The sequence below is a fragment of the Bacillus sp. FSL K6-0073 genome (genome assembly GCF_038006085.1).
Lineage (GTDB): Bacteria > Bacillota > Bacilli > Bacillales > Bacillaceae_G > Bacillus_A > Bacillus_A cereus.
Genome location: NZ_JBBOUN010000001.1, coordinates 3,218,890 through 3,275,682, shown reverse-complemented (window position 1 = coordinate 3,275,682; position 56,793 = coordinate 3,218,890). Strand labels below are relative to the sequence as shown.

Sequence of the window (56,793 nt, the reverse complement as noted above, 5' to 3'; positions counted from 1 at the left end):
CAACATTAATATTACAAAATGGCCCGTTAGGTGTAGGGCATGTGACTACTATAGCAGGTGCCATTACAGCAAGCTTAAATGTAGTGAGAATTTTATAAAGAATATAAAAAACACAAGGAATGCCTTTGTAAGACACACCTTGTGTTTTTTAATATTAAATAAACATTTACTTTATCTTTTCGGTTGAAAAATATGCTGAAAGAAGTATTTGTGATGTAAGTTATCTACAACTTTATTTGCTTGATATGTGCGTTGTTTTTCAATTCGGAGTCTTTGCTCCATCATTTTTATTGCGTGATCAGATAAACGTAACATAATACATTCTCCTTTTCTATAAATATAGGTGACTATTTGATATCGATCCCATATTTATAATTAAGGAGGCAAAATGTGTAACATAGGCAAAAAGCACCTTCCTCTCCCATTACGCTTACGAGGTTAGCTGTCGGACTCGGGAAGTGAGAGTTCCCTACTTAAAAAAGATTCGCCCCAAGTAGCATAGCTACAAAAATGGTTCCCCCGCTCCAAAATTTGGACTCAGCAAAAGGTTTTATAAAGTAAAAAATAACATAAAGGAGCAAACAAGTCAAATTATTTTGTGTATTCTGTCTTTTTTAATTGTGTAAGAATCATACCGTCAGGAAGTATTGTATCTGATACTGTAATGAATCCGTGTTTTTTATATAAAGTAATAGCAGGGGTATTCGCTTTACCTGTTTGTACAATGTATGTCATTGAAGAGGGAAACATGTTAAATATATAAATTAGGAGTTTCGTTGCGATTCCTTTTTGAAAAAAATCGGGGGATACAACTAACCTGTGGATATCGATTAGTTTTTCTTCTTGTACAAAAGAAATAAAACCGACAAGTTTATTTTCAGAAAAATATCCATAGAATGTTTCAACACAACTTTGAATATCGTTTACAGTATCATATAAACGAGGTATGGCAGTACTATTTAAGTAGTCTGCTTCAACTTTATAAGCTGGAATTTGAACCTGTAAAATGGATGTTGCTACTTCAAAAGAAGTGGAATTTAACTTAAGAATCATAGATAATGAAGCCTCCTTTAAATATGGTATATAAATATAATTGCTTTATGGGTGAGTTTGACAATATTTTTCTTTTTTGCATATAATATATGTATCTCCATATGTAAAATAGTAGTAAATATATTTCTATAGTGAAATATGATTAGCAATGATAAATACATATGTTTGTATTAAATCATACAAACTATAATAGAAATGGAGGGCTAAAAATGGGATGGATTATCACATTTTTAGTTGGTGCTATTATAGGTGCAATTGCTAGTTCTATAACGGGTAAAAATTTCCCAGGTGGTATGTTCGGAAATATTATCGCAGGTTTATTAGGTGCTTCGTTAGGTGGTAGATTATTTGGATCCTTTGGGCCATCATTTGGTGGGATTCATGTCGTGCCAGCATTATTAGGTGCAATCGTGTTAATTTTTATTGTATCATTTGTAGTGAAAGCTGCAAAGAAATAGATATATAGATTATGATGAAGAGCCCTGAATAAGGGCTTTTCATCATTCGAAGAGGTGGTTTCATTGGAGAAAATAAATATAAGAAAAAGAGATAAGTTAAGAAAGTTTTTTAGAGAACAAAATTATTTGGCGGTATTACTTGGATTTGCGTTATTGTTCATTAATATTTTATTGCTAACAAAAATATCATTTGTTTTTACACCGTTTATCGTATTTTTAAAAACAATTTTCTTCCCAGTACTATTAGCAGGCGTACTATTCTATATTTTACATCCATTCGTTTCGCTTTTAGAAAAGAAAGGTGTTTCAAGAATCGTATCGATAGCTTCCATATATTTAATCGTACTAGGATTATTTGTATTTTTAGTTGTAACGGTTATCCCTATTATTAAAGATCAAATTGATGCATTAATTGATAACTTACCGTATTTTGGCCATGAGATTGAACAAGCAGCACGTAGATTCGGGGAAAGTAATTTACTCGGTAAAATTCAGGAGAATTTAAATATTAATGTTGCGAATATGGTAAAAGAATACACAGTTGATTTTACAAAGTCATTATCATCAGTAACTGGGAATGTAACTGGATTTTTGAGTACTATTACAGAGGTTGTTTTAACATTTGTAATGGTTCCATTTATATTGTTCTATCTTTTAAAAGATGGCGAACAATTGCCGAATCACTTCTTAAAGTTTATTTCAGAGCAAAGACAACCAGCAGCAATGAGAATACTAGATGATATGCACTATGCGATTAGCTCGTATATTAGAGGGCAAATTATCGTGAGCTTGTTTATCGGTATTATGTTATTAATCGGTTACCTTATTATCGGTATTAAATATGCTGTACTGCTTGCTATTTTAGCGATGATTGTAAATATCGTTCCGTACGTAGGACCAATTATCGCCATTACACCAGCGTTAATTATCGCATTTATCGACTCGCCAGCAATGGTGTTAAAAGTAATTATTGTTATGATGGTTGTACAATTAGCAGAAGGTAAATTTATTTCTCCACAAGTTATGGGGAAAAAGTTAGACATTCATCCGATTACTATCATTTTTATCATTTTAACTGCCGGAAACTTATTCGGGATTATGGGCATTATTTTAGCCATTCCAGGATATGCGATATTAAAAGTGTTAGTGACGCACGGTTATAGATTTGTTAAGTTGAATACGTGAAAAAAGAGCTAAAACAGTATTATCTGTTTTAGCTCTTTTTTATTAACAATTCATTTGCATATTGGCGCGCCCATTGATCCGCTTCTAATATAGCATCTAGTGAAGGATCTTTTACGTTATGATGAGCTTCAACTGTTTTGTAAATTGTTTTTTCAATATCGAAAAAGACAATTTCATTTTTTAAGAATAGTGCATTCGCAATTTCGTTTGCTGCATTTAATACAGCGGGAGTAGTACCACCGATTTTGCCACATTCATATGCGTATTGTAGGCAAGGGAACTTCTCTAAATCTGGTTTTTCAAAATGTAAACTACCGATTTCTAATAAATTTAATTTTTCATAGGAAGAAGGTAGCCGAGTAGGATAGTGAAACGCATATTGAATCGGCATTCTCATATCAGGAGCACCGAGCTGTGCCATAACTGATCCATCAATAAATTCTACTAAAGAATGAATGATACTTTCTTTATGAATCATTACATCAATTTTTTCATACGGAATATCAAATAGCCATCTCGCTTCCATTACTTCAAACCCTTTATTCATTAATGTGGCAGAATCAATCGTTAGTTTTGCGCCCATTAACCAGTTTGGGTGCTTTAAAGCATCTTTTGCTTGTAAAGTTTTCATTTCTTCACGTGTTTTATCACGGAATGCACCGCCAGAAGCTGTAACAATTAATTTGTCAATTTCTTTATTATTTTCTCCGTTTAAACATTGGAAAATAGCTGAATGTTCGCTATCTACTGGAATTAAGCGACATCCGTTTTGTTGCGCTAGTTCAGTTACGATATGTCCAGCTGCAACTAACGTTTCTTTATTAGCGATGGCAATATCTTTCTTCACCTTTAATGCTTCAATCGTTGGAAGTAGTCCGGAAACTCCGACAACAGAACTTAATACAAGATTTGAATCAGGGTGAGTAGCTACCGCAATTAAGCCATCAGTTCCGTATGTGATTTTTGTATTCGCTGAAATACGCGTACGAAGCGTGTCTGCTAAGTCTTTTGTCGCAACGCTTACAATGCGAGGTTGAAATGTTTTGATTTGTTGCTCAAGAAGATCGATATTATAATTTGCGGTTAAACCGACAATTTTAAAATGTTCAGGATGAGCTGAAACGACATCTAATGCAGATGTGCCGATAGATCCTGTGGAACCTAAAATGGATATATATTTTACCATGAAAAAACCTCCAAAGTTGTTTCGAATATTTCTGCAAACCTATATAACATTAGACAATAGAAGTGGAAATTCCTGCTATATAAAATAGAAAAATCGGGTTTGTTTGGAAGCGAAATGTGATAAACTGTAAAAAATAACGAAAAAGCAATGAAAGAGAAGAGTACATATTCGAAACTTTTCAGAGAGCTGATATGTGGTGAGAATCAGTAAGGGATGAATATGGAATGGGCTCTAGAGCTTCTAACTGAAATGAGTAGGTAAAGACGGTTACTTCACGTTATTGAAGTATGAAGTGAGCTAATGATAGCTAATTAAGGTGGTACCGCGGGAGTCTCTCGTCCTTTTTTTAGGATGAGGGGCTCTTTTTATTTTGAGAAAGGAGGAGTTAGTGTGAGTGAAAAAATAATGTTAACAGGAATTAAGCCGACAGGTTATCCGCATTTAGGAAATTATATTGGTGCGATTAAACCTGCATTACAAATGTCAAAGAATAATGAAGGAAAAGCATTGTACTTTATAGCTGATTATCATGCATTAAATGCTGTGCATGATTCAGAAAAGTTCAGCAGTTATACGAAAGAGGTAGCAGCTACTTGGTTATCACTTGGAATTGGAGAAGATGTTATTTTTTATCGACAAACAGAAGTGCCAGAGATTCTAGAATTAGCTTGGATTTTAGCTTGCCTAACTCCGAAAGGTCTTATGAACCGTGCTCATGCGTATAAAGCGAAGGTGGAGCAAAATAAAGAAGCAGGGTTAGAGGTCGATGCGGGAGTGAATATGGGGTTATACACGTACCCGATTTTAATGGCAGCTGACATATTATTATTTCAAGCTACTCATGTACCAGTTGGAAAAGACCAAATTCAGCATATTGAAATTGCTCGTGATATTGCGACGTATTTTAATCATACATTTGGCACGACATTTACACTTCCGGAGTATGTCATTCAAGAAGAAGGAGCTATTTTACCTGGTCTTGACGGAAGGAAGATGAGTAAAAGTTACGGAAATGTGATCCCATTATTTGCAAAGCAAGAAAAACTACGAAAATTAATATTTAAAATCAAAACAGATTCTTCACTTCCAAATGAACCGAAAGAACTAGAAACCTTATTTACAATTTATAAAGAATTTGCGACAGAAGACGAAGTACAGTCATTACGTGAAAAATATGAGACTGGAATCGGATGGGGCGATGTGAAAAAAGAGTTGTTTCGTGTTGTAGATCGTGAGTTAGCTGGACCTCGTGAGAAATACACTATGTATATGAATGAAACGAATTTATTATATGAAGCGTTGGAAAACGGTGCTGAGAAGGCACGCGCTATTGCGAAGATAAATTTAGCAGAAATTAAAAAACGGATTGGATTTGAGAGGGAACGTTAAGCGTTCCCTTATTTTTTTAGATAATCTGTAATAATCCTCTCAATAACAGAAGGGAGATTACTAGGTAACTCATCAAGCGGAAAGAAGCGTAATTCTTTCGATTCACTTTGATCGCATACAAGTTCACCATGAAATTCTCGGCAAATATAAACAACGAGTACACCGTGTACTTGATCGCCGTTTGGATAGATTTGAAAGAAGTCTGGCCCTGAGTATGTACGGAATAGTTCTGGATTTTTAATAATAAGTCCAGTTTCTTCAAACACTTCTCGTTTTAAAGCATCTTCTAACGTTTCGTTATATTCTAGGGCACCACCAATAATGCCCCAGCGGTTAAAATCTGTACGGAGCTGCAGCAATACTTCATCTTTTTCATTTAATATAATGGCGTGTGATCCTATTAGAATAAGTGGATGATTTCCTACTAGATTTCTCATATCTTCAATATAACCCATGTCATTGCTCCTTGTATTTAATAATAGTTAGGAATTTCTTTTAACATTCTTTCTGTTTTACGTGCTGTAAAGGCTAAGTTATGGTCGTCTTTCGTTCTGAAAAATAATGTGCGTAAAAAGGTTTTAATGTTGGCACATAAAATACAATACTCATTAAGCGAAAGGCGTTTTCTTATTTGAGGAAGCCTTTTTATTTTTTTATGAATAATAGAAATTAACTCGTTTTGAGGAAAATCATGATACAGCATTGCTAGTAATGGCGTAACAATGCGCTCATCTTCGTTATTATGAAAAAGGTCAGATGGAATAAAGATTTTATTTAATAAACAATGAATTAATTCTTCGTACCATTCAAAAGTTGTATACGTATTATGAACAATTTCAGTAAAGGCATCAGATACGTGAGCAAGACAATGAGCCCATCCTTTATTTTCGATATAGCCCCGAAAATCCGTTTCTAAGTTTGTGTATGTAATGAGTTTATTTTTTATTTCTTCGATATCTTCCTCTGTACAAAAGTAGTGCGAATTAGCGAATTGGAGTATTAACGCAATTAACGAAACAGTGTAAGAACGTGTGAAAACCCCATCTGTATGTGGGGAGTAAATGTCACAATATAAATACTCATCACTTAAACAAGTTTGCAGAAGTAATTTCAGCTGATCGTCCATAAGGAATTCATGATGAATGAAATGCGCAAAACATTTATATATAAGTTGGTAACGAACGTAGCTATCAGTCGTTCCGATATACTGGAGCATGTTCAAAGTTAACTCATTTACGTCTATATGCTGTAGTTGCGTATAGTCATTTTGTTGTATAAGCTCTAACTGTTGTTGCAATGCTGTAATATCCACTGGAGAACCTCCTCCGCACTTTAAAGATGCGATCTTTTCTAGTATTCTATATATTCAAGGACAATCCTGCTCATGCAAGGAGAACGATTAGAAATTCGAGTATGATATAGATGAGGGAAGAATATGACGACGATAGAACAGTTAGAAAAATATTTTAAAATAAGAAGAAATGCTTCTTCTATTATGATAAAAGAAAATAATGCAGAGATTTTTACAGAAGAGCAATTAGAGGAAATGATGCAATATTGCGTTGCTGAAGCTAAAAAAGATGGATTAGAAAAACTACATTTTGAAATCTCTTCAAAAAGTCCAAATTATGATGTGTATAAAAAATGTTTTGAAACGTATTCATTTGAATATGTTACGGAAAACATGATTGTATTTAAAGATATATATGAAGTAGAAGATGTAGAAAGTGAAATTGATTTTAAGCTTATTGAAGAAGTTGGAGAAGAGGCTTTTTATTCACTGTGGAATGAAGCGACGGGAGAAACAGTCGTTCATGATCAATTTGTGCATATGATGCTACAAGAAATTGGTGAGCAATGGAAAGAACATTGTTTAACAGCGAGTGTAGGTGAAGAGCCGATAGGAATTGTAATCCCACATATTGAAAGAGGTACGTTAGAAGAAGGGAAACTTATGTACTTCGCAGTTACTCCAAATATGCGTAATAAGGGATATGAAGCTGCATTATTTGCAGGTGCGATGTTTGTCTTAAAGGAAATAGGTGCATCTTATTATATTGGTGAGACAAATATACAAAATGAATGGATGAAGGATGTTTTTGAAAAGAATGGATGTCAGTTGCTGAGTTGTACTGAGCGGTATGTAAGGAAGTTTTAGGATATAATCTGGGACACATTTAGTGAGAACCCTTGTACAAATTTTGAACAAGTAAAAGAACTTTTCGCCTGTTTGTAAGATAAAAAGAAAAATGAGAACGACAAAGTAGATATTTGTATAATACAATAGGGTGAGATTTGATTATATGAGAAAGCGTTGGTGAAAGAATGGGACAGCAAAGAAATTGGTTACAAGCAACTGTAGAAAGAAATAAAGATAATACGTTACAAATAAAGTGGGAAAATAATATAGAAGAAGTTCGTATTTATTGGAGTACTTCACCAGATCATATTGAAGAAAATGGAGAATTACTTGCAACAGTAAATGGGGAATTATCATATACAATTGAAAACCCAAGTGAAAATGAACGTCCATATTTTAGATTAGTAGGAAGTAATGGACAAGCAGTAACAGTAGCCGAGCGTAGATTGCCATTACAAGGTGCGTTTAACTTCCGTGATATGGGAGGATATGAAACGACTGAAGGCCGTAAAGTAAAATGGGGCAAATTATACCGCTCTGAAGAATTAGCAGGGCTAACTGAATGGGATATTGCCTATTTACAAAAGTCTGGTTTAAAGTTAATTTGCGATTACCGTACAGACTTTGAAGTGAAGCATAAGCCGAATCCAGAAATTACGGGTGCTCGTCAAGTGTGCTTACCAGTTATGCAAGACTTAGCGAAAGACTTAAATATAAATGAGTTTTTCCAAGTTGGTGACCTTTCTATGTTAGGAAAACCAGGTGAGTATCTTGTGAAAATGAATCAAGATTTCGTAAGTGGTAACGAGGCATTCGTGAGCTTCTTAAACTTAGCGCAAAACCCGGAAAACTTACCGTTAGTAAACCACTGTACAGCTGGAAAAGATCGTACTGGATTTGGTTCAGCATTATTACTACTTTTACTAGGTGTACCAGAAAAAACAGTAATGGAAGACTACTTACTAAGTAACGGATTCCGTGAAAAGCTAAATGAAAAAATGATGGCCTTTTTAGGTGCGAAATTACAAAACGATGAGAGCAGAGCGATATTAGGTGCAATGTTTGAAGCACGTGCTGAATACTTGCAAGCTGCGATTGGTGAAATTCAAAAGCAATACGGATCAGTTGAAGCATACGCTGAAAAAGCTCTTGGCTTTACGAAAGAGTCGTTAGAGGAAATGAAAGAGTTATTGCTAGAAGATTAATAATGAGAAGGAGGCTGAGCGGATTAGCCTCCTTTTACTATTGTTGCTATAATTTTGTTAATGAGGATGTTGTGCACAGAGGAGAAAATGGATGAAAAGAACTTAAGAATCGGGGGATAAAATGATTCATACACGTGTAAAAGCAGAGGGGTTAAGAGAGAAGCTGGCAACAATACTAAGTCAAGAGTATAAGGAACTAGCTATTCAAGATTTAAAGGTGATTGGAACGGGAGTGCAAAATATTGTTTTTCAAGGAGATTCAGAAAAGGGGTCTTTGGCATTTCGAGTACCGTGGGAAAGAGAAGTGGAAAATATAAATGAAGACTTATTTAACAGTCGGATTTCGTTGCAAAAGGAAGCGGAGCTGTCTAAGTATTGTCATTCAAAAGGTATTCCAGTACCAAGGATACACGGATTGCATCTTTCAACCGAACTTGATTTTTTAATTTCGGATTGTGTGTATGCTGATCATATGCCAATTTCCGCATGCAAAATAGGGGAGTTAGTGAGCAATCTTCATAGTATGCCAATTGATGGTTTGTATTACAAACAAAATATTAGAGAGCCCATTAGTAAGTATATAGCAGAACGAATTGTGAAACGGATAGAAGGGTTTAATACAATCACGAACTGCAAAATTAATCTTCCGGATACAAAAACAATTGAATATATTCTTAGTACAGCAGATCATGTAAAATGTTTATTACATATGGACATTCGACCAGCCAATTTAATCGGGTATAATGGAGAAGTTAAAGCAATAGTTGATTGGGATAATGCTTTAATTGGTCATCCATTGCTGGAGCTTATGAGAATAGCTGAAACAAATGAGGTTAGTTGGGATGAATTTAAAGATGGATATAAGAATGATAGTATCTTTAATGTTACTCCTCATATTGTTAGTTTATTTTATAGACTAGATACAGCAGTCATGCTAGCAAATTTATTTATAGCACATTTGAAAATAAAAGATAAAGGTGTATTCTATAAAGAGCGGGTTAAAGCGCTTCATCGCGACATATATATAAACTTATAAGCAATGAGAACGAAGCTTTTAAAATAGGAATTGAGGAGAACATCATGAAATACAAATTTATATTATTCGACGTAGACGATACATTATTAGATTTCCCTGAAACGGAAAGACACGCATTACATAATGCGTTTGTACAGTTTGGCATGCCTACAGGGTATAATGATCATCTTGCAAGTTATAAAGAGATTAGTAATGGATTATGGAGAGATTTAGAAAATAAAATGATTACGCTAAGTGAATTAGCCGTAGAGCGATTTAGACAATTATTTGCACTTCATAATATAGCCGTAGATGCGCAGCAATTTAGTGATGTATACCTTGAAAATTTAGGGAAGGAAGTACATCTTATAGAAGGCGCAGTACAATTATGTGAAAATCTTCAAGATTGCAAGTTAGGTATTATTACGAATGGATATACGAAGGTGCAACAATCAAGAATCGGAAATTCGCCTTTATGTAATTTCTTTGATCACATTATTATTTCTGAAGAAGTTGGTCATCAAAAACCAGCGCGTGAGATTTTTGATTATGCGTTTGAAAAGTTTGGGATTACTGATAAATCAAGTGTACTAATGGTTGGAGATTCGTTAACTTCTGATATGAAAGGCGGAGAAGATTACGGCATTGATACGTGTTGGTATAATCCGAGTTTGAAAGAAAACGGGACAGATGTTAACCCGACTTATGAAGTGGAGAGTATTCTACAAATTTTAGAAATTGTAGAAGTGGCGGAAGAAAAGGTAGCTTCATTTTAATTGTGCTGATATTTGTCGAAAAATCGATATATTGAAAAAATCGTTGATATATTGTAAGTTGCGATAGATATAGTTGAAAAATCGCTCATGTAAATTCGTATACTAAGATATAGAACAAAAAATAGCGCTACTATACAAGATCATTCACGTGTTATAATACGTGAATTAAATATGCGTATATAAATAGTTTCTCAGAGTGATGCGATGTCATGTATGATTAGTGTAACAACTAGAGGTGAATAAAGGATGTTAACGTTTTTATTTGAGTTAGATAAGAGTATCCCGCAGAAGGATGAGCCACGGTATGATGCTTATTCAAAGGGTTTTATCGAAGGAGATGTAACGATTTGCGCGAGTGACAGCGTATTTTTTCAAAAATCATGTATGAAGGTTGCAGAGCTGGGTATTTATTTAGGTCAGTGGATGGAACAAGTTCAACATGGGCAGAACGTGCCTATGAAATATGAAACGGCTGACCGTGAAGAGGTAATTCTTGGTTTCTTCTATGAAGAGGATCATAATCAATGGAATGTTTCTTCCAGTTGGCAAGAATTTGAAATTCAAGAGCGTATAGCTACTACAACATTAATAGAGAGTGTTCAAAGCTATTTGTATGAGCTAAATAAAGAACTGCGCATGATAGAATATCCTGTGACGTTTGATCAGTACTTAAGAAGAGAGCGAATGATGCAGCTCTCTTACAAACGACCGTGTGATAGCAAAGCAGATACGACGCCGATAGAGGTTTATAATGGAAGTGAGCAAGTAGGCGTAGTACGAGGCTATTATAAAAATATGTTGATGAGAGTGCTGGATTTTATTCCGAAAATTGGTAGTAATATTATTTATGAAATAAAGGATAGTAAGGACAATATTCGCGTCATTGCAAAGGATGTAAGTAGACAGCGCCAAAGAAGGATTTTAGTAACGTACATCGATAATCATGATGCAGAGCATGAAATACTTGTATGTGACGGAAAGTTATTGGATGCAAATTTCTTATTTACCTTTACATATAGGGCAGAAGAATATGTTGTTCATAAAACTTCATTTGGAATGGGAAAGTTATTACGAAAAGGCTATGTAATTGCAGATTGGAATATTCGTCTTGAGGAAGATATGTATTACATTGAGATGAATGTATATGATGAAGATTACATGCAGGATCAATACTTACTATTAGGCGTATTTCATGCGATTTTATATGGATAATCAATGAGAAATACCGTCATTCTTCTTGGAAAGAATGACGGTATTTTTTTATGTGATTCTTGTGACTGGACGCCTTTAATCAATCCTCAAAAATAAAAATCTCATCAATCTTACTATGTAGTGCCTTCGCTATATCGTGAGCAAGTTGTAAGGAAGGATTGTATTTACCTTTTTCGAGATGACTAATTGTTTCACGTCGCACACCAACGCTCTTTGCTAAATCTTCTTGTGTCATGTTCAATTTGGCGCGGTATTCTTTTATCCTCGTTACGAACGCCATGGTGCATCTTCCATTTCATCAACAGGTTTATCATAAAAGAACATAGAAAAACCGAACGTAAGAATGAGTGTGCCGAAAATAAGAGCGATATCAATTTCTTGTAGCGCCGGGTTTGGAAATAACATTTCAATGAACATAATGATAGCGGTAGTTAGTAACGTAAAGATAAAAGCATTACGGCACGATTTATTAACGATTTGTTCAAACAGTTCATCGTGTTGAACCGTTCTATACGATGTGAAAAAGGAGAAGAAACAGAACATAGTAAACAATCCTTTTTCATAAAAAAATCCGAGGAAACCGAAGAAACCGAGAAATCCTAAATATTTTATCCAAGTTGTTTTCATGATAGGTCCTCCTTGTGTTGTTAGAAATAAGTCACGTTATGTTATAAATATATCACAATTGGATAGGAATGGTAATAATAGTTTTCCAGTTTGCTTCATAATAATAGTAAAAAGAGGAAATATGCTGCGAAATAAAGAGGATAATATTGTAAAATGGTTGTAAGGAGGGGGAGGAAGAAATGCTAACTTGGATCATGATCGTTGTATTACTTGTAGTGATTACTGTCATTGCGACGGTTTTAATTGGGCGGAATGGTGATGCAAATTATAGCAAAGCGACAAAGGGGAATATTAAACGCTTAACAATGATTTATATTATACTAGCTGTCGTTTTAGTTGTTGGATTAGGGGTGTATATTTATTTTAAAGGTTAAATAAACTGAAAAATGTAAAAATCTTAAAATAGAAGTATGCTATAATATCAATATAGTTATTTGGTAATTAAGGAAAGGATTGGATGGAATGATTGAAATTACGAATGTGTCAAAAAGTTATAATGGGTCTACCTATGCAGTAAAAGACTTAAGTTTATCTGTGCCTAGCGGCGAAATCTTTGGATTTTTAGGACCGAATGGTGCGGGTAAATCAACGACAATTAAGATGATTACTGGTATTCACGGGGTAGACAAAGGGACTATTACGATTAACGGAAAAAATATTATGGAAGAGCCGATGGAAGCGAAGAAGACGTTTGGTTATGTACCAGATAGTCCAGATATGTTTTTACGTTTAAAAGGAATTGAATATTTAAACTTTATGGCTGATATGTATGAAGTGCCGAAAGAAGTACGACAAGAACGAATAGAGTCTTTAGCGAAGAAGTTTGATCTTTATAATGCATTATCTGATCAAATTCAAAGTTATTCGCACGGTATGAGACAAAAAATCGTTATTATTGGTGTGCTCGTACATGAGCCAGATGTATGGATTTTAGATGAACCATTAACTGGGCTTGATCCAAAATCTGCATATATTTTAAAAGAAATGATGAGAGAGCATGCGGATAAAGGAAAGATTGTATTTTTCTCTACACACGTATTAGAAGTAGCGGAAAAAATATGTGACCGGGTTGCTATTATTAATAAGGGGAATTTGCAGTTTAAAGGAAATTTAGATGAGATGAGAGATCATTTTAAATCCAATGAATCACTTGAAAAAATGTTCTTGGAGATGACGGGAAATGAGTAAAATTTGGACGTTAACGAAGGTACTATTAAAGTTAAATTATGCAGATTTTATAACAGATAAGAAGAAGCGATGGGCGTATTTATTTTCATTTGCAGCTATTTTATTTGTTGGCTTTTTAATATTTGGTTCGATGACGCACGGAATGTATGAAGGTCTGAAACAATTAGGGCAAGGGCCGGGAATGATTATTGCAATGGGACTTGCGATTGCTAGTATATGGGTATTTTTAATGAGTATCACGAACATTTTAACTGTATTTTACTATAGTAATGACATTGAAATGTTATTGCCGTTACCATTAAAACCAGCGCAAATTATTTCGGCAAAATTTTTAACGGTATTAATTACACAATACGTAATGAGTTCATTCATTTTATTACCAATCTTCATTACGTACGGTTTAAAAAGTGGCGCATTTATTACATATTACATATATATGATTTTTATTTACTTACTCTTCCCAATCGTGCCGTTAGTATTAGCTTCGTTACTGATGACAATTATTATGAGGTATACAAATATAGCGAAAAATAAAGATCGAGGAAATATATTTATTGGAATCGTAAGTATATTATTTATTGTAGGAATTAACGTATTTATGCAGTGGAGAAATAAAAGTGCGTTTTCTGGAGACGGGGCTGCGGAATACCTTGTAAATAATCAATCTTCTCTTTTAGTACAAATGACAAATTATTTTCCAACTACATATTTTGGAGCAGTGGCATTAGTAGAAAATGCAAATTGGAAAGGTCCTTTATATGTAATAATCTTTGCAGTTATTTCATTTGTCTTCTTTGTGTTGTTTTATTACATTGCAGAGCGTACATATTTAAAAGGAGTTATTGGACTTTCAACGAGTACAGCAAAGAAACAAGTTATTTCGGCGGAAGGTTTACAGAAATCAACAGTGCAAAGTTCTCATTTAAAAGCGTATGTGAAAAAAGAATTTAAAACGTTATTCCGTACACCACAATTTTTCTTAAATTGCATTGTACAAACTTTCGTTATGCCAATTATGTTGTTCTTTATTTTATTTGTGCAAGATGGGAATTTAAAGTTTATTACAGAGTATATTAACAATCCAGAGACAACGGGATTTGCAATTGGTGTTGGCCTTTGTGCATCGTTATTTTTAATGGGTAGTAACGTCATTGCAACAACGTCATTTTCGCGAGATGGAAGCTCTTGGTTTGTGAATCGTTATTTACCAGTAAAGGCTTCGGATATCTTTTTTGCGAAAGCAATCACTGCTTGGTTAATTAATGTGATCATTTTAGCAGTATTCGGTATTACGATGGCAGTTGTAGCTGGGATTTCTCCAGTCTTTATGATACTGTGGTTTTTACTAAGTGCGAACGGGTTGTTATTAATTAATTTAATCGGAACACGCTGGGACGCACAAACTGCAGATATTCATTGGGATACAGAGCAGAAATTATTTAAAAGTCGATATACAACTTTGTGGAATTTTTTGGCTAATATTTTAATAGCTTTAATTATTGTGGGGGGAGTAAGTGTATTATACTTCTTCCTTCAAGTAGGACTTTGGATTATGTTTATCGTTTTATTTGTAATGTTTACAATTGTAAATTATATCTTTATTAAAATGTTAAAATTAGGTGCTGAACGTATACTGTCAAATATTCAATAAGAAGATAGATCCTCTGCATTCATGCAGGGGATCTGTGTATAGATGGAGGAGAAAAAGGTGAAGAAAATAGCAATTGTAACAGGGGCAACTCGTCTGAATGGAATTGGTGCAGCTGTATGCAAGGTGCTTGCTCAAAAGGGGATAGACATTTTTTTCACGTACTGGCCAAAGTATGATAAAGCGATGCCATGGGGAATGAGTGATCAAGAACCCTTTTTGCTGAAAAAGGAAATTGAAAGTTACGATGTTCGATGTGAAATGGCAAAAATCAATTTATCGCAGTCTTATTCGCCAAATCGTTTGTTTTATATGGTATCAGAACGGTTAGGTGATCCATCTATTCTAGTTAATAATGCAGTATATTCTACTCATACGAGGATTGAGGAATTAGATGTAGAGCAGTTGGATAAACATTATACAGTTAATGTTCGGGCTACTATGCTATTAAGTTCATTGTTTATAAAACATTATTCACTTAAAACGGGCGGGAGTATTATTAATCTTACTTCAGGACAGTCAGTAGGCCCAATGCCAGATGAACTAGCATATGCAGCAACGAAAGGGGCAATCGAAGCATTTACAAAGTCAGTAGCACCAGTTGCAATGGAGAAGGGGATTACAGTGAATGCTGTAGATCCAGGACCGACGAATACAGGATGGATTACAGAGGAGCTGAAGCATCATTTAGTATGGAAATTCCCGCAAGGTAAAGTAGGAGAACCGGTGGATGCTGCGCGCTTAATTTCTTTTTTAGTAAGTGAAGAAGCGAAATGGGTTACTGGGCAAGTCATTCACTCGAATGGTGGTTATTCATAAAAATATTATGTTAACAAATGTTGAGAAACAAAAAACGAAAGAAAATTTTATTTTTTTGTATAAATAAAATGTCAAGAAAGATAAAAATTTGATAGAAGAGTATATTGTCATATGAAGATAGTAATTCTTAATGTGACAATATACTCTTTTTCTTTTACTTGCGAGCAGAAAAATGAAGTAGAAGAAACTCGAATATTAAAATGAGTTTATCAGTTTTTGTACGTATTATTATGAAGATTACTGTCGGAAAGATGATAATTCGTATGAAAAGGGATTTTTTAAGGGGGAATCGAATCGTAAAGGGGAGGATAAATTATGTAAAACATAGGGGGATTTATATGAAAATGAAAAAGGTCGCTATCGCATCGATTACAATTGGTACAATGCTTACTATGGCAGCTTGTAGTCCTTCAGTAGATAAAGAAACGGAAAAGAAAGAGCAAGTAACTGCGCAAAATGATGGAGAAGCAAAAACGACAAGTGCAGATGAAGCGTCAAAAACAACGAAAGATACTGAAAAAGAAACAAATACTTCTTCAAATGAAAAAACAGATAAGGATGCAAAAAATACGAAAGAATCATCAGGAACAGAAAGTAACGGCAAAACGTCAACTCAAAACGAAAATGTAAAAACAAAAGAAAAAGAAACGACAGGAAAAACGAATGATCAAACGACTAGCGGGAAAACAGCAGATCCAAGCACAAGTACAAGCACAAACAATAACGGAAAGACAACGAAAGATCCGAAGAAAAGTGTTGCTGTGAAAACGAACGTTAAAGAAGTTGTAGCATTAATTGATAGCTTGGACAAGCAGTTAGCTGCTAATCCAAAATTGGAAACAGTGAATAAGCTTGGCAAACAAATTAATGAAAAGTGGGATGTGATTGAAAAAGAGCTAGAAGCATCACATCCGACGGATTCTAAAACAATCGGTCAAAGTATGTATCCGTTAATTGTAGGAGCGGAGAAAGAAAAAATCGATATTAATAAAATGAAATCATTAACGACGAAAACGAAAAAAGATTTAAATCAGTTATTGACGAAACTTTCATAGTTTCAAAAGCCTACTCGTGTGAGTAGGCTTTTTTTAGGTTGTTGTAATGTGCACAGTATAACTTATTTATTTTCATTTTCATTTTCAATTACGATGCGAAAGGAACTGAATGCTTGTTGACTGATATAATCTTCTTCGCTAACTTTAAAAGGAAATGGAAAAGCGACGAGTTGAAAATTACTTTCCTGATCCACTAAAGGCAATGTGAAATTAAAGATTTGTCTCGTTTCAGGTGCAAGCTTAGTATAAACAACTTTTCTATTGTTAAATATTTCAACTTGTTTCCAATCTTTAAAAGCCACGATTGCGTAAGTCATTTCATCATTTGTTTCATTACCGTTTGATAGAATTAATTGCTTGCCTTCCTTTTCAAAGAAGACAGTTTGTAAATTCTCTTCACGGTTCGTAACAAATAATGGTTCGTAAAGACCATCTTTTAAAATAGCATCTGGATCTATAAGGGAGAGTTTTATTTTTTCGCTTTCTTTCTGAAGAGGATGCATTGAATATCGCATACTTAGAATATCTTCTAAAATAGCTGCTTTATTTAAGTTATTATCTTTTAATTTGTATTCAGGTTTTTTTATTATTAAAAAGGTTAATTCACTTGCATTAGGAGAAGTGTGTAAAGAGATTTTCGTAGTAATTGAACTGTTTGGTTTCATATCAAAAAAATAGTGTAATATTTCATTAGTAGTATCTTCTATTTTAAAAGGTTTTTGTTCGTAATCTTCTAGAACAATTAATCCATATTTTCGGTTTTCATTAATAGTATGTACGAATGATAATGTTACATTAATTTTATTATCCTCACTAGTAATTGTACTACCATTGTTAATATGTTGGCCTTGATTATCCTTCAATCCGTAAGAAATAGTATTGGTTTGTTGCTCTCGTTTATTTTCTATGGAAGGTGGATGAGGTTGTATGATTGAAGTATTGAACAAAATATAAATTGTAAGTAATGAAATAAGTAAAACACCGCTAATAATATATATTTGTTTCATAAATAGCACCTCAATATATGTAAAATATTAGAGAAAAAAGATATGCAAGATGCATATCTTTTTTCTCTTTCTTACCAGAAAGCTTTTGTTTCGTGATTCACATCATTATAACCACTTAATTTATAGGTATGGTTACCGATAGCGTAATCATCTCCATAATAAATGCTTGTGTTGGCCGCTGTAGCACTTACAAAGGATGATTTTTTTGCACTATTACTTTTCGTATTTACTAATGAGCCATCGCCATTGAAAGTTCTTGCTTTTGCATAAACATAGTCTTCGGTCGTAGTTGATTTCGATTTAGCAACTGCATATGGGTTACCAAAAAAGGGAGTATATACGCTAATGTTAGAGTCATTCTTAGGTGCAGCTGCAACAGTCAAACTAGGAACACTAGATGTTTTTGTTGATTGAATTGTATCAAAGTCAACTAAAACGGGCTGCTTGTCTACAGCATCGACCTCTGAAGCACTTGCGTTATTAGTAAAACCAAAACCTAAAACCGCTAACCCTAAAGTTGTCACCGATAAAGATTTTTTCATATTCACTAATTTTCCCACCTTTTTAAATTTTTGAGTTCGAACTCAATTCATACAATATATGAAAATTTCGAAACTCTCAATGGTTTATCCCATACTTAACTTTTCTTTTACTTTCGATTCAACATGTCTTCATTTGCAAAAAAGCGAATATATCTTCTAATGCTTAGCCAGCAAGGGATACAGGTTTAACTTTATGAAATTCGTGTAAATTTAAATCTATTCATGTCAGAATCTCTGTTATTTTTAAGTTCATATGGGAACCTTATTAAGAAAAGGATGGTAACAAAAATGACAATCGATCGAATTTGTACAATTGGACCCGCAAGTAATAATAAAGAAACGTTAGCGCAGTTAATAAAGAATGGTATGAAAATTGTTCGACTGAATTTATCGCATGGCACGCATGAAAGTCATAAAGACATCATTCGTTTAGTGAAATCATTAGATGACTCTATTAAATTTTTGGGTGATGTACAAGGACCTAAAATAAGATTAGGTGAAGTGAAGGGAGGGCAAATTACACTTCAGGCAGGAGATTCTTTTATTTTACATACAGAACCAGTTACAGGGAGTAATACAGAAGCGAGTGTTGATTATGAAGGAATACCGAATGATGTGAAAGTAGGCAGTAGAATTTTAATTAATGATGGAGAAGTTGAATTAATTGTTGAAAAGATAAGTACGGACAAAATAGAAACGAAGGTAAAAACAGGTGGCAATATCTCATCTCATAAAGGAGTTAATTTACCAGATGCGGCTGTTCGTTTACCAGCTATTACAGAGAAAGATAAAAAAGATATTCAGTTTCTTTTAGAGGAGAATGTTGATTTTATCGCGTGTTCTTTCGTAAGAAAACCTAGTCATATAAAAGAAATACGAGAATTTATACAACAGTATAAAGAAACGTCACCTAATGTAATTGCAAAAATAGAAACGATGGAAGCAATCGAGAATTTTCAAGATATATGTAAAGAAGCAGATGGAATTATGATTGCAAGGGGCGATTTAGGAGTAGAGTTACCGTATCAATGCATTCCGCTTTTACAGAAAATGATGATTCAGGAATGTAATCGAACGAATACATATGTCATTACAGCAACACAAATGCTTCAATCTATGGTAGATCATTCTATTCCAACAAGGGCAGAGGTGACTGATGTGTTTCAAGCTGTACTGGACGGGACGAATGCAGTTATGCTTTCAGCTGAAAGTGCATCAGGAGAACATCCAATCGAAAGTGTGAGAACATTACGTCTCGTTTCAGAATTTGCGGAGCATGTTAAAAAAGATGGACCTTTTGCGATGAAAGATGTACTGGAGTTACTGCATAAATCACTGAATGAGTGATGAATAAAAACACGAGGGCGGATATGCATCCGCCCTCGTGTTTTTCATTCATACTATTCTTGCTCTTGCTCATCCAAAATCTTTTCAAACGCAGCAGATACTTTATCAAACTCTTCATCATTTTCAATGTATGAAAACTCATTATCTTCTTCTACTTTTAAAAAGAAAATATCAATGTCTTCCTCAGTTTCTGTTTGGATATCTTCAACAAAGGCAACTGCAATATATTCTGCACCTTCGACATCCATCGCTCCAAGTACTTCTACTTCTTGCTCTTCGTTATTCTCATCACTAAGAGTAAACACTTCGCCAACTTCAATATCAGACATATTCATTCTCCTCCTGTTCGACTCTAAAAATAGAGCACTCAAACTGTATACATACTAACATATCTTTCCATGAAAAACCAAATTCATACATAAGAAAAACGACTAATAGTTCTTTAGTATAAGTATCCAGCTATTAGGAGCATTATTTGTGTGTGCTATATTACTTAATCCATTCAACAATTGTATCCATAGTCTGTCTTGTTTTATCACGTTTTGGATCTTCTTTACGGTAACCAAAGGCAACCATAACTGATACTTCAAGATTATCGCCTTGTATAATGCCTTCTTGACGAAGTAAGGAGTCTACTTTCTCTTTATCGAATCCTTCTATCGGACAAGAATCAATGCCGATTTGAGCTGCGCTCGTCATCATATTACCTAAAGCAATATAAGTTTGTTTAGATGCCCAATCAAATACAGTACGATCGGATTGTAATAAGTTAAAATCTGTTTCCTGGAACTTTTTGAAGAATTCATATCTAATTTTTTGAGTGTCTTCAGGCAATCCAATAATATCGTTCATCATATATTTAATATACTCTGCATCATAATGCATATCTTTAATGTTTCTTGAAAGAACAATGACGAAATGGCTTGCTGTTGCAAGTTGCCCACCAGCGCCCCATGAATACGGTTGTAGTTTTTCTCTTAATTCTTTATTTTGTACGACAATAAATTTCCAAGGTTCATATCCAAAAGAAGAAGGAGATAATCTGCCTGTTTCTAAAATGAATTTAAAATCCTCTTCTGAAATTTTGTGCATAGGATCGAACTCTTTACATGCATGTCTGAAATGAAAAGCCTCCATAATTTTCTCTTTTGTAATTTCGTTTGTATTTGTCATAAAAGTTCCTCTTTTCGTTAATTTATTTTGTAAGTAAATTATATTTTTAAAGTAACATAGATACAAGTACGCACATTTATGTGGTATAGTATCAAAAAAGATACTAATGTTAAGGGAAGGGATTTATTATGGATTGTCCAAACGAAAATAATATAAATTACCCATTTTTAAATAAATATTCTTGTCCAGTTGAAGCGATGGTAGAGGTGATTGGTGGAAAATGGAAAGGTGTTATTTTGTATCATTTATTAGATGGGAAAAAGAGGTTTAATGAATTAAAAAGATTAAAACCTAATATCACACAAAGAATGTTAACACTTCAGCTGAGAGAACTTGAAGCTGATGGCATTATACATCGTGAAGTATACCGTGAAGTGCCACCTAAAGTTGAATATTCGTTAACTGAGCTTGGTGAATCACTACGTCCAGTGATTCTATTAATGATGGAATGGGCAACTCATAATATGGAGAAAGTTTTGGAGAGTAGGAACACGAAAAATAATAGTTAAGAGTTGAAATTGTTATAGAAGAAATAATTGTAGAAATAAAAGGTGTTTTCATACGTGAAAACACCTTTTATTTTTAAATTTTTTTACTTTTTAACTTCAACTGCTGAAGTTGGAAAATTATTTAAGTTTGCAATTTGACCATACCAATCAGCGTGTTTAAAAACAACACCTTTTCCATATCCGTCCGTTGAAGTACGTTCCCATAGCGTTGTTGAATAGCTAGCAGTGGGGGATGCTGTACGTACAGAAACAATTTGATTTTGCCAACTAGCAGACAAGTTTTTATAACCGCTACTTAGAGAAAAATACTCGCTACCTTGATTTGTGTGTTTATAGAAGTCTGTACTACCAGGTCCGCTTCCACCAACACCAAGGGGAGTGATTGAATTATTCAACCTTTGTTTATCTTTTTCAATAAAAGACTCTAAACTTTCTTTGCTCGAAAATCCATAAGATAACCAGTCTCCATTTTGATTTTGTTTCGGTAGAACTAATGTTATTTTTATGTCTTCCTTTGATGGAGCACTCAATTTGTTAAACGAATCAACAGTCTTTTCATCTACAGTTACATATTCGAAAGAGGAAATCGAATAATCCTTTTCGGTACTAGCTGATACTAATCCCACTCCTCCAGTTAACGACGAAACAGTTAATAATGCACCTGCTATCAACTTTTTAAGCATGGATTCATCTCCTTAAAACTTAGATTTTTTACATAACTAAAATGTATGTTAATTTGAATGTTTTATAAATATTTAGAAATTTATAAAAATTAAACAGAATATTCTTTTATTATTCTGGAGTAAGGAAAGTAATTAAAAATGAAAAAAGGTTTACTTAAAAAGTAAATCCTTTTTGCTGACCTATTTCAAAACTCTATGGATTAAAGTTTCATTTCATCCATCTATGAATCATAAAATTCTTTTGCATTCATAGAAGCAGCATCTAATAAAAGGAAAATGGCTGCTATAATATGTAGAAGAATTTCTATATAAGGAAAGAAGGCAACTAGAGTAATGATAATACCTATATAATTAGCGTACGTATTCATGGCTCCCTTTTTAGCTAATAAAAAAGTAGTGATATGTAAAGCAATCAATAGTAGTAAAGGTATCTCATATAGGTTAACAAGTCCCCGAAATAAATAATAACAAGGAAGTAATAAAAGGTGAGAGGCCCCTGTGGTCCACTTTAGTTCTTGTATGTAGACTTTCAAAATAAATCCTCTTAAAATAATTAATATCTATATATCACCAAAAATAATAGGTAATTGGATATTATATATTTTTAGTTTTAAGTAGCTTGTAATTATTTTATGTAAACTAATTATTGATTATCTATAAAATAGAAAAACCACCCAAACGAGGGTGGTTCGTATTATAAATAACTACTTAAAGAAGAAAGGGTGACATTCACCTCACTACCTTCCTTCATATTTCTTAGCATAACGGTTTCTGTACTAAGTTCTTCTTCACCAATAATAAGCACATAAGGGATATTCTCTTTATTGGCATAATTAAGGGCGCGTTTTAATTTGCGTCCTGCTAGTTCAAGTTCGACTTTTAAGGAAGTGGTGGAACGTAATTGCTGGGCAATTTGTAAGCATTGTAATTCTGTCCCGAGCGGGATGATAAATAGATCCGCTGTAGATGAGATTGTTTCTTTCTGCGATAGTGCTGTATAAATAACGTCTAAACCGAATGAAATACCGACTGTTGGATAGTTCATATTATCACCACGGAATGCTCCGATAATGTTATCGTAACGACCGCCGCTACCGATGCTGGATGTAATCGATCCATCTTTTAAAAAGATTTCATATACGGTGCCAGTATACATTGTGAGTCCTCTTGCTAAAAACGGATTGAATATCGTATTTTCATTTATTCCGAGAGCGATTAAATATTGCTGTAATTGTTGTAATTCGTTTACGCCATCGGCAACGAGTTGGTTATTGAAAGTTTCTTTAAAGTCAGCAATTGTAAGCTTTAGACAAGATAATACAGTATTACATATCGTATCAGCCATTTCTTCAGAAATTCCGCGCTCTAATACATCTTTTCGTACACCATCAATCCCAATCTTTTCAATTTTGTCTAATGATAAAATTACGTCACTTGTTAACTCAGTAGGGATGTTAATGGCCTGAAGAATACCATTTAACAATTTTCGGTTATTATATTGGATCGTTATCTCTAAGTTTAACGTTCGGAACAGCTCAAACGCCATGCTCATGAGTTCCGCTTCAGCCATGACTGATTCTACACCGACAATATCAACGTCGCATTGTATAAATTCACGAAATCTTCCTTGTTTAATTGGCCCATCTCGAAATACTTTCCCAATTTCATAACGTTTAAAAGGGAGGCGGATGTTCTGGTTCATTGCCACGACTTTTGCGAATGGAATAGTTAAATCGTATCGTAAGGCGAGCTCACGTTTTCCTTATATTTCTTTTAATATTTCATCACCACCGCCGTACTTGTAAGACATAACCTCATACATATTTAACGTCGGCGTTTCTAAAGATTTGCATCCGTATCGTTCAAACGTATCTTCACAAGCTCTTTTAATTTTATTTCGCAGCACTTGCTCCTCTGGTAAATAGTCTTTCGTTCCTTTTACATTTCTCATTTCCATTGTAATCACTCCTTTTTTAAATTAAAAAAAGCTATGCAGGTATAAAAATACCCACATAGCTTTATGAACGCTTCGTGGGTCAACAGGAAAAGCCCTGTACCCACGAAGAAAAATTTTTCTTCGGATACACGGCGTTACGTATGATGATGAAGTTGGAAAGAAGTATTAAAATTTCGCATTACAAATCTCTCCTTAACATAAGTTTTTCCAAATTATATCAGATGATTTTTGAATTATCAATATTTTTAGTTTTGAAAAATACGTGAAGTTATGTAGGAGAAATGGAAAAGGGTGTATAATAAAGGAAAACTTAATGATATGAAATAAAGTTTTAAGGAGAACGTTATGAAAAAAGATAAAACAAATGCGATGCGAATATTAGATAAAGAAAAAATTGAATATTCGATGATGTCATATGATCCAGACGATGGGAAAATTGATGGCGTATCAGTAGCCGAGAAAATTGGACGAGAAGTGAGAGAAGTATATAAAACGTTAATCGCTCAAGGGAATAGTAAAAATTATCATGTGTTTATTATTCCGGTAGATGAGGAACTAAATTTAAAAGCTGCCGCAAAAGCAGTAAGTGAAAAGAAAATTGAAATGATTCCCGTTAAAGATATTACGAAAGTGTCAGGATATATTCGCGGTGGGTGTTCGCCAGTCGGAATGAAAAAGCTATTTTCTACATGTATTGATGAAAGTGCTCAATCACTTAATACGATTATTGTAAGTGGAGGGAAAATCGGTATACAAATTGAGCTTAAAGTAGATGACTTGGCGAAAGTGACGAGAGCGCAGTTTGGTGAAATTACGAAATAATGATACATAGGAAAAGAAGTTCTAGTTTTATCCCGCTATTTGCCGGGCAGTAAGACCCTCACCTCAAAATTCAGCGGAAGCAAAGAAATTAGGTGGGGATCAACTGCCCGTAAAAGCCCGATTGGTGAGGGCTGATTAAAGTTTCACTTTATTGAATTTAGATAATAATTTATAGGATAGTTAGTCCATTATGGGGCTGATTGTCCTTTTTTATTTACAAACTGGATAAAGATTGAATGTTTAGTTTGATATAGGCATGTAATCTGAATTGTTTGTTTGGCTTTGGGAGAAGGTAAATCCTCGATGTAAGAACTTGAAATAAACAAGCAGAGTTTATTTCTTAAAGATAGACAAAAAACCGGAGAGTGTTTTAATAAGGGGTCAAGAAATATCCATAAGAAAGCACAAATTGGGGGATGCCAGTATTTTTGAAAAAACACGCTAATAGTATGCAAGATTTTATACAGTTTTTTGGCTAATCCAGTAACAAACAAGAGCACTAAAACCGCGTTAGGATAGGAATGTATAGATTCATAGAACTAAAAAAGAAGTTTCACTTGTGAAAGCAGGGTTCTCCTTTTTCATTGCTACTGATAATGAGACGTTATGTTAACTAATTTTGAATATCGTATACAGACTAAAAACAGAGAAAACTTCCTGTTGTGTAGGGTATTTTTTCTGTTTTTTTGATGATAGTTGTTAACTAATGTCTCACATTTCAAAAAAACAACTTTTTTGTTTGCTTGTCCACACCATTTCACCTCTTTGTGAATTTTATAGTGTTAAAGGAGGTGAAAAGAATGAATGAAGATATTATTTCAATTGGAGCAAATTGTATAGTGAGAATTAGAAACAGATTCTTTCTTTTAGTAGAAATTGAAGTGGAAGTTGGAAATGTAGCCATAGAGGAATTTGTTTTTATTCGAATATCTGAGCAAGAAGCTAGAACATTGTTAGCAGGGGGTATTCAACGTTGTACTATTTCCAATTGTATTCCTAGGTCTAATGATGATTTAGAAGTAGAATTCATTTGTGTTTTAATCGTAGGTGGGGAAGCATTTGCGGTTTTTGATGTAGAAGACGATGTTGATGAAGCTGTACTTGTTCCAATTTCATTAAGAGAAGCCGAGCGTTTAATCTGTAGAGGAGCAAGACGATGTACAGTTATTAATAGATAAGAGTAAGCCTTTTGGGTACTAAAGAGGTTTCATTTTGTGTGGCTTCTTGTAAGAATATGATTATGGAAATATGTATATCCTCCAGAGTACTTAACTGGAGGATGTTTTTTAGACTTCTAGATGTATTAACTACTGATAATAAGACGTTATATTAATTTGGTTTGGATATTGTATACATCGTCTTTTCTTCAACTAAGAGTGCAGATTCATACAGTAAAAATTACTTTTTTAACTATAAAATAAGAAGAAATGAACCTATATTACTACTGATAGAGCTATGTTATAATGAAAATAAGGGTTTTATCCTTATTTTCATTATATAGGAGAGTGTTTAACATGATTATCAAGTTCATTCGTTTACGTTAATTTTAAACACAATTCGTTATGCCTGACTATTTTTTTCAAAATGTGTGGGTTTATTTGGTTGTGTCTTTTTTTATTAACTAAATACGAATGAAATGAGGAGTTAATCATGACTGAACAGATTATTAAAATTAATAAAATTGATATATGTACAGAGAGCTTTGGTAATTCAGCAGATCCAGCAGTCTTACTAATTATGGGAGCCATGTGTTCAATGGTTTATTGGGATGAAGAATTTTGTCAACAATTAGCTGATACGGGCCGATATGTTATTCGTTATGATAATAGAGATGTCGGACGGTCAACTACTTATGAACCGGGGAGTTCCCACTATACTGTGGTAGATATGGCTGATGATGCGATTGGGGTACTCGATGCATATCATATTGACGAAGCACATATTGTTGGAATGTCATTAGGTGGAATGATTGCTCAAATTGTAGCCTTAAGGAACCCTGAGAGAGTTATAAGTATAACTTTGATTGCATCAGGTATTTTTGGTTCTGAAGATAACGACCGAAATTTGCCTCCGATCGATGAAAAGATACTCGCTTACCATACTAATGCGGCCAAACTAAATTGGTCGGATGAAGAATCTGTTGCAAATTACTTGGTTGCAGGATCAGCATTACTTTGTGGTTCAAAGCATAAATTCGATAAGAAGAGGGCTTATAAGCAGGTAGAAAACGAAATAAAACGGGCAAATAATCTACTCAGTATGTTTAATCATTCCCTTCTTAAAGGTGAGGATTCTTATGAGGGGAGATTAAAAGAAATCAATATACCTACTTTGGTTATCCATGGTACAGAAGATACAGTGCTTTCATACGAGCATGGTCTTGCTCTTGTTAATGAAATTCCGCATGCTGTGTTATTACCCTTAGAAGGATCGGGTCACGAGATTCACTGTGACGATTGGAATCATATAATCAATGCTATTTTGAATCATACTTCAGTCCTGTAATCATTATAGAAATCGTATAAAACAAAAAATATTTGGAAAAAGGGTTACAATCGAATCTGTAACCCTTTTTCTCTATTAAAAATCAATTTTAGAACTGTTACTCATTTAAAGAATAGTAATACGCTTATTTATTGGTGTTTACTTCCAATAACGAAAATTATGTAAATAAGCTGTTCACTGGATTCTCGTAGAAAACTGTGGTGATATAAAATTTTTGATTTTGTAGCACTTCAAAATCTTAGCTAGATGCCTTTTTATTAAGTTTAATATCTATGACCTAAATATAATAGAATTTGAAGCTTCTTTTTATTTTAAATAAATTGAGTAATTAGATTATAACGTTAATACGTATGAATGAATATCATAACAATATAATGGAGGTGATGTTATATGGCTCTTACTACAGGACCAATTGAAAACGTAGGAAATCAACCTGCTAACGCAAATAAAGTTAGGGTGAAGATCCTTAACCGTACTGCGGGCCCACTTACTGGAGTAGCTAGAGTTTTTAGACTTGACGGTTCATTAGTATTAATTGAACAGGTAAACTTCAATGTGAATTCTAATGCTTCTACTTTTGCAACTCTAAGTTTAGTTCATCCTACTTTTGGACAAGCATTTGAATATGAAGTTCAAATTGTTCCTAATCAACCTGGTGGACTATATAGTGTTTATGGACTAACAGCTGAAAATGTTATTATTACTGCACAACGTGTTGTGAACGCAGAATTGACACAGTTTCTTTAATTAAAATAGATTGGTGCCTACATGGTATCCAATCTATTTTTGTGCGTATTATTCAGAGAAAGAAAGGTTTTACACAAAAATAAAGACAGTTATGGAAAAGGGAAAAGTCGAGCTATCATCTTGATTTTTATTATTTCTGTCTTAGATTGTATCTGTTTTGTGGCACGGTTTTCTTTGAATGCATTTTATTCAAACTGTTTTTTAAAGTATTTATCAAATATGCATTATTGCATAAATAAATTTAAATTTATAAGTTAATATTAAACTACTTTTAAATTGTAAAGAATATTTTAATAATCTTTATAGGAGAAGGATATTTCTTGTTAAAAGTGAAATTGTTTGGAATGTGAATAAATAAAAAGTTTAGAAGTGATACAGACTGGATAGAGTCTTGTATTAAATAAACAGAAAAGGGGTATGGGTTTCTAAAAGGTTTCGGGAGTTAGAAAGCATTTTTTAGTGAATAGCTTCAAATTATATTTTAAAGGGGAAATGGGTATATGAAGTTTCGAAATACAAAGATTGCTATGATTACACTGTCTTCATTTTTTATTTTAGGTTCTGCATCTCTATCATTCACAGATACTATACACGGTGAAGTAGCTTCTGCATCAGCACAAGAGATTATTGTGAAAAATTATGACGATACATATTATAATAACGCAATAGGAAAAACGGGGTTAGAATTAAAGAAGGAACTGCATAATATTATTGATAATCATACAAAGTTATCATACAGTGCGGTTTGGGAAGCACTAAGAGATACTGATGAAGATCCAAATAATAAAAATAATGTGATACTCTTATATACTGGTCGTTCGCAAGGGAAACTTACGAATGGATCAGGAGTAAATAACTGGAACCGAGAGCATGTTTGGGCAAAATCTCACGGTGACTTTGGAACGACTGCAGGACCTGGAACAGATCTACATCATTTAAGAGCGACGGATGTATCTGTAAATAGTTCACGTGGAAATCTAGATTTTGATAATGGTGGTGTGAATCATTCTGAAGCGACAGAGTGTAAATATGATAGTGATTCTTGGGAACCTCGTGATAGTGTAAAAGGAGATATTGCTAGAATGCTGTTTTATATGGCTGTTCGTTACGAGGGAGACAACAGCGAAATAGATTTAGAACTGAATGAAAAAGTAAATAACAATAAAGATCCATACATGGGGAAACTATCTGTCTTATTAAAATGGAATGAACAAGACACGGTCGATGATTTAGAGCGAAAGCGTAATGAAGTGATTTTTACAAAATATCAACATAACCGCAATCCTTTTATTGATCATCCTGAATGGGTAAATAAAATCTGGAACTAAGATCTTTAAAGGTATTATATTTTGATAAAAGGGATTGATCATTATGATCAATCCCTTCTTATATTTTTACTAGAATAAATGATTTTTATAGGACTAGTGAGGGAAATAGAATAGATATTTATATGGAACGATAGTACTTATTTATCAAGTTAAGTATTTAGTAAGGTCCCCACTCAATATTCACCCCAACAATAAGAAAAACAAGTCCTATGATAAACCAAATGAGTGCAAGTGGAGCCATGAAACGAATCCATTTTCCATAAGAAATCCCGCTTGCTGCGAGAACGCCCATTAAAACACCGGAAGTTGGATTAAGGCAGTTTACTACACCCTCGCCGAGCATAACAGCCTGTACTGTAACTTGGCGTGTAATGTGCATGAAATCAGCTAATGGAGCTAATATCGGAATAAAAATAACCGATTCTCCTGTCCCGGATGAAATAAGGAAATGTAATGCAGCACTACTTACGTACATACCGATAACGCCAAATACAGGGCTTTGTCCTTCAAGAGACTGTGCGAGCTGGTTAACGATTGTATCAAGTAATTTTCCTTGTTCTAAAATGACTGAAATACAGCGAGCCATTCCGACGATTAAAGCACCATATATGAGATTTTGGCAGCCCGCTAGAAAAGTAGAAGCGATATCGTTTGCTTTCATGCCACCTATTATTCCGGCTGTAATTGCTATGAAAATAAAAGTAGCGGTCATTTCTGCGTCCGTCCAATGTAGACGAAAAGCGCCTATTAAAAATGCAATTAATGATAAAGCTGAAACGAGTAAAATTAATTTATGACGTATCGTCCAAGGAACTTCTTTTTTCTCTGCTTCTTTTTCGCTTGAAAGAGCGTTACTTGGAAACCAGTTGTCGCCAAGAATGCTTCCTTTATTCGATTTTTTCAAGCGCTTTACATACCAATTAATATAAAGGATAGTGGCAAGTAAAAAAGATATATAGATAGCTGTGCGTAAACCAATTCCCGAAAACATCGGAAGTTCTGCGATCTTTTGTGAAATGCCTAAAGGTGAGGGGGATAAAATAGTAGCGTTAAAACCAGCATAAGTGCCTAAATAAATAATTGCTACACCGACGATAGCGTCCCATTTTAATGTGCGTGCAACGATGATACCGATGGGGATAAAACCGATAACTGAATTAACGATAATGCCAGTCGTTCCAAGAATAGAAAAAAGTGCGGCGACAATACATATGAAAAGTAATTGCTGATTACGAAATTTGTTAATAACATGATAGATTAAACCGTCAAGAGCACCTGTCTTTTCAAGAATTGCAATGGCTCCACCTGTAAATAAAATTAGAAAGATAATAGGAGCAGCAAGTGTCATTCCTTTTTCAATAGCGGTAAAAAAAGAAACAAATCCTACAGGTGATTGTGGAACAGAATGATAGCTTCCCGGTATTGTCGTTGTAACGGTCCCATTTGTAACTCTTTTAAATTCTCCAGCGGGAACGAAATAAGTAGCAATGGCGCAAAGTAAGGCAATAAAAAATAGTAGTACGTACGCATCAGGCATTTTAAACTTTTGTTTACTAGGTTGTTTTTTTGCCTCAGTTTGTATTTGCATAAAATTCCTCCTTCTTCACCTTATTAATTTTAATATTCTGAATTTAATCCGTGAAATAGATTATAATAAAGGTAGCTTCTTAAGGCAATAGTTTTTGTATCCTTTTCCCGTACATACAAATTATTGCAATATTAGACAGGGAAACGATAATAAGCCAAGAATATGTTATGTAGAAAGAAAAAGGAAAAGAGGGAACAAGATGTGGAAAACTACAGATCTATGTGATGAATTTGAAAAGGAATTACAAATATGTCGCCAGTCTTTTCGGTCTTTTGGGAAGAAAGAACAATTCCACGGGAAAATTGCAACTGTAAAAGTGAAAGATGATAATGTACTAGTGAAGGAAGGATTGCAAACATTACCAGAAGGAACAGTATTAGTTGTTGATGGCGGAGCGTCTAGGAATTGTGCGTTACTTGGTGATAATTTGGCAGCTATTGCGGAAGAAAGAAAGCTAGCAGGAATTATTGTGAATGGGTATGTTCGTGATTCTAGTGAACTAAAGAATATTAATATTGGTATTTTAGCGTTAGGGACAATGCCAAATAGAAGTGTGAAAGAAGGAAAAGGAGAACGAAATATTTCATTGCATTTTGGACAAGTGGATTGGAATCCAAATGAATATGTTTATGCGGATGAAGATGGCGTCATTATTAGTGAAAAGAGTTTACATAGTTAAGAGTTAATAAGTTATTATTCTTAGAAAATAAATCCGATAAAGCATGGACAAAATTCTTTGTCAATAGTAAAATAATACAGAAATTTAAAATTTACAGAATGTATAGGTTTATCGTTTTACGATAACTTAAATGGAAGTAAGTTGTGCCAAGAAAAGTGAATGTTATCACAATGATACGTTCATAAACAAAATTATTTTTCCTATACAAATATAGCCGCGAATAATGCGGGTAGGAGGTGTTGTACATTTTTGTTCGACACTTACAAAAAGAGAGTGTCAATCGCACGCCCTTGAAGGGCCTTTTTTTGTGTAAATGGTAGTAAGGGAGGAAATTTTGGGATGGCAATGTTGAAAAAGTGGCTGCTTACGTCGTTAATGGCAGTGACACTTGTATTTGTTTCTTTTGCGAATACAGTACATATTACGTTTGCTGAAGAAAATACAGCAAAACTTGCAATTATTGGGGAATCACAAAAAGGCATTATGTTATGCCCGAAAGAAGAGCAAATTAAAGATGGGGAAACAGCTTTAAGTTTGCTGCAAAAGGTCATGGGGGACAAGGTAGAATCTGAAGCGATGTCGTTTGGAACATATGTAAAAGGCATCGATGGTTTAATGGCCGGGGCTACAAGTGGTTGGACATACGATGTAAATGATACATCTGCACAAGTTGGGGCAGATAGTTATAAATTAGAGTCTGGTGATGTTGTTGTATTCCGTTTTGTTTCAGACTGGAGCAATATAAGCCAGGAAACATTGAAAGAAACGTTAGATAAGTTCGGGACTTGTAAAACAGAAGAACCTGACGGTGGCAAACCAGAAGAACCAAAGACGGATAATCCAAAACAAGAAAAACCAGAAGAACCAAAGACGGATGATCCAAAACAAGAAAAACCAGAAGAACCAAAGACGAATGATCCAAAACAAGAAAAACCAGATGGTACAAAAACAAATGATGAAAAAACAGAACAACCAAAGCAAGAGAACATTCAAGTTCCAAGTGTACAATTAAACGAAGCCATTTCTAAAACATCAGATAAGATGTTACAAGATGGAATTGAAAGTGACTGGGTAGCTGTAGCGCTTTCTCGTTCTGGAAAGAATGTGCCAATTGAGGCAAAATTAAATTATGTTAAGTCAGTAACTGAAAAAGTAGAAAAGCGCATTAATCGTTTTTCAGCGACAGATTTAGCTAGAACAATTATTATGATGAATGCAATGAGTGCAGACCCTAAAAATGTAGGTGGACATAATTTAGTTCAAAAATTGTATGAGTCAGATAAAGTGAATTCTGTTACAGGTTATGCATTTGCTTTACTTGCATTTGATACGAAGAAGTATGAGATTCCAGTTGAATCAAAATGGAACAGAGTTGCTCTAGTGGAAGCACTGTTAAATAATCAGCATACAGACGGTGGATGGACTTATAATAGTTCAGGTAGTAAAGATAGTGCTAGTAGCGTTGATGTAACAGGTATGGTTTTATCAGCATTAGCTCCTTATCAAGAGCGATCAGATGTGAAACCAGCTATACAAAAAGCTGTTGCGTATTTATATAACGAACAGCTGGAAAATGGCGGTTTTTCAGCTGATGGACAAGAAAATTCAAATAGTACTGCGCAAGCAATTATTGGATTATCGCTTGTTAAAGATGTAGATCAAAATCGTCTTCATAAGGCAATGCAAAACCTATTATCATATCAACTTTCAAATGGTGAATTTAAATGGTTACCAAGTGATCAAAATGGTAACGGAATGGCTACAGAACAGGCTCTTTTAGCATTACTTCAATTTAAGGAAATGGGAAAATCTATTTATGATTGGTCTAATGTAGACGCTGGTGATGTAATTAAGCCAAAACCGATTGAAGAGCCAGAAAAGGTCGTTGAACCAGAAAATAATGTAGTAGAAAAAGAAGTTACTGAAGAACCGAAAGAACAAGACCAAGTACAACAAGAAACAAAAGATGAAAATCTAAAAGTAGTTGTAGATAACGAACCGGTTAAGAATAAAAAAATCGGAAACGGTAACAGTCTACCAAAAACAGGAGCATCTTCTCATAGTGCAGCAACAGAAGTAGGTATGGGTGTATTATGTATTGCTTCTGCATATGTATTATGGAGACGTAAAGCAGCTTAACAAAAAATTAGGAGCAATTATTTGCTCCTAATTTTCGTATGAAAGGTGAGAGATAGGATGAGTAAGGTGAAATGGTTCATTTCTTTACTGCTTTCGCTCGGGCTACTTGCCGGATGTGAAGAGGCAGCTGTAAAGCCTGAAAAGAAGGTAGAACCGAAGCAAGAAGAGGTAGCGAAACAAGAAGAACAAAAAGATGAAGCGAAGCTAGAAGAAAAAGCAGAAGAAAAGCAAGCTGAATCAGAGCAAAAGCAGCAAGAAGAACAGAAAGAGAAACAAGAACAAAAAGTAGAAGAGAAGCCGAAAGAGGAAAAGCCGCAGGCACAACCAGAGGTAAAGAAAGAAGAGAAACAACAGGAACAACCGAAAGAGCAACCTGCTGTAAATAAGCAACCAGAGCAGCAACAAGTACAAGAAGAGAAACAACAACCGAAAGCACCAGAAGTAAAAGAAGAAGCAAAGGTTGTGAATCAGCCGAAAGAAACACCGAAGCAGGAGCAAAAAGTTGATCCGAATAAAGCGGAGAAAACGATACCGACTCCGGCAGTACCAAAACCTGAACCATCAAAACCAGATCCAGTACCAGTACCGAAACCGCAAGCAAAACAAGTAACAATTTCGGTAAAAGGAAATAACGGATATATAATGGGTGCGAAAAAGATGGATGTACAAGATGGCGATACTGTGTATAAAGTATTACAACGTACAGGATTAGATGTTGATGCAAGCGGATCTAGAGATAGTATTTATGTAAAAGGTATTAATGATTTATATGAAAAAGATATTGCGGATACTAGTGGATGGAAATATCGTGTGAACGGTGCTTTTCCAAACCATAGTGCTGGTGTAGCTACGGTAAAACCAGGAGATACAATTGAGTGGGTATACGTATTACAATAAGAAAGGCATTCGGTAAAGGGCTATGAAAATAAGTTTTTCTTCTTTACATCCTTTTGTGAATTTTTTCTATTATATCGGGGTGATGATACTATGTATGATGTGTCTTCATCCTCTTTTTTTAATTGGAGCAATAGTATTAATTATTATGTTAAATGTGATGCAAGGAAATAGCGAAAAGATAAGAAAGATGCTACCGAGCACAATTGTTTTCTTTTTTATGGTAATTTTATTTAATTCGTTATTAACGCATAGAGGTCGAACTACGTTATTTTGGTTAGGTGATAGCCGTATTAAGCTTGAGGCGATTATGTTTGGAATAGTAATGGGGTTATTACTAGTTGCAGTTATGTTTACGTTTGCGTCATACAATGATATTATTTCCAGTCATAAATTTTTATATTTGTTTTCAAGAATTTCACCGAAAGTTGCATTGTTAACGATGATTACAGTGAGATTTGTTCCTTTGTTTATAAGGCGATTAAAGAAAATCACACTCGTTCAAAAGACGAAAGGTGTGCAGGTAGATTCAGGTTCGATAATTGAACGCGTCAAAAATGGTATGCAATTGCTGCAAGTATTATTAATTTGTTCATTAGAAGATGCACTGCAAACGGCAGATTCTATGCAAGCTCGTGGATTTGGTGTAACGAAGCGTACGACGTATATTCGCTATAGAATGGAAAGGCGCGATTGGTATACGCTCAGTTATTTAATCATTTTATTTATAGCGGCTATTATATGTAGTAATTATGGCGGGGGGAAATTGATTATTTATCCGAAAGTCGAATCGATTCTATTTCAGCAATACGATGGGATGATGTTTGTCGTATTTACGATGTTTATTAGTTTACCAATCATAATGGAAGGGAGAGAATGGATATGGTGGCGCATGCAGAAATAAACAATTTATCATTTGTATATGCTGATGAAAATGAAAAAGCGTTACAGCATATTTCTCTTTCTGTTCAAAAAGGTGAGTTTATTGCACTTGCTGGAGGATCGGGATCTGGGAAGACGACTTTATTAAAACATTTTAAAAAGGAGTTACTTCCAATTGGTACGCGTTCTGGAGAGATATTTTATGAGGGTGTTTTAATAGAGGAAGTAGCTGATTTGTTATCTGCCCAAGAAATTGGGATGGTATTTCAAAACCCAGAAAATCAGATCGTTATGGATACAGTGATTCAAGAATTAGCATTTTCTTTAGAAAATATCGGATTACCATCACATATTATTCAAAAAAGAATAGCAGAGCTTATTAGCTTTTTAGGATTTCAAGATTTATTGCATCAATCTGTTCACACGTTATCTGGTGGGCAAAAGCAACTTGTTAATTTAGCTGCGGTATTAGTTATGCAGCCGAAATTGCTATTATTAGATGAACCGACAGCGCAGTTAGATCCAATCGCTGCAAAAGAGTTTTTAGGATTATTAAAACGGATTAATGAAGAACTTGGAATTACGATTATTTTAAGTGAACATCGTTTAGATGAAGTTATCCCGCTTGCAACACGCGTTGTTTGTATGGATAATGGCCGTATTATGTATGATGGTAGTCCTAAAATTGTTATTACGGATATGTGGGGAGTAGAAACATTCCGTCCATTTATTCCGCAAATTCCAAGGCTATTTTTAGAGTGGAATGTGAGAGATATTCCGTTTACAGTGCGAGAGGCGCAAATGAAAATGAATGATTTTGCAGCGATATCATATGTAAATGAGCCAATAGCACAAAGTGAAAAGCAAGAGGTAATTTTAAGCGCAGAGCATATTTCGTTCCAATATGAAAAAAATAGTCCGCTTATTTTACGTGATTTATCAGTTTCGATTGAAAAAGGAAAATGGGTAGCACTCGTTGGGAAGAATGGTACAGGTAAGTCTACACTGTTAACGATTTTAGCAGGATTACAAAAAGCGAGAAGAGGGAAAGTAAAGTGGAACGGAAAAGTAATACATAAAATTGATTCGAAAGAACGTTTTAAAAGTATTGGGTATGTATCGCAGCATCCGTATTACCATTTTACATTTGATACAGTATGGGACGAGGTTTATGAACGTGCGCGTGAATTATATGGAGAACAAGGAAGAAAAATTGCAGAAGAGATGTTGAAAAAGTTTTGGTTACATGCGCTTAAAGAACGCCATCCGCATGATTGTAGCGGAGGAGAGCAACAATTACTTGCGCTATGTACAACGTTATTATCAAAGCCAACGCTATTATTACTGGATGAACCGACAAAGGGGTTAGATCCATGGAAGAAAGAAAGAGTAGGAGAGCTATTTAGGAAGCTACAAAAAGAAGGAACAACAATTGTAATGGCGACGCATGACATTGAATTTGCAGCGAAATACGTTGATCAATGTATGATGTTATTTGATGGAACAGTCATTATGAATGATGCACCGAAAGAATTTTTTAGCGGCAACTTCTTTTATACAACATCTATTAATCGATTCATTCGAAAAGAATTGCCATATGCATTAACGTGGGAGGATGTGTACGAAGCGTGTCCAAAAGATATGTTGCATTCATAATATGTATCTTTGCAGTAATAATCGGCACATTACTCTTTACGACACTTGTCATGGACGGTTATTACATGTTAAGTAGTTTGTTTATATTAGCGGTTATTATGTTACCTTTCTATATCCGTTTTGAAAGAAAGGCGTTTGTTTCACGTGAAATTGTTCTCGTTGCTGTATTAGCGGCAATTGCAGCAGTAAGCCGGGTGCCATTTTCTATTTTACCAAGTGTACAACCAACTTCTTTTGTCATTATCGTTTCTGCAATTGTCTTTGGAAGTGAAACTGGTTTTATGATTGGTGCTACAGCAGCAATCGTATCTAATATTTTTTTAGGACAAGGTCCGTGGACACCGTGGCAAATGTTTTCGTGGGGCATGATTGGTTTTATAGCAGGTCTACTTCGTAATACATTTTTTATGAAAAAGCTATGGGGAAGACTTCTTTACGGAGTAATTGTTGGTTTTTTATTTGGCTGGATTATGAATTTCTGGGGCCTTCTCGGTTTTATACGAGAAGCAACGTGGGAAACTGTCATTTCGTATTATATCGCAAGTTTTTACTTTGATTTGAGCCATGCGATTTCGAATGTTATTTTCTTATTACTATTTAGTACTTCATGGATTACGATTCTTACAAGATTTAAAAAGAAATACGGTATATTAGATGAGCATAACGTGACATAGAAAAGCATACTCATATAAGGTAGGGTCGCGACTTACATATTCGTTTGCCTCTTTCATGCTTCTTACATATTGTAAGGAGCATTTTTTTGTCAAAAAATCGATTTAATATACATCCGTTATTATATAAAATTATTTGTATAATGGTAGGTGAGAACTTTTTTTAAAAGGGAGGTGTATAGTTAATGAAGTTAGTTATTCCGAAGCAACATGGTGCATGGGCCATGCTTGTTATTCCTTTTTTATTAAGTGTCATACTTGGGAAACCTACTATTTATCATATTCCATTGTTTTTAGCGTGGTTCTTTATCTATTTAGCCACGTATCCATTTCTTACGTACATAAAGCAAAGACGAAAAAAAGAGTTTTTACAAGCTGCCATTGTTTATTTCAGTATTGCGTTCCTATTTGGGATGATTTCTTTATTATATGAGTGGCGAATTCTTTTATTCTTAATAGTAATGATTCCATTATTTATAGTGAATATGTATTACGCCCGTCAAAAAAATGAAAGAGCATTGCTAAATGATATTTGTGCAATCATTGTGTTTTGTATCGGTGGGTTAATTAGTTATTACTTTTCAATGAAGCAAATCGATCATACAGCTATATTCATTGCACTTATTTCATTTTTATACTTTTTAGGTAGTACGTTCTATGTGAAAACGATGATTCGTGAAAAAAATAACCCGAAGTATCGTCTTATATCTTGGGGATATCATATCGTATTAACGATAATCATATTTGTGATTAATCCGTGGTGTTCTCTTATTTTTATACCAAGTGTCATTCGAGCGATTATGTTGTATGGCAAAAAAATTTCTATTATAAAAGTAGGAATTTTAGAAATTGCTAATTCTGTATATTTTTTAATCATAACGGCAATAATTATGAAGTATGCCATTTGAAAAAACTTCCCATCAATTGATGGGAAGTTTTTAATCTTTTTCTAAAATATGAACGGTGTACTCGCAACGTTGAATAGCTTGTTCAACAGCATAAAGTGATTGTTCAATACGAGCGCGATTAAAATCTTTTTCAACTGTTTCGAGCGCTTCTTCTAAACAATTTTTAGCTTCTTGTAATGATTGAAAAGAATCTTGTACATATCCGCGAGCATTTTGATGCATTTCATAATCCTCCTTGCGTGTTCGTATATGGGTAGTATGAACAGTAAGGAAGAAAATATAATTTGTTATATTTATTTGACAATTAAAGTGGAATTACGTATAGTAAGAATTAAGTGAATATTTTCTTATCTAGAGAGGTGGAGGGACTGGCCCGATGAAACCCAGCAACCGCGATGCAGGTGCTAATTCCAGCAGAACATATTTGTTCTGGGAGATAAGACGAAGATATATACGTAACTTCTTCTTATCGGAGAGGTTTTTTTATTGCAAAAAAACCGATTACGAAAATTTATATTAAGAAGAAAGGGGTTGCGCATTACTGTGACACTCGAAAAATACGTAAAACTGCGTAGTACAGTTTATGAATATATGATAGAGCAAGATAAGCCGATATCATTGTTAGATATTCAAGAACATATCGTTTCGCATCATGAAGGAAAATTCACGAAAAAGATGTTGCATCAATTTTATTTATCAAGATTATTAGACGAACTAAAACTGGATGGGAAAATTACATTAGCTGATGAATATCTCTATGCTGAAAAAGGGGTATTGTATAAGGCGAGAAAAGGGAGCTAAGCTCTCTTTTTTTCTTAAAATAACGGAGTATGTAGAGTAAAAGACTGCTAAAGCAGCCTGATACAGGGAATGGTGTTGAGTGTGTAGTGTCAAAAATTGAATGTGCCTGAAAGAGGCAATTCATATCGGCTGCAAATGAAAAGAGACACCTTCGCCGAATAGGTGTCAGTCGTTTTGTCATATAGACTTGCTATTTGACAGTTATTAGAATAACATACAGGATTTTTGAAGTCAAAAGGGAATTAAAGGAAGGCGTACAATTATGTACGCTTACTTATTAGAAGATATAACGAAATGGATCCCAAAGTACATTGTAGATAAGGGATATGAATATTATGAAGATGGACATGTAGAAGATGTTGAAATACATGATAAAAAAGTGTTTGCTTTCGTTACTGGAAATGCAGGAAATTATGAAGTAGTTATCAATCTCGAAGATTTTTCAGAAAGTAGCTGCGAATGTCCATATGAGAATCTTTGTAAGCATATGGCGGCAGTTGTTTATGATATTCAAGGTGCTGGTGAGAGTGCAGTTAAAGAGAAACTGAAAGATTTAGAAAAAGAAGAATTACTTATATTATTGAATCGATTATTGCAAAGTTCGAAAAACGTACAAATTTTAGAGAAGTTATTAAAGAAGGGGAAACTTTAACGTATAGAGGGAGTTGTTATGTAGTGAACGTACTAATTGTATACGCTCATCCTAATCCTTCAAGTTTTAACGCGGCGATTTTAAATCATGTGCAAAAAGGACTACCGGAAACAAATCATTCAGTTACGCTGCTTGATTTATACAAAGAACAATTTGATCCAGTCCTCGTATTTAATGAAGAGAAGAAAAGACGTGATTTAGTAAATGAAGAAGAAACAGCTCGGTACAGAACGTTAGTAGAAGAAGCAGATACACTTCTATTCATCTATCCAATATGGTGGTGGGGGATGCCAGCAATTTTAAAAGGATTTATCGATCGTATTTTCGTAGCTGGATTTGCTTATAAATATGAAGGGGCTCTGCCGAAAGGCTTATTGAAAGGTAAGAAGGCGTGGGTGATTAATACGCTAGATTCACCGTTATGGTACGTCGCACTATTATATCGATCAGCAGATTGGATTATGATGAAGAGAGGTGTTTTACGTTTTTGTGGCATTCGCGATATAAAACGTTCAGTGTTTCAATCTGTGAAAACGAGTAAAGTATCAAAGCGTGAAAAATGGTTATTACAAATAGAAGAAAAGGCTCGTACATTATGAATGAAGTCGACCGTATTATAAACTGTGTTCAGTATGACGGCGAACTTTTTCGGAAGTATGTTACGTGTTTACTTCAATTGAAAAAATGTAGTAAAACATTTCAGCAAATTCAAATAGAGTTAAGAAATGACTACTTGATAAGAGGAATTTGTGAAAGAGAAGTTGATGAGGTAGTACGGGGAAGTAAAGAATATGAAATGCATTTTCTTCCTAAAGCGTTACAGTGGAATTTTTTGAGGGAAAATCCACATCTAATTGAAAAAGTGTGTGAAGATTTTTTTGCATTTGAGTCATTACATCTTACGGAGATAGAGTGGGAGAAGGTTATAAATTGCGTGGGAAATAAGTGATTTATTATGTAAAAAAGCTAGTATAAAACTAGCTTTTTGTTTAAATAAATAAGAAGCATAGACTAATGATAAAACCCGCATATAGTAAGTTCACAACACAAAATCCCATAATGTCACGAGCACCTAAACCAGCTATCGCTAATGCTGGTAATGCCCAGAAAGGTTGAATTAAATTCGTCCAAGCATCGCCCCATGCAATTGCCATTGCTGTTTTTGCAGCAGGTACACCAAGTTCAGCGCCAGCTGGAATCATAATTGGTGCTTGCACAGCCCATTGACCGCCGCCAGATGGAACGAAAATGTTAACAATGCCAGCACTTAAAAATGTAAAGAGCGGAAAAGTCGTTTCATTTGAAATGCTAATAAAGAAATTAGAAATAGCTCCTCCAAGTGAAAGTCCTTCACTATTTGCTCCAATCATCATGCCCATAATTCCTGCGTAAAACGGAAATTGAAGTAAAATGCCAGAAGCACTTTTCGTAGATTCTGAAAAAGCGCGAATATACTGAATCGGAGTACGGTGGAAAATAAGACCTGCAATTAATAACATAAAAATCACGATATCGAGAGTAAGGTTAAAACCTTTCGTATAAAAGTAATTGAAAATATAAATGAGACCTAACAATCCAACGCAAAGTGTAATAATAATGCTATTTTCCATCTTTTCAGCGAATGTATTTTTTTCTACTTCTTGAGCAGCGGCTTCTTCATGGAACACGCTAGGATCTACAGTTATCGTATGTTTTTCATCTGGATGCATCGCCTTATTAATGAGAGGCATCGTAATGAGAAAAATAATAACTGGAACGAGAGCGTATGGTGAGAATAACGTTTCTGTTATTGGAATCGCCTCTTTAATACTTCCAGCAGTCGTTTTAATTAACGTTTCACCGCCTGTTGCTAACGTAAGAGGGATAGAGGCAGAAAGACCCGCATGCCAAATGAGAAATCCAGAGTAAGAAGAGGCGATTGCTAGTCTATAATCTAATCCGTCCAGCTGCCTTGCCACTTCTTTTGCGTATAAAACAGATACAACAATTCCAAAGCCCCAGTTTATGTATGCACCAAGTAAACTTACAATTGAAATGGCAATAATGCCTTGTCCATTCGTTTTTGGTAGTCTGGCAGCTTTCGTTAATCCCTTTTTAATAAGAGGAGCATTTGCTAAAGCAGATCCAGTCACGAGTACAAGTGCCATTTGCATAGAAAAGGCGAGGAGTCCCCAAATTCCATTACCCCAGTGATTAATCATTTCTACAGGGGTTTGGTGAGTCGCAAACATACCAAAGAAGATAACAAAAACAGTTAGTAAACATGATAAAATAAACGGTTCTGGCAAGAAGCGTTGCACTAAGGCGACGCAACCATTTGTAAAGGAACGAAACAAAATAGATCACCCTCCTTATGTATATGTATTACAATTATTCGAGGTTGTTTAGGAGATAACCTCCAACATAAAGAAAATTCAGATATTTGTAGGGTGGTAATTTATTGATAGGTTGATATAGAGCCTTGTATCAGATTCTGCTTTTAATATACTAGAAGAAAACGGTTGGAAATGGGGTAGCACTTATAGGGATAGTATAGAGAAAGGTTACTAGCTGGCTTCAAAGCAACTGTTGCAAAGGGAGAGGAGATTCAATACAATAGTGTTGCATTACATGAGAAATATGTTTAAGCACAAACCTAGCTAAAAATGTTTATACAAATACACTTAAAATTGATGGGGGAATTATGATCAAAAGTTTTTATCTTTTAAAGCCTAAAATGTTTACGGCAGATATGTATTATAAAGTTTTTGTTACAGGTGACTGTATATATTTTATAAAGATTGGCGGACAGTTTCATAGTCGACATGCTTATAAAAAACAATTACCTGGTATTTCAGAGCTATTGTTTTTGTTTTGGTTCAAAAAAATTGAGAAAAAACAATTAAACTTAGAAACTGAAATAGATACAAAAATACATACTGGCAATATACATGAACTCTTGCAATTAAAGAATACCTTTTCAATTGAAATAAATACAATTGAAGAGGTACTATTAAATAAACGAGGAACGTTTCATACAGGTTTTAATGATAATGGAACAATTTCCTTTATGTTAAAAAATGGTCAAAAAATAAAGTTCATCATCCCGGAAGAAACTTTATTTTCATCTATAGAAGAAATTTTCGACCAATATGAACAGACAATCTTTGTAAGGGAAGTGTTTTAACGAATTCTCCAAAAGGTGTGGATGTATTAGTTAAAAACTTAATTAAACATGTAAACTGCTTATATAAATTTTGATAGGCGTGTTATAAGCAGTTATTCTTTCAGCATCTTCTAATATGTAGGAGTATAAATAAAATATCCTATCATTTAGAAAAGCTTCCACTACTGTGGAAGCTTTTCTAAATGATGGGCAATATCAACATACATATTTGAGTAAGTCGAATGTATTTCATTACTTGGCGTTGCGTTAGAAGAGAAATGAACGATTACCATATTTGCTTTCGGATCGATGTAAAGTGTTTGTCCGTAACTACCTAACACTTCAAAAGCACCTTGTTCATTGTGCGGAATCCACCATTGATTATGATAAGAAATGGAAGCTCCAGGGCCAATTGCAAGTTCACCTTCTTGGACATTTTTTACACTTTCTGTAATAGAAGAAGGGAGAATTTGTTTTCTGTTATATTCTCCATTGTTTAATAGTAATTGCCCAAATCTCGCCATATCTCTAGCAGTTGCATTTAATCCAGCACTAGCTTGTTCTACTTTTGTTTCATCTGTAACGTAATACGCGTTTTCTTCCATACCAATTTGAGACCAAATTCGTTCACTTACATTTTCAGCTAGTGATTTACCAGTAATAGTTCTAATAATCCAAGCGAGCGTTTCTGTTGATCCGTTATTGTAAGAAAAGGAAGAACCAGGCGGTGCAGTTTCTTCGGCTTCTCGTAACATATCATAAATTTTCATCGGACCGTCGTAATTTTTGCCGCGGGGTAAAATATTGCTAGCTAAATATAATTGTGCATCTTGATTTTCTAGCCCAGGCTGCTCATATCCGTGGGTCGGGTATTCTGCTGAAACTTGCATGTCCATTAATTGCTGAAGTGTGGCATTACCGAACGGTGTGTTTTTTAATTCTTTTATGTAAGTGTCAGCTGTTTTTTCTAAGTCAATACGATTCTCTTCAGCGAGAGATTGTATAATTGCCCCGGTAAAGACTTTTGCTAATGATGCCATACCATGAGGTTCATTCTGTTTATACCCATTGAAATATCGTTCGTAAACAAGTTGTCCATTATGTACAACGACAAAAGCATCTGTTTTGTTATCGTCTAAAAGTTTTTTTAGAGGAGTTGTATTTCCGAATCTACGCTCCACAGCAAAATCGTCTAAGTTTTGCAATGCGGAAGGGAAGTGAGCAATTTGGTCAGGATTGTTTTTTACGTTATTAACTAAAGTGAATTCTTTCATATGGGTATATGACCAACGTAAGTAAGGGTCATTTAACCAGTTTTCTTTTGTCACATTATGTTTTGATGGGGTCGTTTTATTTTGTTTGAAGTAAGTAAACCCAAGCCCTGTAATTACAAATATGAATGTTAGTATAAGTAAGAGTAGGGGAGATTTTTTTAGTTTCATATATGGCCCTCCTTTTTATTTCTACTATAAGTATACGCTCGTCTTGAAAGAAATACAAAATAAGGAAAGTAAACGGGGAAGTTTACTTTCCTTATTAACGTTAAGCGGAAATTTTTCCGTCTGTAGGTTGTTTCTTGAATTTTTGTTTTCGTCCGTGTAATCCATAATATAAAAGTAAAGTGAACGCAACGATAATAGCTGCGATAAAATACATATTATGATAACTGGATTTCGCTGCGACAATACCTAAAATGAAAGAACCAAAGCCAATACCACTATCAAAGAATGAGAAATACGTAGCTGTCGCAGAACCACGTCTATGGTTTGGAGCGGCAGAAATCGCAATCGTTTGGAAACTCGGAATTAATGTTCCGTAACCTAAACCAATTAGCATACCTGCGCCAAGGAACCAAAATGAAGTTTGTGCTTGGCTTAATATGAACATTCCGATTGTGAAAATAATGATAGCAGGGTAAACGAGTACATTTTCACCGAAGCGATCAAAAATCTTTCCTGTAAATGGACGAGAAATGACAACAACAAGTGCGTATAAAATAAAGAAGTAACTTGCAATTTCACTTAAACCGAGTTCTTTCGCATAAATAGGAATAAAGGATAAAATACCACTATAAGAAAAGGCTAAAACAAATCCTGTAAGTGCAATTGGAATAGAAGATGGTTCGATTAAGTCTTTCCATTTCATTTTTTCACGTTTTTGTTTGCTAACAGGTGCTTCGTGTGGAATATCTACAAGTAGTCCTAATAAAAATGCAAGTAATGAAAATACGGAACAAACGATAAATAACACAGTAAACGAAAAATGAGAAATAATTGTTAAACCTAAAAAAGGACCAATTACCATCGGCAGACTCATAAATACGCCGAAATATGCAAGTGCTTCGCCTCGTCGATGAGCTGGCGCAACATCAGTTACGATCGTACCAGTAGCTGTCGTTGCCATCCCGAACCCAATACCGTGTAAGAAGCGAAGGGCAAGTAATAAGAATAAACTTTGCGCACCGAAATACATAACAGTAGCGGCTAAAAATAATGAAAGTGAAATAAATAATATTTTCTTTCTTCCTAAATCATCGAGCCATTTTCCTGTGAATGGTCTACATAAAACAGAAGAAATAAGAAACACAGTTGCAACTAAACCAATTTCCTCAGGTTTTCCTTTTAGGCCGTCTATTACATAGACAGGCAGAGTAGTCATAAGCATGTAAAATGTTAAGAAGAGAAATAGACTACTAAAACAAGTTCCGAGGAAATCCTTCGTCCAAAGTTTCTCACTTTGCATCGTCATCCCTCCAATTTAATCTAAATTTTTAATAATTTGTTGTAACACTTGAAATGCTTGATGTAAATCATCTTCATTAATACCTTCTAGCGTTTTTTCTTCGAAAGTATCAACTTCTTCTTGCCATATTGGAATCATCTTTATCGCTGTTTCGGATAAAGAAATGAGCTTCTCACGGCGATCTTTACCTTCTGTACGAATAATCCATCCCATCGTTTCCATACGTGTTAATGTACGAGTCATCGTTGGTGATTCAACATTTAAATACTGGCACAATTCTGTTTGCGTACAAGAACCAGTTTGATTAATGCGGAAAATAACAGCCCATTGCGCACTAAATAACCCTGTTGGAGATACACGTTCATTAAATTTCTTCGTAAACTTTCGAGAAGTCTGGCTGACGATGTGAAAAAAATGTTGTTTTTCGTCCATGTATTTTGATCCTTTCAAATTAGTTACCTAGCTAACTATATACTTTTTTATAATAATTGTCTAGTAATAGACATGTTGATTTATGTAAAAAATTCTTATAGGTTTTATGTTGCGAACGTACATTCTACGTGCTATTCTTTAATTAAGTAAAGAATTTTCTTTCTATTAAATAGAATGGGGGAACTTGTGATGATTAAGCCTGCAACAATGGAGTTTGTTTCACTATCGAACGGAGAAACGATTGCATATCAGGAAGTTGGAAGGCGAAATACAGATATTCTTGTACTCATTCACGGGAACATGACATCGTCACAACATTGGGATTTAGTTATTGAAAAGTTGCAAGATCAATACCATATTTACGCTCTTGATTTAAGAGGGTTTGGACAATCAACGTATAATCAATCGATAGATTCATTACAAGACTTTGCAGAAGATGTAAAATTATTTATCGACGAGTTAAAGCTAGAGAAATTCTCATTAATGGGCTGGTCAATGGGCGGTGGCGTTGCGATGCAATTTACAGCGAATCACCCAACTTTTGTAGAAAAGTTAATTTTAGTAGAATCAGTAGGAATGAAAGGTTACCCAATCTTTAAAAAAGATACGAATGGGCAGCCGATTGTATCAAGTTTAGTAAAGACGAAAGAAGAAATTGCACAAGATCCAGTACAAATCGCTCCAGTATTAGACGCGATAAAAAATATGAACAAACTATATTACCGTACAGTATGGAATCTATTAATATATACGCATAACCAACCTGAACCGGACCGTTATGAAAAGTATTTAGATGATATGTTAACGCAACGTAATTTCGTAGATGTGAATTATGCGCTCATTACATTTAATATTTCAGATGAACATAATGGGGTTGTAGAGGGAAGTAAGCAAATTCATCGTATTAAAGCGCCAACACTCGTCATACAAGGCGATAGAGATTATGTCGTACCCCAAGTAGTCGGTGAGGAATTAGCGAAACATTTGCCAAATGCAGAGTTGAAGGTATTAGAAGATTGCGGACACTCGCCGTTTATTGATTGTTTAGATGTATTTATAAAACATGTAGAGAATTGGTTAGAACAGAAATAATCCCCGAAATGAAAGGTATTGCATATACTATAACATTGTAGGTAAAAGGGGAGATTATCAATGCATCAACCATTTTTCATCGCTTATTCGCCATATAATCATTACGCATATACAAAAATGATGATAAACCCGCTGTATATGCAAGTTTCGCCAGCTGTAGTTCCTTTACAAATGCAATATCCGCAGCCACCAATCGCTAACGCACAGCAATACTTATATGAAACTGCTTTTTATAAACATCCATACTTTAAGCAATTTCATAACAATGTGAAAGCGCAAGTTTGGGAAGGATAAGATAACAAGCTAAAAGGTTCATTCTTTTAGCTTGTTTTTTATTGTGAATATCCGTACACGCATTTGCAGAAACAGTTTATAATGAAAAGTGGAAGCGTGAGAAGGAGAGGGAAAGGGATGTCAATGCGTTTTACTTTTTGGATTATGGTTGGGATTGTAGCAATCTCAGGTTTATCACAAGGAATGCTCTTACCTGCCATTGCAATGATTTTTGAACAAGAAGGGGTTAGTTCAAGTATTAATGGTATTCATGCGACGGCATTGTACATTGGGATATTAGTCATTTCGCCGTTTCTTGAAAAACCGATGCAAAGGTTTGGAATGAAGCCGATTATTGTTATAGGTGGGTTTCTCGTTATTATTTCATTATTCTTTTTTACACAAACATTTTCGTTTTGGGTATGGTTTATCCTTAGATTTCTAGTTGGAGTCGGAGATCATATGCTTCATGTCGGAACACAAACGTGGATCACGACAACATCAGACCCAAGTAAAATAGGGAGACAAGTATCGATATACGGTGTATTCTTTGGAATTGGTTTTGCCGTTGGCCCGTATTTAGCAAGCACTGTGCAGTACGGTCTTGCAACGCCATTTATTATATCTACTGTACTTTGTTTAATAGGTTGGCTTTTACTACTTCCAACAAAAAATGCATTCCCAGCGCAAGATGAAAGAGAAGCGAAGAGTGAATCATCATTTTCTCGTTATAAACAAGTTGTTGGATTAGGATGGATTGCACTGCTAGGACCACTTGCATATGGCGTACTTGAAGCAATGCTAAACAGTAACTTACCAGTATATGCACTTCGTAAAGGGTGGTCTGTTTCAGATGTATCCTTCTTATTACCAGCATTTGCAGTTGGGGGTATTATTACACAAATTCCGCTCGGTATATTGAGTGATAAATACGGAAGGGACCGTATATTAACGTGGACGTTTAGCATAAGTACGGGCATTTTTCTACTTGCCGCCGTATTTGATCAATATTACTGGATCGTCTTTGCCTGCATGCTTTTAGCGGGTATGGTTATTGGATCGTGCTTCTCTTTAGGGCTTGGATTTATGACTGATTTATTACCGAGACATTTACTACCGGCAGGTAATATATTATCCGGAATCGCTTTTAGTTTAGGAAGTATTATGGGACCTGTATTAGGCGGCGTATTTATAGAAAAAATACAGTATACAAGCTTTTTTATTGCGGTTATGATTATAATGGGAATTCTCGCAATGTTATATATGGTCTACATGAAAAATCAATTTGCATCAAGAAAAATAGAAAGTAGGTTAGGGCATGACAAAACAACCTAATAAAAAGAAATTTGAAGTACTTGAAAATGAAACAATTACAGACTGCTTAGCACGTATGGAACAAGAAGGCTACGCTCCGTCTCGTCGTATGGAAGAGCCAATCTTTCATGAAGTAAAGAAAGACGGCAAAACAGTAGTTGAGCCGTGCGGTAGGAAGATTGTTTTTGAAGGGAAATTGAAGTAATCCAATAACAAATTTTCTTTATAGTATAGAGCCATCCAATAGTTGGATGGCTTGTTTTTTTATTAATCAATGAAGGAATTGAATAGAATGAATCTCTCGTTCATTTCTCCTAATGGGCTTCTTTATATGGGACAAAAGATTGCTACTTTTTTCGTATATTGGTAAAATAAGTTCTTGGGTCTTACTTATTGTTATCGGTATAATGTTTGTCGCTTGAATGAAAGAAATTAGTTGCAAAAATTTCGCACTATGTAAAGGGGTACAGCAACGATCCCTTTTTTGGAGGCACCTTAAACATAAAGCGAGAGAAGAGGCTATATGAACGATTCTCCTATCTTGTTTAAATATTAAACGAGTTATTGCAATTGGAATAGGTATATCAAACTAGTCGACATCCTGATGGATTATGTTTTTCTAGTAATCTATTACTTCTGATGGAATCGATAGATTGCTAGAAAGCGGAAAACAATTATTAGTATATTCCGAAGCAGGTGTAACAGAGTGTCCTTCCATAATTAAGGGTAAAACCAAAATACGTTTTTTTAAAGAATGATTTGTTAGAACAGGTTATAAGGAATAAAACAGAAAAGAGGATCACATGTTAGATACTTTACAGAGAAGTAAAAAGTTTTTTTTAGTATGTCTTATTTTTTTAGTGCTTTTAACCGCTTGTGGTAATACTGATGTTAAGACATCTAAAGCTTCGTTACCACCGGCTGAATCCAATATAGATACATCATTAAAAGCACCGAATTGGGTAGATAAAAGTCCTATCCAACAGTCTCCTAATTTTACGGAAGATAAAAAAGTACAATCGGTTGTGAATTTAATAGCTACGGGTGATAATTTATATCATGACGCAGTAATTAAAGATGGCAAACAAAAAGACGGTTCATATGATTATAATTATATTTATGAAAATATCAAAAAGGCTGTTAAATCAAGTGATCTTGCTATAGTGAACCAGGAGACTCCGATTGCCGGAAATAATTTAAAAGTACAAGGATATCCGACTTTCAATACACCTGAAGAAGTAGGCCAATCTTTAGTGGACACTGGATTCAATATAGTGACGCAAGCGACAAATCACGCTATGGATATGGGTATTAAAGGTGTTGCGAATACAAGAGAATACTGGAAAAAATATCCGGATGTTATCCCAGTAGGTATTAATGAGAGTAAAAACGAGCGTAATGAAATAAAAACGATTACAAAAAATGGTATTCGTTTTGCGTTACTAAATTATACATATGGTACGAATGGAATTAAAATTCCAGCTGATAAGTCTTGGGCTTTAAATTTAATTGATAAAAAAGCGATACAAAATGATGTGGAAAAGGCAAAGAGTAGCTCTGATATGGTGATTGTTATGGTGCATTGGGGAGTAGAATATACCTCAACACCTTCAAAGCAACAAAAAGAAGTTGCTCAATATTTAACAGATTTAGGTGTAGATGTAGTAATTGGAAATCATCCACATGTAATTCAACCAATTGAGTGGAAACAAAATAAAGATGGACATGAAACGCTAATCTATTATTCTCTTGGAAATCTTATTTCTGCGCAAGAAAAATTAGAAACATTGGTTGGAGGATTATCTTATGTACAATTTGTTAAGTATGAAGATAAAACTTTTGGTATACGACAAGCGGCAATCGTACCGACAGTAACCGACTATGCTGATGGTAAGAAACAATTTAAAATTCAATTTTTAAAAGATTATTCGGATGAAAATTCTAAAAAACATGGAATTAAAAAATTTGTCGGCCCGGTTTCTTTGAAGGATTTCAAGGAGATTCCTAGAGACGTGTTGGGAAATTGGTATAAAGACTAATAAACAAAAAGGGAATGAGATACAATTAAAAAATTTATAATTTTAGCATTGGTATTAGCAATGGGATGGAGTCTTGCTGCTTGTAGTGGAAAGCAAACATCTCAGGCAACTACTAATAATAACGATAAAAATAAAAATGAAATACATGCGAAGAAAAAAGATGTTTTACCTATCTCTGATGTTAATGATTGGAGAATTATCCTTGTAAATAGAGAGCATATGTTATCAAAGGAACTAGGAATTGAATTAACAAGTATCACCCAAAATGCGAAGCCAAATATGAAAATAGATAGTAGAATTGCAACTTCCTATCAGGATATGGTAGCAGCTGCAAAAAAAGAGGGAATCAATCTTTATTTAAGATCAGGTTATCGAGCTATAAAATTACAACAAACTTATTATGATGCTTCAGTTAAAAGCTATAAATCTCAGGGCTTGTCGGATAAAGAGGCTAGTGCTAAGGCATTGGAATATCTTCAGTATCCTGGTGCAAGTGAACATCATACTGGATTAGCGTTAGACATTATTTCAGTTGAATGGCAGAATACTGTAGAAGATTTAAATGCAAAATTTGAAACTACCGATGCATTCAAATGGTTAGATAAGAACGCTGCAGAATATGGATTTACTCTCCGCTATCCAAAAGATAAAGAGAATATTACTGGCATTAAGTATGAGCCATGGCACTATCGTTATGTAGGGAAAGAAGTTGCTGTTTATCTAAAAGAAAAAGGGTTAACTTTAGAAGAATATAACGAAAAAATTAAGTCTGGTAAGTAAAAATATGCTTTAATTTTATTAAACATTATGCACTGCTACAAGAAAAGGTGAATCTGAGGATGTGTTAACCTTCCACCTAGTATTGTAAAAACTGAGTATGATAATTTGAGCACGTATGAACCAGTTATCGTGTAAAAAGATGTATGTATTATGAAATTAAAGTTAAGGATCTGATATTCATATCAGATCCTTTTTCTATTGTTCTTTTAAGAGCGACTGAGCCAAAATATTGGAATGAATATAGAAACAAAACAGCCTAAGGAATAGTAAAACGAGTCAGGGAGCCTACTCGTACGCTTCATTGGGATTATCCAGAAATAGTTGTTGATGAAATAAGAAAGAACTGGTCTTACTCTCAAGCAAGGATTTAATACGAATGAATTGGATAAAAGGTAGTAATAAATACATAGTCATATTGATTAAAGTTTCACTTTATTGAAGAAAAATGCGAAAGCCATTCATAAAATATGGAAATGTTAAAATCCCTTTGATAAAATAGCAATATGTAAAAATAATTATTTGTTAATTCTTAATGTAATGAATATTCATGTTTAAATATACGAATTTAACTACATAGTTATTGTGCTAAAGGGGGAGAAAGATGTTAGATGAATTGTACAATGCTTTTTTAAATGCGTCTGGTTTTACAGAAAGTGCGAGGAAACGAGATCGGTATGATGATTTACATGATTATTTAAAAGATAAAGAAAGAGAGTTAAAGCAATTCATTCAAGATGCTGAATCAGCGAAGAGAGATTATGAGAGTAAAAGTAATGGTTTAGAAGCTAATAAAATTCCGGCAGTTGAATTTGAACAAAAACGTCATGAAAAGGATGAAGAATTACATACATTAGTATCCTATTTTAAAAGTGCATTAAGCGATGTTGGATCTGCAAAAAGTACAGCTTATGCAAAGTATTTGGAATATAAAGCGAAAGCAGAATCGGAGAAAGCGTCAGCATACGCTGCAGCGACCAAGGCTTTTGAAGAAAAGAAAAAGGAATTTGAAAAACTTATCCATTAAGCATACAAAGAATGGAGGGAACCAACATGAGTGGTAAAGAGGTTGAAATTATAGGAAGTAACACTGCAAGTGCCATTTCTTACGCACAAAACATTGAAAATGGTATGAAGGATTCTTTAAACCAAGCGAAAGACTTAAAAGCATATGTCACAGGTGCGAAATGGAATGGAAAAACGAGAGATGCATTTTTAAGTTATCTTGATTTGATCATTCAATATAATTCAGAAATGGTAGAGGCATTTGAAGGACATACGAAAGCTTTGAAAGAGTTAGATAAAAGCATTCAAACGTACGGAGATAAATCGGAAGTAAGGGCGATAAAACAACTGTGATGGAGAAACGAGGGATAAAAGAATGGGGAAAGAAATGAGTTTTGCACCTGCTGAATTATATGTTCTCGCAGGTGCAGCTGGGGTTACCGATATATTTGGATTGCCAAACCGTGACGCAATTATTTTACTTGATGCAGAATGTGTCACGAAAGCAACTACGAGTTTAAAAGAAAAAGGCCTACTTACAAGTGAAAATGGAATTACCCCTGCAGCTTTTCAAATAATTGAACTATTAAAGGAATATGAAAATTGTCATGAATACACGAGAATGAATAATGTATTAATTGGCTTTTTAAAAGAGGATAAAGACCGTGTGGCTGTATTAACAGAAATAGAACCAAATAAAAAATACGAGATCGACTACATACCAAAGCCGGACGTATATTTTTCATTATTAACACGCATTCCTTTCTTATTGAGAGAACCGAGGGAAATAGAAGATACATTTTTCTCAAAGAGAATGACAGAGGCAGAACAACAAACATTTGAGGAAAAAGATTTATCAAATAAAGACGTTATAGCGATAGAAACGTATACGAGACCTCGAAGTAATAGAGGAGGAAAATGGGAATGTTTCTTATATTTTACTGAAGGAGAAGATTTCGTTCAAATCGATGTAGATCGTAATCGATATGACTGGGTGAGCCTCTATGCGATTAATAAGAAATTGTATGACGTGTTAAAAATGCCATATAAAAAGTTAATTGACCCGAGACAATTCTCGTTAGGAGGTATTCAATAATGCAAGTATCAATGGGAGATAGTGGTTCTGGTGGTGGAGAAGAAGTATTAGTTAATTTTCAAGAACTACTTGATATAGTAATGAAGTTAGAAAATATATATAAAATCCATGTAGACGTCATTGGAACGAATATTGAGAGTTTATTAAGCTGTGATTTTTATCAAAAAGGTGAAGCGATGAGAGTAATTGAAAAATATCCTGATATATTACACAAAACACTAGAATTGGCTGAACACTATTCTAGGTCAGCGACAGTTGTAGGAAATGTATGTGTAGAAATGCTTGAAAAGGACGAACAATTACGTGAAATATTAAGTAAGTTGTAGAAATCACCATACGGCTGGGGGGATGAAAACGAGATGGATGTGAAATATAGACCTGAACCATGGCAAAACATGGGGGATGGTATGAATCGAATTACAAAAGATGCACTCATGAAATTACGGGAAGCAAATGAATCATTAAAAAGAATTGATGGAAGAATACGAGATTTAGACTCGGATGGTAGTATCCATTTTAATCCTAAAGATCAATCGCAAAAAATTGGGGAATTACTTGATAGTTATTCGACATTACAAAAATATTGCGGAGAAGCAGGGCGATTAGTCTCTGAACATATAGATAAACCTTTTTTAGTAGAAATGGATAAATTCGCTCAAAAAATGAGAGATACATCTATTCTCAGTTTTGAAACAAATAACCGAATTGGCTCTACAACAACGACAGTATTACCAGGTGCGCATGCAGGCTACGGAAGTGTACCACAAACAATACAGAAGAAGAAAGATAAAATAACAGTAGAAGATATTTTTAGAGATTCACCTGCATTTGATAACGTACTGAGAGGGGAATACAAAGAACTAAAAAAACAAAATCCGGATGCAAAATTAAATTATGAAGAATACAAGAAAGTAGTCCCATCCACACGAGGATTTGAATACAAATCGATAGAAGATGAACAGAAAAAACTAGAAATGGTGCGAGACATAGGAATAGGCGTAGGAATCATCATCACAACAATCCTTTGTCCACCACTCGGGGCCGCTGCCGCAGTAGTATACGGAGGTGTACAAATAAAAAGCGGTATCGACGGAGAAGACTGGGGAACACATAGGAAATTGAGCCAAGAAGAGCGGGTAGGAAACATCATTTTTGGCGGATTAGATGCAATCCCAGTTGTTGGAGCAGTAGGAAAAGGAGTAAAAGCATTCAAAGGGACGAGTGAATTAGCTGATTTAGCCAAATTATTAAAATTCAAAGAAGGAATGCCTGGTTTTAATCCAAATTTGGGTAAAAATGTGGTACAATCGCTTAAGGAAAATAATCTATTAAAAAATTTAAAAATACAAGGCTGGAAAACCGTAGATAAGATTAATGATGCGGACTACTTCATTAAAGGTCTAGTGGCAAAAGGTGTGGACTCCGTAACCCCATTCGCTAAAGGTGTAGAAATAATGCCAGATGGAAGTGTCGTTAGATCTGGAACGAACTATAGCGGGAAATTCCAAGAAGCCCATGATGCCTCAAAGGCGAGTATTCAGAGTAAGATCTCGAATTTGGAGAGTGGTGGGGTTAAGGGTACGGGGGATAGTGGAATTCCTCCTAGGTACGGTGAGAGAAAGATTACAGATGAAGAATATGAAGCATTAAGAAAAAAAACACCGACAGCAAAAATAAGAAAACAAGTAAATAAAGGCCACAATAAAAAGATAGAAACGGAGGATCAGGCTCTTCCTGGAAAAACTTTTATAGGTTCACTAGAAGCAGATCATATTGTGTCTATGGACAGAATTGCAAGTATGGATGGTTTTGGTAATTTAACAGAAAAACAACAGTTAGAAGTATTAAATAACCCAGAAAACTTTACAGGATTAAGTAAATCTGCAAACACTTCAAAGCAATCTAAATCGTATGAAGAATGGACACATTATAAAAAGGGAACACCAGATGAGATAGAAGTTAGTCTTGACTTTAGGAGCAAGATGATTACAAGAGAAAAACAGCTTGAAAGAATATTGCAAAAACAAATTGATGATTTTAAAAAAGAATAATATAAAATAATATTAAAAAGGATGGGGAAAAATGAGTTCTAAGTTAGATATATTAAGAGAGTATAATGAAGATATTCAATTGATTAATGCAAATGAATTTAAGAATATAAATGCATCTTTAATTCCTGATTTATGGGTGGAAGTATTTAGTGAACATAATAGAGAAAAGAGAATCAAGAAAATTTTAAGTATATGGAAAAAATATGTAGATAATAATTTATCTAATACTATTGCTTACTTATCAGAATACCTTGAGGATATTGAACTGATGATAAGTGAGGACACCTATTCAATCTTGTATACAATAAAAAATCAAGGTGGAGAAGATTTATATTATGAAGGAAGAAATCCTAAAGATAGTTTTAATAATGAGGAATTAGA

At 34.4% G+C, this 56,793-nt stretch carries 64 protein-coding genes, 1 pseudogene, 2 riboswitches and 1 other annotated feature (2 of these 68 cut by a window edge); of the genes and pseudogenes, 45 read left to right on the top strand and 20 right to left on the bottom strand.

From position 1 onward, the window contains the following. Positions 1 to 98, top strand: partial view of a BC_3345 family exosporium-associated protein gene (locus MHB52_RS17065; protein ID WP_061663333.1) — the 3' portion only. 2,416 nt of this gene lie to the left of the window's left edge; the window shows 98 of its 2,514 coding nt (coding positions 2,417–2,514); its start codon lies off the left edge, out of view; its stop codon occupies positions 96 to 98. A gap of 73 nt (positions 99 to 171) precedes the next feature. Here MHB52_RS17065 and MHB52_RS17060 read toward each other — a convergent pair whose 3' ends face one another. Further along, positions 172 to 315: a hypothetical protein gene (locus tag MHB52_RS17060; protein WP_000945243.1), complete on the bottom strand. Its 144-nt coding sequence runs from the start codon at positions 313 to 315 to the stop codon at positions 172 to 174. A 96-nt stretch (positions 316 to 411) separates the two neighbouring features. Then, positions 412 to 553: riboswitch (cyclic di-AMP (ydaO/yuaA leader) on the bottom strand. A 38-nt stretch (positions 554 to 591) separates the two neighbouring features. Continuing rightward, a complete protein-coding gene (locus MHB52_RS17055) occupies positions 592 to 1,053 on the bottom strand; it encodes a GNAT family N-acetyltransferase (protein ID WP_000601232.1) in 462 nt (153 codons plus the stop codon). 209 nt (positions 1,054 to 1,262) lie between these two features. On the opposite strand from MHB52_RS17055, the gene MHB52_RS17050 reads away from it, so the two are divergent. Together MHB52_RS17050 and MHB52_RS17045 are read left to right on the top strand one after the other, a co-directional pair. After that, entirely contained in the window at positions 1,263 to 1,511 is a 249-nt protein-coding gene (locus tag MHB52_RS17050) for a GlsB/YeaQ/YmgE family stress response membrane protein (RefSeq protein ID WP_000539714.1), read from the top strand. A gap of 63 nt (positions 1,512 to 1,574) precedes the next feature. Continuing rightward, a complete protein-coding gene (locus tag MHB52_RS17045) occupies positions 1,575 to 2,696 on the top strand; it encodes an AI-2E family transporter (RefSeq protein WP_000411483.1) in 1,122 nt (373 codons plus the stop codon). A gap of 28 nt (positions 2,697 to 2,724) precedes the next feature. Here the strand turns inward: MHB52_RS17045 and MHB52_RS17040 are convergent, their stop codons facing one another. After that, the gene (locus MHB52_RS17040) at positions 2,725 to 3,882 is read right to left on the bottom strand and encodes a 1-deoxy-D-xylulose-5-phosphate reductoisomerase (protein WP_000241797.1); all 1,158 of its coding nucleotides are present in this window, start codon (positions 3,880 to 3,882) and stop codon (positions 2,725 to 2,727) included. A gap of 138 nt (positions 3,883 to 4,020) precedes the next feature. After that, positions 4,021 to 4,228: a binding site (T-box leader), on the top strand. Positions 4,229 to 4,272: 44 nt separating this feature from the next. Here MHB52_RS17040 and MHB52_RS17035 point away from each other — a divergent pair. Further along, positions 4,273 to 5,271, top strand: a complete 999-nt coding sequence (locus MHB52_RS17035; RefSeq protein ID WP_061663335.1) for a tryptophan--tRNA ligase — start codon at positions 4,273 to 4,275, stop codon at positions 5,269 to 5,271. An 8-nt stretch (positions 5,272 to 5,279) separates the two neighbouring features. On the opposite strand, the gene MHB52_RS17030 is transcribed toward MHB52_RS17035, so the two are convergent. Next, a complete protein-coding gene (locus MHB52_RS17030; RefSeq protein WP_000540458.1) occupies positions 5,280 to 5,726 on the bottom strand; it encodes an NUDIX hydrolase in 447 nt (148 codons plus the stop codon). A 17-nt stretch (positions 5,727 to 5,743) separates the two neighbouring features. Continuing rightward, positions 5,744 to 6,583, bottom strand: coding sequence for a DUF2785 domain-containing protein (locus tag MHB52_RS17025; protein WP_000355452.1), 840 nt, complete (start codon positions 6,581 to 6,583; stop codon positions 5,744 to 5,746). Positions 6,584 to 6,706: 123 nt separating this feature from the next. Here MHB52_RS17025 and MHB52_RS17020 point away from each other — a divergent pair, with 123 nt between their 5' ends. The 5 genes from MHB52_RS17020 to MHB52_RS17000 all read left to right on the top strand — a co-directional run bounded on the left by MHB52_RS17020 (position 6,707) and on the right by MHB52_RS17000 (position 11,619). Further along, positions 6,707 to 7,429, top strand: coding sequence for a GNAT family N-acetyltransferase (locus MHB52_RS17020; protein ID WP_016118322.1), 723 nt, complete (start codon positions 6,707 to 6,709; stop codon positions 7,427 to 7,429). 167 nt (positions 7,430 to 7,596) lie between these two features. After that, positions 7,597 to 8,616: a tyrosine-protein phosphatase gene (locus MHB52_RS17015; RefSeq protein WP_000531496.1), complete on the top strand. Its 1,020-nt coding sequence runs from the start codon at positions 7,597 to 7,599 to the stop codon at positions 8,614 to 8,616. A gap of 121 nt (positions 8,617 to 8,737) precedes the next feature. After that, positions 8,738 to 9,652: a phosphotransferase family protein gene (locus MHB52_RS17010; RefSeq protein WP_000582027.1), complete on the top strand. Its 915-nt coding sequence runs from the start codon at positions 8,738 to 8,740 to the stop codon at positions 9,650 to 9,652. A 44-nt stretch (positions 9,653 to 9,696) separates the two neighbouring features. Then, positions 9,697 to 10,407: a YjjG family noncanonical pyrimidine nucleotidase gene (locus MHB52_RS17005; protein WP_000875415.1), complete on the top strand. Its 711-nt coding sequence runs from the start codon at positions 9,697 to 9,699 to the stop codon at positions 10,405 to 10,407. 246 nt (positions 10,408 to 10,653) lie between these two features. Then, on the top strand, positions 10,654 to 11,619 hold the full coding sequence (locus MHB52_RS17000; protein WP_016118320.1) for a tubby C-terminal domain-like protein: 966 nt from the start codon (positions 10,654 to 10,656) through the stop codon (positions 11,617 to 11,619). A gap of 79 nt (positions 11,620 to 11,698) precedes the next feature. Here the strand turns inward: MHB52_RS17000 and MHB52_RS16995 are convergent, their stop codons facing one another. Continuing rightward, entirely contained in the window at positions 11,699 to 11,899 is a 201-nt protein-coding gene (locus MHB52_RS16995) for a helix-turn-helix transcriptional regulator (RefSeq protein ID WP_000896322.1), read from the bottom strand. Continuing rightward, positions 11,887 to 12,246, bottom strand: coding sequence for a DUF3796 domain-containing protein (locus MHB52_RS16990; RefSeq protein WP_000859205.1), 360 nt, complete (start codon positions 12,244 to 12,246; stop codon positions 11,887 to 11,889). Before MHB52_RS16990 ends, MHB52_RS16995 begins: the two co-directional genes overlap by 13 nt. A 179-nt stretch (positions 12,247 to 12,425) precedes the next feature. On the opposite strand from MHB52_RS16990, the gene MHB52_RS16985 reads away from it, so the two are divergent. From MHB52_RS16985 to MHB52_RS16965, 5 genes are all read left to right on the top strand, one after another. Beyond that, the gene (locus MHB52_RS16985; protein WP_000958863.1) at positions 12,426 to 12,620 is read left to right on the top strand and encodes a hypothetical protein; all 195 of its coding nucleotides are present in this window, start codon (positions 12,426 to 12,428) and stop codon (positions 12,618 to 12,620) included. Positions 12,621 to 12,708: 88 nt separating this feature from the next. Further along, the gene (locus MHB52_RS16980; RefSeq protein ID WP_000570204.1) at positions 12,709 to 13,434 is read left to right on the top strand and encodes an ABC transporter ATP-binding protein; all 726 of its coding nucleotides are present in this window, start codon (positions 12,709 to 12,711) and stop codon (positions 13,432 to 13,434) included. Continuing rightward, positions 13,427 to 15,085, top strand: coding sequence for a putative ABC transporter permease subunit (locus MHB52_RS16975; RefSeq protein ID WP_061663337.1), 1,659 nt, complete (start codon positions 13,427 to 13,429; stop codon positions 15,083 to 15,085). The genes MHB52_RS16980 and MHB52_RS16975 overlap by 8 nt, the downstream gene beginning before the upstream one ends. A gap of 57 nt (positions 15,086 to 15,142) precedes the next feature. Further along, complete coding sequence (locus tag MHB52_RS16970; RefSeq protein WP_061663363.1) at positions 15,143 to 15,901, top strand: SDR family oxidoreductase; 759 nt, start codon at positions 15,143 to 15,145, stop codon at positions 15,899 to 15,901. 338 nt (positions 15,902 to 16,239) lie between these two features. Next, the gene (locus tag MHB52_RS16965) at positions 16,240 to 16,956 is read left to right on the top strand and encodes a hypothetical protein (RefSeq protein WP_000782565.1); all 717 of its coding nucleotides are present in this window, start codon (positions 16,240 to 16,242) and stop codon (positions 16,954 to 16,956) included. A gap of 62 nt (positions 16,957 to 17,018) precedes the next feature. Here the strand turns inward: MHB52_RS16965 and MHB52_RS16960 are convergent, their stop codons facing one another. Beyond that, on the bottom strand, positions 17,019 to 17,963 hold the full coding sequence (locus MHB52_RS16960; protein WP_061663339.1) for a hypothetical protein: 945 nt from the start codon (positions 17,961 to 17,963) through the stop codon (positions 17,019 to 17,021). Between the two features lie 71 nt (positions 17,964 to 18,034). Beyond that, a complete protein-coding gene (locus MHB52_RS16955) occupies positions 18,035 to 18,511 on the bottom strand; it encodes a hypothetical protein (RefSeq protein ID WP_061663342.1) in 477 nt (158 codons plus the stop codon). Positions 18,512 to 18,793: 282 nt separating this feature from the next. On the opposite strand from MHB52_RS16955, the gene MHB52_RS16950 reads away from it, so the two are divergent. Next, positions 18,794 to 19,852, top strand: a complete 1,059-nt coding sequence (locus MHB52_RS16950; protein ID WP_061663344.1) for a pyruvate kinase — start codon at positions 18,794 to 18,796, stop codon at positions 19,850 to 19,852. Positions 19,853 to 19,905: 53 nt separating this feature from the next. On the opposite strand, the gene MHB52_RS16945 is transcribed toward MHB52_RS16950, so the two are convergent. Then, positions 19,906 to 20,187 (bottom strand): DUF1292 domain-containing protein, encoded by a 282-nt coding sequence (locus MHB52_RS16945; protein WP_002005464.1) that lies wholly within the window; start codon positions 20,185 to 20,187, stop codon positions 19,906 to 19,908. Between the two features lie 154 nt (positions 20,188 to 20,341). Continuing rightward, positions 20,342 to 21,025 carry an NAD(P)H-dependent oxidoreductase gene (locus MHB52_RS16940; protein ID WP_000185718.1) on the bottom strand — a complete coding sequence of 228 codons (684 nt, stop codon included), beginning with the start codon at positions 21,023 to 21,025 and terminating at the stop codon, positions 20,342 to 20,344. Positions 21,026 to 21,153: 128 nt separating this feature from the next. Between MHB52_RS16940 and MHB52_RS16935 the strand changes: the two genes are divergently transcribed. Beyond that, positions 21,154 to 21,534, top strand: a complete 381-nt coding sequence (locus MHB52_RS16935) for a winged helix-turn-helix transcriptional regulator (RefSeq protein WP_000340574.1) — start codon at positions 21,154 to 21,156, stop codon at positions 21,532 to 21,534. Positions 21,535 to 21,617: 83 nt separating this feature from the next. On the opposite strand, the gene MHB52_RS16930 is transcribed toward MHB52_RS16935, so the two are convergent. From MHB52_RS16930 to MHB52_RS16920, 3 genes and pseudogenes are all read right to left on the bottom strand, one after another. Continuing rightward, complete coding sequence (locus tag MHB52_RS16930) at positions 21,618 to 22,217, bottom strand: hypothetical protein (protein WP_000914243.1); 600 nt, start codon at positions 22,215 to 22,217, stop codon at positions 21,618 to 21,620. Between the two features lie 221 nt (positions 22,218 to 22,438). Then, positions 22,439 to 22,750 carry a hypothetical protein gene (locus tag MHB52_RS16925; RefSeq protein WP_016118314.1) on the bottom strand — a complete coding sequence of 104 codons (312 nt, stop codon included), beginning with the start codon at positions 22,748 to 22,750 and terminating at the stop codon, positions 22,439 to 22,441. A 161-nt stretch (positions 22,751 to 22,911) separates the two neighbouring features. Then, positions 22,912 to 24,174: pseudogene (locus tag MHB52_RS16920) on the bottom strand (histidine--tRNA ligase). 345 nt (positions 24,175 to 24,519) lie between these two features. Here MHB52_RS16920 and ybaK point away from each other — a divergent pair. The 5 genes from ybaK to MHB52_RS16895 all read left to right on the top strand — a co-directional run bounded on the left by ybaK (position 24,520) and on the right by MHB52_RS16895 (position 29,576). Beyond that, a complete protein-coding gene (ybaK, locus tag MHB52_RS16915; RefSeq protein ID WP_000710862.1) occupies positions 24,520 to 24,996 on the top strand; it encodes a Cys-tRNA(Pro) deacylase in 477 nt (158 codons plus the stop codon). A gap of 800 nt (positions 24,997 to 25,796) precedes the next feature. Beyond that, complete coding sequence (locus MHB52_RS16910) at positions 25,797 to 26,174, top strand: hypothetical protein (RefSeq protein ID WP_016118312.1); 378 nt, start codon at positions 25,797 to 25,799, stop codon at positions 26,172 to 26,174. A 472-nt stretch (positions 26,175 to 26,646) separates the two neighbouring features. Next, positions 26,647 to 27,501 (top strand): alpha/beta fold hydrolase, encoded by an 855-nt coding sequence (locus tag MHB52_RS16905; RefSeq protein WP_016118311.1) that lies wholly within the window; start codon positions 26,647 to 26,649, stop codon positions 27,499 to 27,501. 390 nt (positions 27,502 to 27,891) lie between these two features. Further along, complete coding sequence (locus MHB52_RS16900) at positions 27,892 to 28,248, top strand: hypothetical protein (RefSeq protein ID WP_001229417.1); 357 nt, start codon at positions 27,892 to 27,894, stop codon at positions 28,246 to 28,248. A gap of 500 nt (positions 28,249 to 28,748) precedes the next feature. Beyond that, positions 28,749 to 29,576, top strand: a complete 828-nt coding sequence (locus MHB52_RS16895; RefSeq protein ID WP_061663346.1) for an endonuclease I family protein — start codon at positions 28,749 to 28,751, stop codon at positions 29,574 to 29,576. A gap of 157 nt (positions 29,577 to 29,733) precedes the next feature. Here MHB52_RS16895 and MHB52_RS16890 read toward each other — a convergent pair whose 3' ends face one another. Next, positions 29,734 to 31,164 carry a YfcC family protein gene (locus tag MHB52_RS16890; protein ID WP_001166973.1) on the bottom strand — a complete coding sequence of 477 codons (1,431 nt, stop codon included), beginning with the start codon at positions 31,162 to 31,164 and terminating at the stop codon, positions 29,734 to 29,736. 199 nt (positions 31,165 to 31,363) lie between these two features. On the opposite strand from MHB52_RS16890, the gene rraA reads away from it, so the two are divergent. From rraA to MHB52_RS16855, 7 genes are all read left to right on the top strand, one after another. Continuing rightward, positions 31,364 to 31,843, top strand: a complete 480-nt coding sequence (gene rraA, locus MHB52_RS16885) for a ribonuclease E activity regulator RraA (protein ID WP_000266033.1) — start codon at positions 31,364 to 31,366, stop codon at positions 31,841 to 31,843. A gap of 339 nt (positions 31,844 to 32,182) precedes the next feature. Beyond that, the gene (locus tag MHB52_RS16880; RefSeq protein ID WP_061663347.1) at positions 32,183 to 33,982 is read left to right on the top strand and encodes a DUF4430 domain-containing protein; all 1,800 of its coding nucleotides are present in this window, start codon (positions 32,183 to 32,185) and stop codon (positions 33,980 to 33,982) included. 57 nt (positions 33,983 to 34,039) lie between these two features. Continuing rightward, positions 34,040 to 34,879 (top strand): DUF4430 domain-containing protein, encoded by an 840-nt coding sequence (locus tag MHB52_RS16875; RefSeq protein ID WP_061663349.1) that lies wholly within the window; start codon positions 34,040 to 34,042, stop codon positions 34,877 to 34,879. 22 nt (positions 34,880 to 34,901) lie between these two features. Beyond that, on the top strand, positions 34,902 to 35,780 hold the full coding sequence (locus tag MHB52_RS16870; protein WP_002101120.1) for an energy-coupling factor transporter transmembrane component T: 879 nt from the start codon (positions 34,902 to 34,904) through the stop codon (positions 35,778 to 35,780). Further along, positions 35,753 to 37,414 carry an ABC transporter ATP-binding protein gene (locus tag MHB52_RS16865; RefSeq protein ID WP_033694169.1) on the top strand — a complete coding sequence of 554 codons (1,662 nt, stop codon included), beginning with the start codon at positions 35,753 to 35,755 and terminating at the stop codon, positions 37,412 to 37,414. The genes MHB52_RS16870 and MHB52_RS16865 overlap by 28 nt, the downstream gene beginning before the upstream one ends. Next, the gene (locus tag MHB52_RS16860; protein WP_000044901.1) at positions 37,387 to 38,088 is read left to right on the top strand and encodes an ECF transporter S component; all 702 of its coding nucleotides are present in this window, start codon (positions 37,387 to 37,389) and stop codon (positions 38,086 to 38,088) included. The genes MHB52_RS16865 and MHB52_RS16860 overlap by 28 nt, the downstream gene beginning before the upstream one ends. Positions 38,089 to 38,270: 182 nt before the next feature. Then, positions 38,271 to 38,993: a YwiC-like family protein gene (locus MHB52_RS16855; protein WP_044795161.1), complete on the top strand. Its 723-nt coding sequence runs from the start codon at positions 38,271 to 38,273 to the stop codon at positions 38,991 to 38,993. A gap of 30 nt (positions 38,994 to 39,023) precedes the next feature. Here the strand turns inward: MHB52_RS16855 and MHB52_RS16850 are convergent, their stop codons facing one another. Further along, on the bottom strand, positions 39,024 to 39,215 hold the full coding sequence (locus MHB52_RS16850; RefSeq protein ID WP_000554032.1) for a hypothetical protein: 192 nt from the start codon (positions 39,213 to 39,215) through the stop codon (positions 39,024 to 39,026). Between the two features lie 122 nt (positions 39,216 to 39,337). After that, a riboswitch (SAM riboswitch) is annotated at positions 39,338 to 39,436 on the top strand. 100 nt (positions 39,437 to 39,536) lie between these two features. Here MHB52_RS16850 and MHB52_RS16845 point away from each other — a divergent pair. From MHB52_RS16845 to MHB52_RS16830, 4 genes are all read left to right on the top strand, one after another. After that, complete coding sequence (locus tag MHB52_RS16845) at positions 39,537 to 39,794, top strand: hypothetical protein (RefSeq protein WP_000171476.1); 258 nt, start codon at positions 39,537 to 39,539, stop codon at positions 39,792 to 39,794. A 262-nt stretch (positions 39,795 to 40,056) separates the two neighbouring features. Beyond that, the gene (locus MHB52_RS16840; RefSeq protein ID WP_000271497.1) at positions 40,057 to 40,446 is read left to right on the top strand and encodes an SWIM zinc finger family protein; all 390 of its coding nucleotides are present in this window, start codon (positions 40,057 to 40,059) and stop codon (positions 40,444 to 40,446) included. Between the two features lie 23 nt (positions 40,447 to 40,469). Next, positions 40,470 to 41,045 carry an NAD(P)H-dependent oxidoreductase gene (locus tag MHB52_RS16835; RefSeq protein WP_001101652.1) on the top strand — a complete coding sequence of 192 codons (576 nt, stop codon included), beginning with the start codon at positions 40,470 to 40,472 and terminating at the stop codon, positions 41,043 to 41,045. Beyond that, positions 41,042 to 41,395 (top strand): hypothetical protein, encoded by a 354-nt coding sequence (locus MHB52_RS16830; RefSeq protein WP_001006482.1) that lies wholly within the window; start codon positions 41,042 to 41,044, stop codon positions 41,393 to 41,395. Before MHB52_RS16835 ends, MHB52_RS16830 begins: the two co-directional genes overlap by 4 nt. Before the next feature lie 40 nt (positions 41,396 to 41,435). Here the strand turns inward: MHB52_RS16830 and MHB52_RS16825 are convergent, their stop codons facing one another. Further along, a complete protein-coding gene (locus MHB52_RS16825; RefSeq protein ID WP_000490011.1) occupies positions 41,436 to 42,782 on the bottom strand; it encodes a short-chain fatty acid transporter in 1,347 nt (448 codons plus the stop codon). 347 nt (positions 42,783 to 43,129) lie between these two features. Here MHB52_RS16825 and MHB52_RS16820 point away from each other — a divergent pair, with 347 nt between their 5' ends. Continuing rightward, positions 43,130 to 43,612, top strand: a complete 483-nt coding sequence (locus MHB52_RS16820; protein WP_061663351.1) for a hypothetical protein — start codon at positions 43,130 to 43,132, stop codon at positions 43,610 to 43,612. A gap of 161 nt (positions 43,613 to 43,773) precedes the next feature. Here MHB52_RS16820 and MHB52_RS16815 read toward each other — a convergent pair whose 3' ends face one another. The 3 genes from MHB52_RS16815 to MHB52_RS16805 all read right to left on the bottom strand — a co-directional run bounded on the left by MHB52_RS16815 (position 43,774) and on the right by MHB52_RS16805 (position 46,765). After that, positions 43,774 to 45,033 carry a serine hydrolase domain-containing protein gene (locus MHB52_RS16815; RefSeq protein WP_061663353.1) on the bottom strand — a complete coding sequence of 420 codons (1,260 nt, stop codon included), beginning with the start codon at positions 45,031 to 45,033 and terminating at the stop codon, positions 43,774 to 43,776. A 100-nt stretch (positions 45,034 to 45,133) separates the two neighbouring features. After that, positions 45,134 to 46,333 carry an MFS transporter gene (locus tag MHB52_RS16810; RefSeq protein ID WP_001190318.1) on the bottom strand — a complete coding sequence of 400 codons (1,200 nt, stop codon included), beginning with the start codon at positions 46,331 to 46,333 and terminating at the stop codon, positions 45,134 to 45,136. 15 nt (positions 46,334 to 46,348) lie between these two features. Then, positions 46,349 to 46,765: a MarR family winged helix-turn-helix transcriptional regulator gene (locus tag MHB52_RS16805; RefSeq protein WP_000343675.1), complete on the bottom strand. Its 417-nt coding sequence runs from the start codon at positions 46,763 to 46,765 to the stop codon at positions 46,349 to 46,351. 189 nt (positions 46,766 to 46,954) lie between these two features. Here MHB52_RS16805 and phaZ point away from each other — a divergent pair, with 189 nt between their 5' ends. From phaZ to MHB52_RS16745, 12 genes are all read left to right on the top strand, one after another. Further along, entirely contained in the window at positions 46,955 to 47,857 is a 903-nt protein-coding gene (phaZ, locus tag MHB52_RS16800; protein WP_000594881.1) for an intracellular short-chain-length polyhydroxyalkanoate depolymerase, read from the top strand. A gap of 60 nt (positions 47,858 to 47,917) precedes the next feature. Further along, on the top strand, positions 47,918 to 48,151 hold the full coding sequence (locus MHB52_RS16795; RefSeq protein ID WP_000554161.1) for a hypothetical protein: 234 nt from the start codon (positions 47,918 to 47,920) through the stop codon (positions 48,149 to 48,151). Positions 48,152 to 48,268: 117 nt separating this feature from the next. Further along, entirely contained in the window at positions 48,269 to 49,465 is a 1,197-nt protein-coding gene (locus MHB52_RS16790; protein ID WP_000062803.1) for an MFS transporter, read from the top strand. Then, positions 49,449 to 49,649, top strand: a complete 201-nt coding sequence (locus MHB52_RS16785; RefSeq protein WP_000166303.1) for an NETI motif-containing protein — start codon at positions 49,449 to 49,451, stop codon at positions 49,647 to 49,649. The genes MHB52_RS16790 and MHB52_RS16785 overlap by 17 nt, the downstream gene beginning before the upstream one ends. 598 nt (positions 49,650 to 50,247) lie before the next feature. Beyond that, on the top strand, positions 50,248 to 51,483 hold the full coding sequence (locus MHB52_RS16780; protein ID WP_000887599.1) for a CapA family protein: 1,236 nt from the start codon (positions 50,248 to 50,250) through the stop codon (positions 51,481 to 51,483). A 48-nt stretch (positions 51,484 to 51,531) separates the two neighbouring features. After that, complete coding sequence (locus MHB52_RS16775) at positions 51,532 to 52,263, top strand: M15 family metallopeptidase (RefSeq protein WP_000241986.1); 732 nt, start codon at positions 51,532 to 51,534, stop codon at positions 52,261 to 52,263. Between the two features lie 601 nt (positions 52,264 to 52,864). Beyond that, positions 52,865 to 53,287 (top strand): hypothetical protein, encoded by a 423-nt coding sequence (locus tag MHB52_RS16770; RefSeq protein WP_000883455.1) that lies wholly within the window; start codon positions 52,865 to 52,867, stop codon positions 53,285 to 53,287. A gap of 26 nt (positions 53,288 to 53,313) precedes the next feature. After that, positions 53,314 to 53,619, top strand: a complete 306-nt coding sequence (locus tag MHB52_RS16765; RefSeq protein WP_000014535.1) for a WXG100 family type VII secretion target — start codon at positions 53,314 to 53,316, stop codon at positions 53,617 to 53,619. A 22-nt stretch (positions 53,620 to 53,641) separates the two neighbouring features. Continuing rightward, on the top strand, positions 53,642 to 54,361 hold the full coding sequence (locus MHB52_RS16760; RefSeq protein WP_000514120.1) for a DUF5081 family protein: 720 nt from the start codon (positions 53,642 to 53,644) through the stop codon (positions 54,359 to 54,361). Then, positions 54,361 to 54,687, top strand: a complete 327-nt coding sequence (locus MHB52_RS16755) for a hypothetical protein (protein ID WP_001198201.1) — start codon at positions 54,361 to 54,363, stop codon at positions 54,685 to 54,687. The genes MHB52_RS16760 and MHB52_RS16755 overlap by 1 nt, the downstream gene beginning before the upstream one ends. Positions 54,688 to 54,720: 33 nt before the next feature. Further along, the gene (locus MHB52_RS16750) at positions 54,721 to 56,412 is read left to right on the top strand and encodes a hypothetical protein (RefSeq protein WP_080451575.1); all 1,692 of its coding nucleotides are present in this window, start codon (positions 54,721 to 54,723) and stop codon (positions 56,410 to 56,412) included. Between the two features lie 31 nt (positions 56,413 to 56,443). Then, positions 56,444 to 56,793 carry the beginning of an SMI1/KNR4 family protein gene (locus MHB52_RS16745; protein WP_000095661.1) on the top strand. It continues 352 nt past the right edge of the window, so the window shows 350 of its 702 coding nt (coding positions 1–350); it begins with the start codon at positions 56,444 to 56,446; the stop codon falls past the right edge of the window.

What these genes read in the sequence shown, in the direction of transcription:
- MHB52_RS16815 (WP_061663353.1), bottom strand. Translation starts at nt 45,033, where the DNA reads ATGAAACTAAAAAAATCTCCCCTACTCTTACTTATACTAACATTCATA.
- MHB52_RS16975 (WP_061663337.1), top strand. Translation starts at nt 13,427, where the DNA reads ATGAGTAAAATTTGGACGTTAACGAAGGTACTATTAAAGTTAAATTAT.
- phaZ (WP_000594881.1), top strand. Translation starts at nt 46,955, where the DNA reads ATGATTAAGCCTGCAACAATGGAGTTTGTTTCACTATCGAACGGAGAA.
- MHB52_RS17040 (WP_000241797.1), bottom strand. Translation starts at nt 3,882, where the DNA reads ATGGTAAAATATATATCCATTTTAGGTTCCACAGGATCTATCGGCACA.
- MHB52_RS16750 (WP_080451575.1), top strand. Translation starts at nt 54,721, where the DNA reads ATGGATGTGAAATATAGACCTGAACCATGGCAAAACATGGGGGATGGT.
- MHB52_RS16985 (WP_000958863.1), top strand. Translation starts at nt 12,426, where the DNA reads ATGCTAACTTGGATCATGATCGTTGTATTACTTGTAGTGATTACTGTC.
- MHB52_RS16880 (WP_061663347.1), top strand. Translation starts at nt 32,183, where the DNA reads ATGGCAATGTTGAAAAAGTGGCTGCTTACGTCGTTAATGGCAGTGACA.
- MHB52_RS16790 (WP_000062803.1), top strand. Translation starts at nt 48,269, where the DNA reads ATGTCAATGCGTTTTACTTTTTGGATTATGGTTGGGATTGTAGCAATC.
- MHB52_RS16830 (WP_001006482.1), top strand. Translation starts at nt 41,042, where the DNA reads ATGAATGAAGTCGACCGTATTATAAACTGTGTTCAGTATGACGGCGAA.
- MHB52_RS16760 (WP_000514120.1), top strand. Translation starts at nt 53,642, where the DNA reads ATGGGGAAAGAAATGAGTTTTGCACCTGCTGAATTATATGTTCTCGCA.
- MHB52_RS17050 (WP_000539714.1), top strand. Translation starts at nt 1,263, where the DNA reads ATGGGATGGATTATCACATTTTTAGTTGGTGCTATTATAGGTGCAATT.
- MHB52_RS16905 (WP_016118311.1), top strand. Translation starts at nt 26,647, where the DNA reads ATGACTGAACAGATTATTAAAATTAATAAAATTGATATATGTACAGAG.
- MHB52_RS17010 (WP_000582027.1), top strand. Translation starts at nt 8,738, where the DNA reads ATGATTCATACACGTGTAAAAGCAGAGGGGTTAAGAGAGAAGCTGGCA.
- MHB52_RS16765 (WP_000014535.1), top strand. Translation starts at nt 53,314, where the DNA reads ATGAGTGGTAAAGAGGTTGAAATTATAGGAAGTAACACTGCAAGTGCC.
- MHB52_RS16945 (WP_002005464.1), bottom strand. Translation starts at nt 20,187, where the DNA reads ATGAATATGTCTGATATTGAAGTTGGCGAAGTGTTTACTCTTAGTGAT.
- MHB52_RS16900 (WP_001229417.1), top strand. Translation starts at nt 27,892, where the DNA reads ATGGCTCTTACTACAGGACCAATTGAAAACGTAGGAAATCAACCTGCT.
- MHB52_RS16895 (WP_061663346.1), top strand. Translation starts at nt 28,749, where the DNA reads ATGAAGTTTCGAAATACAAAGATTGCTATGATTACACTGTCTTCATTT.
- MHB52_RS16780 (WP_000887599.1), top strand. Translation starts at nt 50,248, where the DNA reads ATGTTAGATACTTTACAGAGAAGTAAAAAGTTTTTTTTAGTATGTCTT.
- MHB52_RS16865 (WP_033694169.1), top strand. Translation starts at nt 35,753, where the DNA reads ATGGATATGGTGGCGCATGCAGAAATAAACAATTTATCATTTGTATAT.
- MHB52_RS16785 (WP_000166303.1), top strand. Translation starts at nt 49,449, where the DNA reads ATGACAAAACAACCTAATAAAAAGAAATTTGAAGTACTTGAAAATGAA.
- MHB52_RS16965 (WP_000782565.1), top strand. Translation starts at nt 16,240, where the DNA reads ATGAAAATGAAAAAGGTCGCTATCGCATCGATTACAATTGGTACAATG.
- MHB52_RS16890 (WP_001166973.1), bottom strand. Translation starts at nt 31,164, where the DNA reads ATGCAAATACAAACTGAGGCAAAAAAACAACCTAGTAAACAAAAGTTT.
- MHB52_RS16770 (WP_000883455.1), top strand. Translation starts at nt 52,865, where the DNA reads ATGTTAGATGAATTGTACAATGCTTTTTTAAATGCGTCTGGTTTTACA.
- MHB52_RS16805 (WP_000343675.1), bottom strand. Translation starts at nt 46,765, where the DNA reads ATGGACGAAAAACAACATTTTTTTCACATCGTCAGCCAGACTTCTCGA.
- MHB52_RS17055 (WP_000601232.1), bottom strand. Translation starts at nt 1,053, where the DNA reads ATGATTCTTAAGTTAAATTCCACTTCTTTTGAAGTAGCAACATCCATT.
- MHB52_RS16935 (WP_000340574.1), top strand. Translation starts at nt 21,154, where the DNA reads ATGGATTGTCCAAACGAAAATAATATAAATTACCCATTTTTAAATAAA.
- MHB52_RS16990 (WP_000859205.1), bottom strand. Translation starts at nt 12,246, where the DNA reads ATGAAAACAACTTGGATAAAATATTTAGGATTTCTCGGTTTCTTCGGT.
- ybaK (WP_000710862.1), top strand. Translation starts at nt 24,520, where the DNA reads ATGAAAAAAGATAAAACAAATGCGATGCGAATATTAGATAAAGAAAAA.
- MHB52_RS16995 (WP_000896322.1), bottom strand. Translation starts at nt 11,899, where the DNA reads ATGGCGTTCGTAACGAGGATAAAAGAATACCGCGCCAAATTGAACATG.
- MHB52_RS16820 (WP_061663351.1), top strand. Translation starts at nt 43,130, where the DNA reads ATGATCAAAAGTTTTTATCTTTTAAAGCCTAAAATGTTTACGGCAGAT.
- MHB52_RS16850 (WP_000554032.1), bottom strand. Translation starts at nt 39,215, where the DNA reads ATGCATCAAAATGCTCGCGGATATGTACAAGATTCTTTTCAATCATTA.
- MHB52_RS16980 (WP_000570204.1), top strand. Translation starts at nt 12,709, where the DNA reads ATGATTGAAATTACGAATGTGTCAAAAAGTTATAATGGGTCTACCTAT.
- MHB52_RS16930 (WP_000914243.1), bottom strand. Translation starts at nt 22,217, where the DNA reads ATGCTTAAAAAGTTGATAGCAGGTGCATTATTAACTGTTTCGTCGTTA.
- MHB52_RS16870 (WP_002101120.1), top strand. Translation starts at nt 34,902, where the DNA reads ATGAAAATAAGTTTTTCTTCTTTACATCCTTTTGTGAATTTTTTCTAT.
- MHB52_RS16840 (WP_000271497.1), top strand. Translation starts at nt 40,057, where the DNA reads ATGTACGCTTACTTATTAGAAGATATAACGAAATGGATCCCAAAGTAC.
- MHB52_RS17060 (WP_000945243.1), bottom strand. Translation starts at nt 315, where the DNA reads ATGTTACGTTTATCTGATCACGCAATAAAAATGATGGAGCAAAGACTC.
- MHB52_RS17015 (WP_000531496.1), top strand. Translation starts at nt 7,597, where the DNA reads ATGGGACAGCAAAGAAATTGGTTACAAGCAACTGTAGAAAGAAATAAA.
- MHB52_RS16960 (WP_061663339.1), bottom strand. Translation starts at nt 17,963, where the DNA reads ATGAAACAAATATATATTATTAGCGGTGTTTTACTTATTTCATTACTT.
- MHB52_RS16875 (WP_061663349.1), top strand. Translation starts at nt 34,040, where the DNA reads ATGAGTAAGGTGAAATGGTTCATTTCTTTACTGCTTTCGCTCGGGCTA.
- MHB52_RS16910 (WP_016118312.1), top strand. Translation starts at nt 25,797, where the DNA reads ATGAATGAAGATATTATTTCAATTGGAGCAAATTGTATAGTGAGAATT.
- MHB52_RS16795 (WP_000554161.1), top strand. Translation starts at nt 47,918, where the DNA reads ATGCATCAACCATTTTTCATCGCTTATTCGCCATATAATCATTACGCA.
- MHB52_RS16855 (WP_044795161.1), top strand. Translation starts at nt 38,271, where the DNA reads ATGAAGTTAGTTATTCCGAAGCAACATGGTGCATGGGCCATGCTTGTT.
- MHB52_RS16810 (WP_001190318.1), bottom strand. Translation starts at nt 46,333, where the DNA reads ATGCAAAGTGAGAAACTTTGGACGAAGGATTTCCTCGGAACTTGTTTT.
- rraA (WP_000266033.1), top strand. Translation starts at nt 31,364, where the DNA reads ATGTGGAAAACTACAGATCTATGTGATGAATTTGAAAAGGAATTACAA.
- MHB52_RS17005 (WP_000875415.1), top strand. Translation starts at nt 9,697, where the DNA reads ATGAAATACAAATTTATATTATTCGACGTAGACGATACATTATTAGAT.
- MHB52_RS17030 (WP_000540458.1), bottom strand. Translation starts at nt 5,726, where the DNA reads ATGGGTTATATTGAAGATATGAGAAATCTAGTAGGAAATCATCCACTT.
- MHB52_RS16755 (WP_001198201.1), top strand. Translation starts at nt 54,361, where the DNA reads ATGCAAGTATCAATGGGAGATAGTGGTTCTGGTGGTGGAGAAGAAGTA.
- MHB52_RS17020 (WP_016118322.1), top strand. Translation starts at nt 6,707, where the DNA reads ATGACGACGATAGAACAGTTAGAAAAATATTTTAAAATAAGAAGAAAT.
- MHB52_RS17000 (WP_016118320.1), top strand. Translation starts at nt 10,654, where the DNA reads ATGTTAACGTTTTTATTTGAGTTAGATAAGAGTATCCCGCAGAAGGAT.
- MHB52_RS16940 (WP_000185718.1), bottom strand. Translation starts at nt 21,025, where the DNA reads ATGACAAATACAAACGAAATTACAAAAGAGAAAATTATGGAGGCTTTT.
- MHB52_RS16950 (WP_061663344.1), top strand. Translation starts at nt 18,794, where the DNA reads ATGACAATCGATCGAATTTGTACAATTGGACCCGCAAGTAATAATAAA.